Annotated in this window: 46 protein-coding genes, 1 tRNA gene and 2 pseudogenes (2 of these 49 cut by a window edge); 32 read left to right on the top strand and 17 right to left on the bottom strand. The window is 71.8% G+C overall.

The window, feature by feature from the left end; all coding sequences use genetic code 11:
* From DVA86_RS27045 to yicI, 6 genes are all read left to right on the top strand, one after another.
* Window positions 1-698, top strand: the 3' portion of a protein-coding gene (locus DVA86_RS27045) for a glycoside hydrolase family 3 protein (protein WP_208882186.1). It extends 2287 nt beyond the left edge of the window; only the last 698 of its 2985 coding nucleotides appear in the window; its start codon lies beyond the left edge, outside the window; it ends in the stop codon at window positions 696-698.
* Between the two features lie 85 nt (window positions 699-783).
* Window positions 784-2010, top strand: coding sequence for an ABC transporter substrate-binding protein (locus DVA86_RS27040; protein ID WP_208882184.1), 1227 nt, complete (start codon window positions 784-786; stop codon window positions 2008-2010).
* An 8-nt stretch (window positions 2011-2018) separates the two neighbouring features.
* Window positions 2019-3005, top strand: a complete 987-nt coding sequence (locus tag DVA86_RS27035) for a carbohydrate ABC transporter permease (RefSeq protein ID WP_208882182.1) — start codon at window positions 2019-2021, stop codon at window positions 3003-3005.
* A 5-nt stretch (window positions 3006-3010) separates the two neighbouring features.
* Entirely contained in the window at window positions 3011-3883 is an 873-nt protein-coding gene (locus DVA86_RS27030; protein ID WP_425470935.1) for a carbohydrate ABC transporter permease, read from the top strand.
* A 105-nt stretch (window positions 3884-3988) separates the two neighbouring features.
* Window positions 3989-5431 (top strand): GH1 family beta-glucosidase, encoded by a 1443-nt coding sequence (locus DVA86_RS27025; RefSeq protein ID WP_208882180.1) that lies wholly within the window; start codon window positions 3989-3991, stop codon window positions 5429-5431.
* Complete coding sequence (gene yicI, locus DVA86_RS27020; RefSeq protein WP_208882178.1) at window positions 5428-7863, top strand: alpha-xylosidase; 2436 nt, start codon at window positions 5428-5430, stop codon at window positions 7861-7863. Before DVA86_RS27025 ends, yicI begins: the two co-directional genes overlap by 4 nt.
* 5 nt (window positions 7864-7868) lie before the next feature.
* On the opposite strand, the gene DVA86_RS27015 is transcribed toward yicI, so the two are convergent.
* The gene (locus DVA86_RS27015; protein ID WP_208882176.1) at window positions 7869-8783 is read right to left on the bottom strand and encodes a hypothetical protein; all 915 of its coding nucleotides are present in this window, start codon (window positions 8781-8783) and stop codon (window positions 7869-7871) included.
* Between the two features lie 11 nt (window positions 8784-8794).
* Window positions 8795-9250 (bottom strand): hypothetical protein, encoded by a 456-nt coding sequence (locus DVA86_RS27010; protein WP_208882174.1) that lies wholly within the window; start codon window positions 9248-9250, stop codon window positions 8795-8797.
* Window positions 9251-9293: 43 nt separating this feature from the next.
* On the opposite strand from DVA86_RS27010, the gene DVA86_RS27005 reads away from it, so the two are divergent.
* The 3 genes and pseudogenes from DVA86_RS27005 to DVA86_RS27000 all read left to right on the top strand — a co-directional run bounded on the left by DVA86_RS27005 (window position 9294) and on the right by DVA86_RS27000 (window position 17541).
* Window positions 9294-13235, top strand: coding sequence for a CHAT domain-containing protein (locus tag DVA86_RS27005; RefSeq protein WP_208882172.1), 3942 nt, complete (start codon window positions 9294-9296; stop codon window positions 13233-13235).
* 170 nt (window positions 13236-13405) lie between these two features.
* A pseudogene (locus tag DVA86_RS36135) lies at window positions 13406-13522 on the top strand (IS5/IS1182 family transposase); the annotation flags it as partial.
* Window positions 13523-13689: 167 nt separating this feature from the next.
* The gene (locus DVA86_RS27000; RefSeq protein WP_245997228.1) at window positions 13690-17541 is read left to right on the top strand and encodes an NB-ARC domain-containing protein; all 3852 of its coding nucleotides are present in this window, start codon (window positions 13690-13692) and stop codon (window positions 17539-17541) included.
* Between the two features lie 272 nt (window positions 17542-17813).
* Here DVA86_RS27000 and DVA86_RS26990 read toward each other — a convergent pair whose 3' ends face one another.
* From DVA86_RS26990 to DVA86_RS35990, 4 genes are all read right to left on the bottom strand, one after another.
* Window positions 17814-19196 (bottom strand): L-serine ammonia-lyase, encoded by a 1383-nt coding sequence (locus tag DVA86_RS26990; protein ID WP_208882170.1) that lies wholly within the window; start codon window positions 19194-19196, stop codon window positions 17814-17816.
* 90 nt (window positions 19197-19286) lie between these two features.
* Window positions 19287-20561, bottom strand: a complete 1275-nt coding sequence (glyA, locus tag DVA86_RS26985) for a serine hydroxymethyltransferase (protein ID WP_208882168.1) — start codon at window positions 20559-20561, stop codon at window positions 19287-19289.
* 40 nt (window positions 20562-20601) lie between these two features.
* Window positions 20602-20982 (bottom strand): glycine cleavage system protein GcvH, encoded by a 381-nt coding sequence (gene gcvH / locus DVA86_RS26980; protein ID WP_208882166.1) that lies wholly within the window; start codon window positions 20980-20982, stop codon window positions 20602-20604.
* A gap of 104 nt (window positions 20983-21086) precedes the next feature.
* Window positions 21087-22025 carry a peptidoglycan-binding protein gene (locus DVA86_RS35990; RefSeq protein ID WP_208882164.1) on the bottom strand — a complete coding sequence of 313 codons (939 nt, stop codon included), beginning with the start codon at window positions 22023-22025 and terminating at the stop codon, window positions 21087-21089.
* Between the two features lie 202 nt (window positions 22026-22227).
* Between DVA86_RS35990 and DVA86_RS26970 the strand changes: the two genes are divergently transcribed.
* Genes DVA86_RS26970 through DVA86_RS26960 form a run of 3 tightly spaced genes read left to right on the top strand, consistent with a single transcriptional unit; the run spans window position 22228 to window position 25260 of the window.
* The gene (locus DVA86_RS26970; RefSeq protein WP_245997226.1) at window positions 22228-23394 is read left to right on the top strand and encodes a sensor histidine kinase; all 1167 of its coding nucleotides are present in this window, start codon (window positions 22228-22230) and stop codon (window positions 23392-23394) included.
* Window positions 23384-24616, top strand: a complete 1233-nt coding sequence (locus DVA86_RS26965) for a hypothetical protein (protein WP_245997225.1) — start codon at window positions 23384-23386, stop codon at window positions 24614-24616. The genes DVA86_RS26970 and DVA86_RS26965 overlap by 11 nt, the downstream gene beginning before the upstream one ends.
* The gene (locus DVA86_RS26960) at window positions 24604-25260 is read left to right on the top strand and encodes a response regulator (RefSeq protein WP_208882160.1); all 657 of its coding nucleotides are present in this window, start codon (window positions 24604-24606) and stop codon (window positions 25258-25260) included. Before DVA86_RS26965 ends, DVA86_RS26960 begins: the two co-directional genes overlap by 13 nt.
* Window positions 25261-25330: 70 nt before the next feature.
* Here DVA86_RS26960 and selB read toward each other — a convergent pair whose 3' ends face one another.
* The 3 genes from selB to DVA86_RS26945 form a co-directional block, all read right to left on the bottom strand.
* Window positions 25331-27127 (bottom strand): selenocysteine-specific translation elongation factor, encoded by a 1797-nt coding sequence (gene selB / locus DVA86_RS26955; protein ID WP_208882158.1) that lies wholly within the window; start codon window positions 27125-27127, stop codon window positions 25331-25333.
* Window positions 27128-27129: 2 nt separating this feature from the next.
* Window positions 27130-28440 carry an L-seryl-tRNA(Sec) selenium transferase gene (gene selA, locus DVA86_RS26950; protein WP_208882156.1) on the bottom strand — a complete coding sequence of 437 codons (1311 nt, stop codon included), beginning with the start codon at window positions 28438-28440 and terminating at the stop codon, window positions 27130-27132.
* Between the two features lie 10 nt (window positions 28441-28450).
* A tRNA-Sec gene (locus DVA86_RS26945) sits at window positions 28451-28544 on the bottom strand.
* A 138-nt stretch (window positions 28545-28682) separates the two neighbouring features.
* Here DVA86_RS26945 and selD point away from each other — a divergent pair.
* The 8 genes from selD to DVA86_RS26905 all read left to right on the top strand — a co-directional run bounded on the left by selD (window position 28683) and on the right by DVA86_RS26905 (window position 33804).
* Entirely contained in the window at window positions 28683-29708 is a 1026-nt protein-coding gene (gene selD, locus DVA86_RS26940; protein WP_208882154.1) for a selenide, water dikinase SelD, read from the top strand.
* A gap of 112 nt (window positions 29709-29820) precedes the next feature.
* Complete coding sequence (locus DVA86_RS26935) at window positions 29821-30525, top strand: hypothetical protein (RefSeq protein ID WP_208882153.1); 705 nt, start codon at window positions 29821-29823, stop codon at window positions 30523-30525.
* Between the two features lie 4 nt (window positions 30526-30529).
* A complete protein-coding gene (locus DVA86_RS26930) occupies window positions 30530-31084 on the top strand; it encodes a MauE/DoxX family redox-associated membrane protein (RefSeq protein WP_208882151.1) in 555 nt (184 codons plus the stop codon).
* Complete coding sequence (locus DVA86_RS26925) at window positions 31072-31626, top strand: hypothetical protein (RefSeq protein WP_208882149.1); 555 nt, start codon at window positions 31072-31074, stop codon at window positions 31624-31626. Before DVA86_RS26930 ends, DVA86_RS26925 begins: the two co-directional genes overlap by 13 nt.
* Window positions 31627-31715: 89 nt before the next feature.
* A complete protein-coding gene (locus DVA86_RS26920) occupies window positions 31716-32564 on the top strand; it encodes a peptidoglycan-binding domain-containing protein (protein ID WP_245997223.1) in 849 nt (282 codons plus the stop codon).
* Entirely contained in the window at window positions 32564-32746 is a 183-nt protein-coding gene (locus DVA86_RS26915; RefSeq protein ID WP_208882145.1) for a hypothetical protein, read from the top strand. The genes DVA86_RS26920 and DVA86_RS26915 overlap by 1 nt, the downstream gene beginning before the upstream one ends.
* A gap of 72 nt (window positions 32747-32818) precedes the next feature.
* A complete protein-coding gene (locus tag DVA86_RS26910) occupies window positions 32819-33325 on the top strand; it encodes a hypothetical protein (protein ID WP_245997221.1) in 507 nt (168 codons plus the stop codon).
* Window positions 33326-33558: 233 nt separating this feature from the next.
* Window positions 33559-33804 (top strand): hypothetical protein, encoded by a 246-nt coding sequence (locus tag DVA86_RS26905; RefSeq protein ID WP_208882143.1) that lies wholly within the window; start codon window positions 33559-33561, stop codon window positions 33802-33804.
* Between the two features lie 456 nt (window positions 33805-34260).
* On the opposite strand, the gene DVA86_RS26900 is transcribed toward DVA86_RS26905, so the two are convergent.
* The 7 genes from DVA86_RS26900 to DVA86_RS26870 form a co-directional block, all read right to left on the bottom strand.
* A complete protein-coding gene (locus DVA86_RS26900; RefSeq protein WP_208882141.1) occupies window positions 34261-34740 on the bottom strand; it encodes a hypothetical protein in 480 nt (159 codons plus the stop codon).
* A 317-nt stretch (window positions 34741-35057) separates the two neighbouring features.
* Entirely contained in the window at window positions 35058-36968 is a 1911-nt protein-coding gene (locus tag DVA86_RS26895) for a hypothetical protein (RefSeq protein ID WP_208882139.1), read from the bottom strand.
* 110 nt (window positions 36969-37078) lie between these two features.
* Complete coding sequence (locus DVA86_RS26890) at window positions 37079-37867, bottom strand: hypothetical protein (RefSeq protein WP_208882137.1); 789 nt, start codon at window positions 37865-37867, stop codon at window positions 37079-37081.
* Window positions 37868-37979: 112 nt separating this feature from the next.
* Window positions 37980-38684 carry a Crp/Fnr family transcriptional regulator gene (locus DVA86_RS26885; protein WP_208882136.1) on the bottom strand — a complete coding sequence of 235 codons (705 nt, stop codon included), beginning with the start codon at window positions 38682-38684 and terminating at the stop codon, window positions 37980-37982.
* A gap of 19 nt (window positions 38685-38703) precedes the next feature.
* A complete protein-coding gene (locus DVA86_RS26880; protein ID WP_208882134.1) occupies window positions 38704-39198 on the bottom strand; it encodes a Pycsar system effector family protein in 495 nt (164 codons plus the stop codon).
* 166 nt (window positions 39199-39364) lie between these two features.
* Window positions 39365-40279, bottom strand: a complete 915-nt coding sequence (locus DVA86_RS26875) for a TRM11 family SAM-dependent methyltransferase (RefSeq protein ID WP_245997751.1) — start codon at window positions 40277-40279, stop codon at window positions 39365-39367.
* Between the two features lie 49 nt (window positions 40280-40328).
* The gene (locus tag DVA86_RS26870; protein WP_245997219.1) at window positions 40329-40805 is read right to left on the bottom strand and encodes a hypothetical protein; all 477 of its coding nucleotides are present in this window, start codon (window positions 40803-40805) and stop codon (window positions 40329-40331) included.
* 618 nt (window positions 40806-41423) lie between these two features.
* Between DVA86_RS26870 and DVA86_RS26865 the strand changes: the two genes are divergently transcribed.
* The 11 genes and pseudogenes from DVA86_RS26865 to DVA86_RS26815 all read left to right on the top strand — a co-directional run bounded on the left by DVA86_RS26865 (window position 41424) and on the right by DVA86_RS26815 (window position 56473).
* Window positions 41424-42230: a hypothetical protein gene (locus DVA86_RS26865; protein WP_245997217.1), complete on the top strand. Its 807-nt coding sequence runs from the start codon at window positions 41424-41426 to the stop codon at window positions 42228-42230.
* Between the two features lie 313 nt (window positions 42231-42543).
* On the top strand, window positions 42544-42879 hold the full coding sequence (locus tag DVA86_RS26860; RefSeq protein WP_222623450.1) for a pilin: 336 nt from the start codon (window positions 42544-42546) through the stop codon (window positions 42877-42879).
* A gap of 356 nt (window positions 42880-43235) precedes the next feature.
* The gene (locus DVA86_RS26855; protein WP_245997215.1) at window positions 43236-44894 is read left to right on the top strand and encodes a TrbL/VirB6 family protein; all 1659 of its coding nucleotides are present in this window, start codon (window positions 43236-43238) and stop codon (window positions 44892-44894) included.
* Window positions 44895-44900: 6 nt separating this feature from the next.
* Complete coding sequence (locus DVA86_RS26850; protein WP_208882127.1) at window positions 44901-45833, top strand: PrgI family protein; 933 nt, start codon at window positions 44901-44903, stop codon at window positions 45831-45833.
* Window positions 45834-45934: 101 nt separating this feature from the next.
* Window positions 45935-47653, top strand: a complete 1719-nt coding sequence (locus tag DVA86_RS26845; RefSeq protein ID WP_208885218.1) for a VirB4 family type IV secretion system protein — start codon at window positions 45935-45937, stop codon at window positions 47651-47653.
* A pseudogene (locus tag DVA86_RS36450) lies at window positions 47650-48324 on the top strand (DUF8128 domain-containing protein); the annotation flags it as partial. The gene DVA86_RS26845 and the pseudogene DVA86_RS36450, both read left to right, overlap by 4 nt.
* A 493-nt stretch (window positions 48325-48817) precedes the next feature.
* On the top strand, window positions 48818-50485 hold the full coding sequence (locus tag DVA86_RS26835) for a beta-N-acetylhexosaminidase (RefSeq protein WP_208882125.1): 1668 nt from the start codon (window positions 48818-48820) through the stop codon (window positions 50483-50485).
* 334 nt (window positions 50486-50819) lie between these two features.
* A complete protein-coding gene (locus tag DVA86_RS26830; RefSeq protein ID WP_208882123.1) occupies window positions 50820-51506 on the top strand; it encodes an RNA polymerase sigma factor in 687 nt (228 codons plus the stop codon).
* Window positions 51506-52933, top strand: coding sequence for a hypothetical protein (locus DVA86_RS26825; RefSeq protein WP_208882121.1), 1428 nt, complete (start codon window positions 51506-51508; stop codon window positions 52931-52933). The genes DVA86_RS26830 and DVA86_RS26825 overlap by 1 nt, the downstream gene beginning before the upstream one ends.
* Before the next feature lie 451 nt (window positions 52934-53384).
* Window positions 53385-54914: an amidase gene (locus DVA86_RS26820; RefSeq protein WP_425470934.1), complete on the top strand. Its 1530-nt coding sequence runs from the start codon at window positions 53385-53387 to the stop codon at window positions 54912-54914.
* Window positions 54915-54991: 77 nt separating this feature from the next.
* Window positions 54992-56473 (top strand): GntP family permease, encoded by a 1482-nt coding sequence (locus DVA86_RS26815; RefSeq protein ID WP_208882117.1) that lies wholly within the window; start codon window positions 54992-54994, stop codon window positions 56471-56473.
* Window positions 56474-56676: 203 nt separating this feature from the next.
* Here DVA86_RS26815 and DVA86_RS26810 read toward each other — a convergent pair whose 3' ends face one another.
* Entirely contained in the window at window positions 56677-57378 is a 702-nt protein-coding gene (locus DVA86_RS26810) for a FadR/GntR family transcriptional regulator (protein ID WP_208882115.1), read from the bottom strand.
* A 125-nt stretch (window positions 57379-57503) separates the two neighbouring features.
* Here DVA86_RS26810 and DVA86_RS26805 point away from each other — a divergent pair, with 125 nt between their 5' ends.
* Window positions 57504-57671, top strand: the beginning of a protein-coding gene (locus tag DVA86_RS26805; protein WP_208882113.1) for a gluconokinase. It continues 360 nt past the right edge of the window; only the first 168 of its 528 coding nucleotides appear in the window; the start codon lies at window positions 57504-57506; the stop codon falls past the right edge of the window.

The raw sequence follows: 57671 nt of genomic DNA, 5'->3' as shown, positions 1-57671 counted from the left end.
CCGTCACCGTGTCCGTGCGCGTCACGAACACCGGCGCCCGCGACGGCGACGAGGTCGTCCAGCTCTACACCCGCCGCCGCGCCTCCCGCGACGAGCAGCCGCTGCGTCAGCTGCGCGCCTTCACGCGCGTACGGGTCGCGGCGGGCCGCAGCGAGACCGTACGGCTGCGGCTGCGCGCCGCCGACCTCACGCACTGGGACGTCACCCGGGGGCGCGAAGTGCTGGAGGACGGCGTGCACGAGGTGCTGGTCGGCGCCTCCAGCCAGGACATACGCGGCCGTGCCACGCTCCGCGTGCACGGCGAGACGATCCCCGCCCGCGATCTGACCGCCACCACCCGCGCCGCCGACTTCGACGACTGCCGGGACGTACGGCTCGTCGACGAGAGCAAGGCAAGCGGGGAGGCCGTCGGCAGCGAACGGGACGGCGCCTGGATCGCCTTTCGCGACGCCGAACTCGGCTCCGGCGCCACGGAGTTCACCGCGCGCGTCGCCCGCGAGGCCCGGGGCGCCGGCCGTGTCCAGGTCCGGCTCGGCGCGCCGGACGGGCCGCTCGCCGGGACGGCCGAGGTACGCGCCACCGGCGGCAGGTACGCGTACGACACCGTCACCGCCCGGCTGCGCGGCGCGCGCGGCCGGCACGACGTCTACCTCGTGCTGTCCGGGGAGCTGCGGATCGGCTCCTTCTCGCTCCGCTGACCGGCCGCACCGCTGACCGGCCCGCTCCAGGCCGGCCCGCACCGCCCGCCGGCCCTCCCGCCGTACCGGATCGGAGATTCCACCCATGTACTCCCGCCCAGCACGCCCGTTGCTCGCCGTGGCCACGGTGGGGGCGGTGGCCGCGTTCGGCCTCCCCGGCTGCGCCCCCGCCCCGGACCCCGGCACCGTCACCGTGCTCAACTCCGCGACCGACACCGCCGAACACACCAAGAACCAGCGGTTCTTCGACCGCTGCGCCCGCAAGTACGGGCTGCGCGTCGAGCAGAACAGCGTGCCCGCCGACCAGGTGTCGTCCAAGGCGCTGCGGATGGCTTCCTCGAAGTCGCTGCCCGACATCCTCGAACTCGACGGCTCCGAGCTGCCGCAGTTCGCCGAGACCGGCGGCCTGCACAGCCTGAAGGAACTCGGCGTCGACACCACCGGCTTCTCCCGCAGCGCCGTCATCCTCGGCAGCTACGACGGCACCCGCTACGGCGTCGCCCGCGCCGCCAACTCCCTCGCCCTCTACTACAACAAGGACCTGCTGAAGAAGGCCGGCGTCGAGCCGCCCCGTACGTGGGACGAACTGCGCGCCGCGGCCCGCGAACTGACCGGCGACGGCCGCTACGGGCTGGCCTTCAGCGCCAGCCCGGACGCCGACGGCGTCTACCAGTTCCTGCCGTTCTTCTGGTCCTCGGGCGGCGACGAGGCCCGCCTCGACGACGGCAAGGGCGTCGCGGCGCTGGAGCTGTGGCAGCGGCTGGTGGCCGACAAGTCCGTCTCCAAGGCCGTCGTCAACTGGAACCAGCAGGACGTCAACGACCAGTTCGTGGCGGGCCGTACGGCCATGATGATCAACGGGCCCTGGCAGGTGCCGGTGCTGGCCGCCCAGAAGGACGTCGACTGGGCCGTCGCCGACATGCCCGTACCGGAGGCCGGCGACACGGCCGTCACCCCGATCGGCGGCACCGTGATGACCGTGCCCAGGAACGAGGACGACAGCCGCGAGAAGAACGCCGCCAAGATCCTCAACTGCCTCAACACGCCCGAGAACCAGCTCGCCTGGGGCGAGGCCGTCAACAACGTCCCGACCCGCGCCGCCGCCGCCCGCACCTACGCGCGGCAGAACCCGAAGCTGGCCCCGTTCGCCGGGCTGGTCACCACCGCCCGTTCCCGCACCGCGCAGGTCGGCGCCGGCTGGCCCGTCGTGGGCGACGCGCTCGCCGGCGCGTTCCAGTCCGTGCTCACCGGCCAGGCGAGCCCGGAGAGCGCCCTGCGCCGCGCGCAGCGGCAGGCGACGGCGGGGGAGTGAGGAGCCGTATGAGCACCGCCACGACACCGTCCGCGACGCCCGCGCCCGCACCCGCGTCCGAGCCGGGGAAGGCCGCGGGCACACCCGATGCGGCGGCCCGCCGGGGACGCCGTACGGCCCTGCTGCGCTGGCTGTTCATCGCGCCCGCGCTGGTCTACATGGCCGCCTTCTTCGGCTACCCGCTGGTGCGCAACGTGCTGATGAGCTTCCAGCACTACACGCCCACCACCTACTTCACCGGCGAGGCTCCCTTCCACGGCCTCGCCAACTACCGGGCCGTGCTCGACGACCCGCTGTTCACCGACGCCCTCTGGCACACCGCGCTGTTCACGGCCGGGTCGCTCCTCGGCCAGTTCACCATCGGGCTGGCGCTCGCCGTCTTCTTCTCCCGCCGCTTCCGGCTGTCCGGCACCGTACGGGCCGTGCTGCTGCTGCCCTGGCTGGTGCCGATGGTGGTCGCCGCGGTCGTCTGGCGGCGCATCCTCGACCAGGAGCACGGCGTCCTCAACTCGGCCCTCCAGACGCTCGGTCTGACGGACGGCGGCGTGCCCTGGCTGAACAGCCCCAGCGTGGCGCTGCTGTCCGCGGTGCTGGTCAACATCTGGATCGGCATCCCGTTCAACATGGTCATCCTCTACGGCGGCCTCCAGGAGATACCGCGCGACCTGTACGAGGCGGCCGCCCTGGACGGTGCCGGGCCGTGGCGCGTCTTCCGCAGCATCACGCTGCCGATGCTGCGGCCGGTCATCACCGTCGTGCTGGTGCTGGGCTTCATGTCGACGGTGAAGATCCTCGACCTGATCCTCGCGCTCACCTCGGGCGGCCCCGCCGACTCCACCCAGACGCTCGGCACCGTCACCTACCAGATGTCGTTCATGCGCCTCGACTTCGGGCAGGGCGCCGTCGTCGGCAATGTCCTCATCCTGATCAGCGCGGTGTTCGCCGTGCTGTACCTGTACGCCGACCGCGCCGGCTCCGGCCGCACCGGGAAGTGATCACGTTGGCTACGACCACCACGACCACAACCACCACCAGCACGGGACGCACCCGCGCGCGCGGCAGCCGCAGCGCACGCGCCTGGCGCGCCTGGAACACCGTCGCGGCGCTGCTGATCCTCGCCGTGCTGCTGTTCCCCGTCTACTGGATGCTGTCCACCGCGCTCCAGCCCTCCGCGGGCATCGCCGTCGACTGGTTCCCGACCTCGCCCGGCCTGGCCAGCTTCCGGGAGGCGCTGGACAGCCAGGGCCGCGCGCTGCTCACCAGCCTCGGCATCGCCCTCGGCGCCGTCGCCGTCTGCCTGGTGCTGGCCGCGCCCGCCGCGTACGGGCTCGCCCAGTTCGGGCTGCGCGGCAGCCGCGCCATCGTCTTCACCACGCTCATCACGCAGATGGTGCCGGGCATCGTCATCGCCAACGCCCTCTACAGCGCGTACGCGGAACTGCGGCTCGTCAACTCGTACCTCGGGCTGATCCTCGCCGACGCCTCCCTGGGGCTGCCGTTCTCCATCGTGCTGCTGCGCGCGTTCATGGTCTCCATCCCCACCGAGGTGGTGGAGGCGGCGCTGGTGGACGGCGCGAACCGGTTCACGGCGTTCGTACGGGTCGTCCTGCCGATGAGCCGCAACGCGCTGATCACGGCGGGGCTGTTCACGTTCCTGTTCGCCTGGTCGGACTTCATGTTCGCGCTGACGCTCAACACCACGGACGACGTGAAGCCGGTGACGCTCAGCATCTACCAGTTCGTCGGCGCGCACGTCAGCGACTGGGGCGCCGTCATGGCCACGGCCGTGCTGTCGGCCGTACCGGCGGCGGTGCTGCTGGTCGTCGCGCAGAAGTACATCTCCGCCGGGATCACCGGCGGGTCCGTGAAGTAGCCGCCGCCCGCCCACCGTTCACAACCAAGCCAGCACACGCAGCAGGCACACGCAGACCAGCACAGGCAAGCCAGCATCGCGAGCAAGCAAGGGGTACCCCACCTGATGAGTCCGGAATCCACCCGGTTCCCGACGGCGCTCACCGCGCTCCCCGCGGACTTCGTCTTCGGCGCCGCCACCGCCAGCTACCAGATCGAGGGCGCGTACGACGAGGACGGGCGCGGCCCGTCGATCTGGGACACGTACTGCCGTGAGCCCGGACGCGTCGCAGACGGCGCCACCGGGGACGTCGCCTGCGACCACTACCACCGCTACCCCGAGGACGTCGCCCTGCTGCGCGGCCTCGGCGTGCACAGCTACCGCTTCTCCATCGCCTGGCCCCGCGTCCAGCCCACCGGCGAAGGGCCTGCCAACGCGCGCGGCCTGGACTTCTACGACCGGCTCGTGGACGAGCTCCTCGCCGCCGGCGTCAGCCCCGCCGCCACCCTCTACCACTGGGACCTGCCGCAGGCCCTGGAGGACCGCGGCGGCTGGCGCGTACGGGAGACCGCCGAGCGGTTCGCCGAGTACGCCGCGCTCACCGCCGAGCGGCTCGCCGACCGCGTCCCGCGCTGGATCACTCTCAACGAGCCGTTCTGCAGCGCGTTCGTCGGCCACGCCATCGGCGGCCACGCCCCCGGCACCCGCGAGGGCGCGGGCGCGCTCGCCGCCGCCCACCACCTCCTCGTCGGGCACGGGCTCGCCGTACGGGCCCTGCGCGCCGCCGGCGCCGGGCAGGTCGGCATCACCCTCAACCCGGACCGGCTGCTGCCCGCCACCGAAGCGCCCGCCGACCACGCGGCGGTGCGCCGCGCCGAGACGCTGCACAACGAGGTGTGGCTCGACCCGCTGTTCGCCGGGCGCTACCCGCGCGACGAGACCGGGACCTGGGGCGGGCTCGCGGACGGCCCCTGGCGCCTCGACGGCGACCTGGAACGCATCGCGGCACCACTGGACTTCACCGGCATCAACTACTACCGGCCGATCACCGTCACCGACGCGCCGTACCGCGACCCGGACCCCGCGACCCGTACGGCCGCCGACATCCGCGTCGAGCAGGTCGCGCGCGACGGCGTACGGCACACCACCATGGGCTGGCCGGTCATGCCGCACACCTTCACCGACCTCCTCGTGGACCTCAGCAGGCGCTACCCCGCGCTGCCCCCGCTGTACATCACCGAGAACGGCTCCGCCGAGGCCGACACCGTCGCCCCCGACGGGCACGTGCACGACGCCGACCGCGTGGACTACCTGCGCGACCACCTCACGGCGCTGGCCGGCGCGATCGCCGCGGGCGTCGACGTACGCGGCTACTACGTCTGGTCCCTGCTCGACAACTTCGAGTGGGCGCGCGGCTACGGGCAGCGCTTCGGGCTCGTACGCGTCGACTACGACACGCAGGAGCGCCTCCCCAAGGACAGCTACCACTGGTACCGCGGCCTGATCGCCGCCCACCGCGAGCACCACGCACAGCAGGCACAGCACACCGGAGAGCAGGCAGACCGATGAAGTTCACCGACGGCTACTGGCTGATGCGGGAGGGCGTGCAGGCCGCCTACGCCACCGAGATCGCCGACACCCGCGTCGACGACGACCGCCTCACCCTCTACGCGCCCGTACGCCACGTCCGGCACCGCGGCGACACCCTCAACGCCCCCCTGCTGACCGTCGAGTGCTTCGCGCCCGCCGACGGCGTGATCGGCGTACGCGTCACCCACCACGCGGGCGGCCCCGACCCGGGCCCCCACTTCGCGCTGCACGGGCCCGCCGAAGGCGCCGCGCCCGCCGGCAAGGTCAGCCGCGACGGCTCGGTGCTCGAACTGGCCGCGGGCGCGCTGTCGCTGCGGGTCGACACGGCGGGCCCGTACCGGCTGGACTTCACCGCCGGCGGCCGCACCCTCACCTCCGTCGGCACCCGCGGCACCGGCTACGCCACCACGCCCGACGGCACGCACCACTCCGTCGCGCAGCTCTCCCTCGGCGTCGGCGAACTCGTCTACGGCCTCGGCGAGCGCTTCACCCCGCTGCTGCGCAACGGGCAGAGCGTCGACATCTGGCAGGCCGACGGCGGCACCGCGAGCGAACTCGCGTACAAGAACGTGCCGTTCCACCTCACCAACCGCGGCTACGGCGTCTTCGTCAACCACCCCGGCACCGTGTCGTACGAGATCGGCTCCGAGGCCGTCGGGCAGGTGCAGTTCAGCGTCGCCGACCAGGTCCTCGAGTTCCACGTCGTCCACGGCCCGTCCCCGAAGGAGATCCTCGACCGCTACACCGCGCTCACCGGCCGCCCCGCGCTGCCCCCGGCGTGGTCGTTCGGGCTGTGGCTGTCGACGTCGTTCACCACCTCGTACGACGAGGAGACCGTCAGCCGCTTCGTCCGCGGCATGGCCGAACGGGACATCCCGCTCGGCGTGTTCCACTTCGACTGCTTCTGGATGCGCGCCTACCAGTGGTGCGACTTCACCTGGGACCCCGACGTCTTCCCCGACCCCGAAGGCATGCTCGCGCGGCTCAAGGAGGAGCACGGGCTGCGGATCTGCGTGTGGATCAACCCGTACATCGCCCAGAAGTCCCCGCTGTTCGCGGAGGCCGCGCGGCTCGGCTACCTCGTACGCAGGCCCGACGGCGGCGTGTGGCAGTGGGACATGTGGCAGGCGGGCATGGGCCTGGTCGACTTCACGCACCCGGGAGCGCGGGAGTGGTACGCCGAGAAGCTGCGCGGGCTGCTCGGGCAGGGCGTCGACTGCTTCAAGACCGACTTCGGCGAACGCGTCCCCACCGACGTCGTCTGGCACGACGGCTCCGACCCCGAGCGGATGCACAACCACTACACCCACCTCTACAACCGCACCGTCTTCGACACCCTCACCGAGGAGCGCGGTGCGGACGAGGCCGTGCTGTTCGCGCGCTCCGCGACGGCGGGCGGGCAGCAGTACCCCGTGCACTGGGGCGGCGACTGCGAGTCCACCTTCGAGGCCATGGCCGAGTCGCTGCGCGGCGGGCTGTCGCTCGGGCTGTCCGGGTTCGGCTTCTGGAGCCACGACATCGGCGGCTTCGAGGGCACACCGAGCCCCGAGGTCTTCAAGCGGTGGGTGCCGTTCGGGCTGCTGTCCTCGCACAGCAGGCTGCACGGCAGCTCCTCGTACCGGGTGCCGTGGGCCTTCGACGCGGCCGACGAGAGCTCTGCGGGTGACGACGGTGATACGGGTACGGGCGACGGTACGGACACGGGCTCGGCCGTCGCCGTCACCCGCGACTTCACCCGGCTCAAGCACCGGCTGATGCCGTACCTCTACCGCGCCGCCCGGCAGGCCGCCGAGCACGGCACGCCCGTGATGCGCGCGATGCTCCTGGAGTTCCCCGACGACCCCGGCTGCCACACCCTGGACCGGCAGTACATGCTCGGCGACGACCTGCTCGTCGCGCCCGTCTTCACCGCCGACGGCACCGTCGACTACTACGTGCCGGCCGGCGAGTGGACGCGCGTACTGACGGGTGAGCGCGTCACCGGCCCCGGCTGGCGGCGCGAGCGGCACGGCTTCGACAGCCTGCCGCTGCTGGCACGGCCCGGGTCGGTCATCCCGTTCGGTGCACGGGACGACAGCGCCGTCTACGACTGGGCGGACGGCGTGACCCTGCGCGCGTACGCCCTCCGCGACGGCGAGACCATCACCACCCGCGTACCGGCCGCCGACGGCGCACCCGGCGCCGTCTTCCGCACCCGGCGCGCGGGGCGCCGGATCACCACCGAGGCGAGCGGGGCGCGCGGGCCCTGGCACGTACTCCTCGCGGGCGAGCACGCCGCCGTACCCGAGGGCACGGGCGTGACCGCGCACGAGACCGGGGACGGCACGCTCCTCACCGCCCCCGCCGGAACGGCCGGACTGACCGCGCTGCTGGGCGCGGACGGGGACGGGGACGGGGCGGACGGCACGTAAAGCCGCTACGGCTCGTCCGACGGCAGCCGTCCCGACGCCGCGTACTCCGTCACCAGCTCGCCCGTACGCCGTGAGGGCGGGCTGCCCTCGGCGAGCAGGCCCAACTGGCGGGCCAGGTCCGGGAAGTGGAACCGGGTCACCGCCTCCACCAGCGTCGCGTACGTGTCCGTGGCGGCGCGCGCCCTGTGCCATGCCGTGGCCGTGACCGCGGCGGAGACCAGCAGGCCCGGCCACCACGCCGCGGCGACGAGCAGGTACAGCAGGCCCCAGCCCGCCAGCGTCGCCGCCCTGGCCATCGCCTCGCGGGCCGCCGTCACCTCCGCGCGCGTCGTGTCGGACGCCGCCAGCCACAGCTGCGGCCACACCATGCCGACGTCCACGCCCAGGTCGCGGCGCAGCCGGGTCTCCGTGGCGTGCAGCCGGTCGCCCGCCCACGTCGGCCGGTCCGGGGCCACCTGCGCGACGCGGCGCAGCCGGTGCCGGGCGGCCTGGACGGCACGCGTGCCGGGCCCGTGCTCGGCCGCGGCACGCGCGACGGCGTCCCGGCGGCCGGCGTAACGGGCCCGGCGCCGCTCCGTACGGCGCTCCGCCAACCGCCGTACGGGCGCGGGCCAGCCCTGCCAGCCGGCGGCCAGCCAGCCGCGTTCCAGCAGCGAACCCAGCGCCTGCGCGCACACCCCGCACGCCGCCGACGCGACGAGCACCCCGGCGAGCAGCGCCACGAGCCGGGACGACGTACCCGCCCACTGGTCGGTGTACGCGCCGAGCCGGCCGGGGAGCACGGCGATGTCGTACCAGCGGCGGTGGCCCAGTTCGTGCCCGGCGGCGAGCACGGTGAGGAGCAGGGCGCCGGGCAGCACGAGCAGCGACAGCCAGCGTTCGGCGATCTGTTTGCCGAGTTCGGTCAGCAGCCCTCCCATCGCGCGGGCCGCTACAGGTTCCTGAGCGGCATCGGCCGGCCGTCGATCGCGCACTCCGGTCCGTCCGCCGCGGCGGCCTCCGGCCAGACGTACCGGGCGCACCGGCCGTGCGGGCAGAGGTGGGCCTTCTCGGTGTCGTCGCCCGGCACCGGCCGCGCCGACGGAGCGGAGAACCCGACCGGCCGCGCCCCCGTGTCGCCGCGCCCGAACCAGTCGCCCCGCAGGCCCGCGTACACGCCCAACGCGTCGCCCGCGGCCTGCACTTGGTGGTGCAGCGCGTCCAGCGCGGCGTCCACGTCCGCGGCCGTGCGCCGCTCCCGTACGGCGTCCAGCAGCCGTTCGACGGCGTCGCCGGACGGCAGCGTCTCGCGCAGGTACGGGAGGTTCTCGCAGACGTACGCGAGTCCGCGCGCGCGGCGTGCCGCCCGCCTGGGGTCGTCGGTCACGTGCTGTGGCTCGTCGGTCACTTGTCCCCTCCCGTTCGTTGCCGGAGGTTACTACCATGCCGTCATGGGTGACGGGGGAACACCGGGCACCGCGCTGCCGGGAGTGCCGGGGGAGCCGGGACGGCCCGGTGCGCTGCCGGGACTGCCCGGACTCGCCGAGGTGACCGCCCGGCTGGAGCGGGTCCGGCGCACCGGCGATCCCGCTCCCGTACTGGAGCCCGCCTCGCTCGCCGCCGCCCACCGGCTCACGCGGGCAGTACGGCAGCGGTACGACACCGACGCCCTGCGGGCCCGGCACCCGCTCGGCTGCCTGCACTGGACACGCGCGAACGCGCTCGGCCCGAAGGCGGGGGAGGAGGACCGTACGCGCGCCGTACAGGCGTTCGCGGTCTGCTTCGTCGCGGGCATCGACGACCTGCCCGGCGAACTCATGCCCGGAATCACCGGTTTCGCCGCGCGGCTCACCCTCCACGACACCCTGGGCGTCGCGGACTCGTACGACGCGGACCTCATCACGAAGGTGATCTGGATGTGGGAGCGGATCGAGAGCGCCGTCGCGCCCGGCGATCCGCGGCTGCCCGTGTACGTCGCCAACCTGGCGTTCGCGGCGCGCCTCCGCTTCCAGCACGAAGGGTCGCCGGCGGACCTGTCGACGGCGCTCGGCGCCGGCCGCCGGTCGCTCCGGCTGGCGCCGCCCGGCCACCCGGAGCGGGGCCTGTGCCTGGCCAACCTGGCCAGCGCGCTGGGGGTGCGGTACGTGCGTGAGCGTACCGGCGAGGACCTCGACCTGGCCGTGGACCTGCTGCGCCAGGCGGTGGAGCACACCCCCGCCGGCCACCCCAACCGGGCCGTGTACCTGGGGGACCTGGGTGGAGTCCTGGAGCAGCGGTACGCCCGCGACGACGACCCGGCGGACATCGACGAGGCCGTCACGGCGCTGCGCGAGGCCGCGCGGAGCAGCGCCACGGGTGCGAAGGGGACCGGGAACGTACTCCTCAACCTGGGGTCCGCGCTGTACCTGCGCTACACGATCACCCAGGACGAAGCAGACCTCGACGAGAGCCTGCCGCTCCTGCGGTCCGCGCTCGACGGCGCCCCCGCAGGGAGCATGTGGCACCTCCACAGCCTCACCTCCCTGGGCTCGGCGCTGGTGGGGAGGTACGAACTCCGCGGCGACACCGGCGACGTGGACGAGGCGGTCGGCCTCCAGAGGCGAGCCGTCGCGGCGGCCCCGGTCGGCACCCCGTTCCGCAGGAGGGCCCTCCTCGCGCTGACGTACGCGCTGTACTACCGCGTCGTGTACGGCGCGCCGCCGGAACTCCTGGACGAGGCCGTGGACGTGGCCACGGAGACCCGCGACCGCCTGGCCGTCTCCGACGCCGCCTACACCGCGTGCTCGGTCTTCCTGGCGGAGATGCTGCGCATGCGGTACGAACGGGCCGGGGACGCCCGCGACCTGGCCGCCGCGCGTGAACTCTGCCGGGTCGCACCCGGATCCGTGGCCGCCGACGACCCGGCGTACCAGCCCGCGTACCAACTGGCCATGGCCGGCGTGCTGTTCGCGCGGGCGCTGGACAGCGGCTCCATGGCGGACCTGGACGAGGTGGTGAACACGTACCGCGCGGTGCTGCGCGGCGCGACCGCCCACGGCCCGCAGCCGCTGGTCGTGGCCGGCCTGGCGCAGGCGCTTCAGACCAGGTTCGCCCGCACCGCCGCGGGCGCGGATCTGGACGCGGCGGTCACCGCCCTCCGCGAGGCCGGCGAGCAGTTGCCGGCCGCCGACAACGGCCGGCCCATGCTGCTGTACGCCCTCGGGACCGCGCTGGCGAGACGCGCCGCCTACCGCGAGTCGGCGGCCGACGCCGAAGCGGCCGCCGACGCCTGCGAGTCCGCGCTGCGGACCGCCCCCGTCGACTGGTTCCACCGGCACGCGACGCTGGCCAACTGGAGCGGCGTGCTGCTGCAGCGGTTCAAGCTGGCCGGCCGCGAGGCGGACCTCGACGAGGCCGTCGGCCTCGCCCGCAAGGCCGTACGGTACGCCCCGGCGGAAGGCCCGAGCCGCACCTCGTGCCTGCACATCCTCGGGCGGGTCCTGCTGACCCGGTACCGGAAGGTCACCTCGGACGCGTCGGCACGGGACCTGGACGAGGCACTCGCCACACTGCGCCAGGCGCACCGCGACACCCCGCACGAGCGGGCCCGGCGGGGCGGAATCCTGGACGCCCTCGGCGAAGCCCTGCGCGTCCGCTTCGAGCACCTCGGCGACGCGTCCGACCGGGACGCGGCGGTGCGCGCGTACGAGGAGGCCGCGCGGCACCCTTCGGCCACGCCGTTCGCGCGCATCGAGGCGCTGGTCGAGGCGGCACGGCTGACGGCGGAGAGCGACCCCGTACGGGCCGGCGACCTCTACGAGGAGGCGGTGACGCTGCTGCCCCGCGTGGCACCGCGCCAGCTGTACCGGGGCGAACAGCAGCGCGTGCTCCGCGAACTGCCCGGCCTCGCGAGCGAGGCCGCCGCGCTGGCCCTGTCCGACACGCGCGGCACACCCGCCGGACGCGCGGCACGCGCCGTACAGCTCCTGGAGGCCGGCCGGGGCGTCCTCATGGGCCAGGCCCTCGACCTCCGCGGCGGCGACCGGGACGAACTGGCCGCACTCCGGCAGCAGTACCCCGCCCGCGCCGCCCGCTTCGAGAGCCTGCGCGACCGGCTCGACCAGCCCGCGGACGCCACCGACACCCTCATGGGCACCGCCGCCGGCGGCGGCACCGGCGACCGGCACCGGCTGGTCGCCGACTTCGAGACCGAGCTGGCCGCGATACGGAAGCTGCCCGGGTTCGCGACCTTCGCCCTGCCGCCGCCGCTCGGCGAACTCCTCGCCGAGGCGCGGGAGGGCGCCGTGGTGATGCTCAACGTCAGCTCGCTGCGCAGCGACGCCCTCGTACTCACCGGCTCCGGCGTCACCGCCCTGCCGCTGCCCGGACTCGGCGCGGACGCCGTGACCCGGCAGAGCGAGCTGTTCCAGGCTGCCGTACACGACGCGAACGCCGCCCCGGACGGCCGCCGCCGCAGGGAGGCGCAGCGGGAACTGGCCGGGGTGCTGGGGTGGTTGTGGGACGCCGCGGCCGAACCGGTGCTGGCGGAGCTGGGGCACGGCGGGGCGCCGCGGGGCGGGTCCGAGTCCGACGCCGCGTCCGACGCGTACGGCTCCGCCTGGCCGCGCGTGTGGTGGGTGCCGTGCGGGCCGCTCAGCCTGCTGCCGGTCCACGCGGCGGGCCGCCACGACGAGCCGGGAGCGGCCGTACTGGACCGGGTCGTGTCGTCGTACACCCCCACCGTCCGCGCCCTGCGGCACGCCCGCCGCCCCTTGCCCGACGGCGGCGGCAACGGGCGGCCGCTCGTCGTCGCCATGCCCACCACACCCGGCCACGCCCCGCTCGACCACGTGCCGGACGAAGTCGCGGCCGTAACGGCGCGCCTCGCGGCGCGCCTCGCGGGGCGCGAGGAGCCCGGCAGCGAGCCGCCGACGCGGGACGCCGTCCTGGCGCGGCTGGCCGGCACGCCGGTCGCCCACTTCGCCTGCCACGGCGAGACGGACGCGGCCGACCCGTCGCAGAGCCGGCTGTTCCTCCACGACCACGACAGCGCGCCCTTCACGGTCGGCACGCTGGCGTCCGTACGACTCGACCACGCCCGGCTCGCGTACCTCTCCGCCTGCCGTACGGCGGTCACCGCGGGCGCGCTGTCCGACGAGGCGATCCACCTCACAGCGGCGTTCCAACTCGCGGGATTCCGGCACGTGGTGGGCACGCTCTGGCAGATCGTCGACGACACGGCCGTCACCCTCGCCGACGACTTCTACGCCGGCCTCGGCCCGTACCCAGGCCCAGGCCCGGTCCCTCCCCCGGACCGCGCCGCGTACGCGCTGCACGCCGCCGTACGCGCCCTCCGCGCCCGCCTCCCCGCCACCCCGTCCCTCTGGGCCGCGCACGTCCACGCGGGTGCCTGACGAGCCGTCAAAACGTTGACAGCCTGTTCTCCCTTGCAAACGAGTAATACTCCCTAACCCAATGAATTGGGTCGGTGCTGATGGCCGTGTCCGGGGCGGTGGTTGAGCGTTCTGTCCGGTGTGGGGACGTCGCCGTGGATCGTGTCGGATGAGGTGTGGGATCGTGTTGCCGGTGGGTGGTCGAGCGCAGTATCGCGTGGCTGCACGGTTTCCGACGCCTGCGGATTCGCCGGGAGCGGCGGGCCGATATCCACGAAGCGTTTCTCAGACTCGCCTGCCGTCTGATCACTTTCGGCAACTCTGCTCGTTGTGTGGCCCGTTGTAAGCGCCACGGGCCGGTGAGAAGCCCGAACTCACGCCATCTTGATCCCGCGCTGCGTAGTGTGTGGCGAGCCGCGGCAGCCCACGGGGAGGGCTACGACCGCGTGTTTGTGGGAGACGCAGGAGGGGTCGGGTGCGGCAGCGAAGGGCGGTACCGGCGCTCGCCGGTGTCGGCGTAGTTGTCGGTGCGTTGCAGGGCTCGGTATCCGGTGTGTCGCTGCCGGGAGGCTGGCCCGTCTCCGTGGCGTTGACCCTGGCCGGAGCCGGTGTGGCCGCCTGGGGGATCTGGGCACAGCCGCCTTCGCCCACCGACGCCAGCGGTCCTCATGGGGATCCTCCCGCGCCGGAGCCAACGCCGGTTCCGGCGTGGTTCGTCGACCGGGAGGAGCGGCGGCGGGCCGAGGAGGCGGTCTGCCAGAGCGGGTCGACGGTGGGGATCACCACGTCGCTGTGGGGTGCGGGCGGGTTCGGCAAGACCACGCTGGCCGAGATGGTCTGCGCCAGCCCTCGGGTCCGCAAGCGCTACAAGGGTGGGGTGTACCGCTTCACCATCGGCCGGGAGGTGCGGGGCCGGGCGGACATCACCGCGCGGGTCGCTGAGATCACCCGGTTCATCACCGGCGACACGGCGCAGTTCACCGACCCTGCGGACGCCGGGCGGCATCTGGGCCGCCTGCTGGACCAGCGCAAGCCGACCCTGCTGCTCCTGGACGACGTGTGGACGGCCGAGCAGCTCGACCCCTTCCTCCACGGCGGCAGTCAGTGCCTACGTCTGGTCACCACCCGCGTCCCAGCCCTGCTCCCGGCCGGCGCCCGGATGATCCAGGTCGACCAGATGACCCTCGACCAGGCCCGCACTGTGCTGACGTGGGAAGTCGACGGGCTGCCCCCGCTGACCACCGGTGCGTTGCTGAATGCCACCGGCAGGTGGCCGCTTCTGCTGCGCTTGGTCAACCGGCAGCTCAAGACGCATATTGCCACCGGGCAGGACCCGGCCCAGGCCGCCGAGGAGATGCTGCAGCGGCTGCGCGTCCATGGCCCGCAAGGGGTCGACCCCGCGGGTGGCGCTGTGGATGTGGACCGTCCCGAAGACCGCCGTCGTGCCATCCGTGCCACCGTGGAGGCGGCGACCGGCTTGCTGCCGGAGGACGGCACGGAGCGGTTCGCCGAACTCGCGATCTTCGCTGAAGACGAGGCAATCCCCCTCCCTCTGATCGCCCGGCTGTGGCGAGCCACCGCCGGACTGAGCGAGCACAGGTCACGGGAGTTGTGCGCGGAGCTGGCCGGGCTGTCGCTGCTGTCGCTCTCCACCGACAACGGCGGCCGCATCACCCTGCACGACGTAATCCGCGACTACCTCTTCAGTACCCGGCAGCCAGCACAACTCGCCGCGCTCCACGACCAGTTGGTGGACGCATCAGCCGAAGACCTTCCCGAGGCCGCGCCACTGTCCGCGACGCACACCGGCTCCCCTTATCGCGCGTGGTGGGAACTGGCCGATGGCTACCTTCAGGATCATCTGATCGAGCACCTGGTGGCAGCCGGCCGTACCGAGCTGGCCGAGGCCGTCGCCGGCGATCTGCGGTGGGTGGAGGAGCGCCTGGTCCGGCACGGGGCCAACGCCGCCCCACGCGACCTGAGCCATGTTCCCACCACGCACGCGGCATCACGGGCACGCACCCTGGCGCAGTCGACACACCTGCTCGCGCCCACCGACCCGGCCTCTCTCGTGCTCAGCACCCTCTACAGCCGGCTCGCGTTCTCCCCGCTGTGGCGCGACCAGGTGACCGCCCGCCTGGCTTCCGCCCCCACGCGACCGCTTCTGGTCGCCCTCTGGCCCCCACCCGACCTCCCGGACCCTGCCCTCCTCACCACCCTCACCGGCCACTCCGATTCGGTGATGTCGGTGGCGATCTCTCCGGATGGCACCTGGCTCGCCACTGGCAGCGGCGACATGACGGTGCGACTGTGGGATCGCGCAACGGGCCGGTGCACCGCGACCCTCACCGGCCACTCCGATTCGGTGATGTCGGTGGCGATCTCTCCGGATGGCACCTGGCTCGCCACTGGCAGCGGCGACATGACGGTGCGACTGTGGGATCGCGCAACGGGCCGGTGCACCGCGACCCTCACCGGCCACTCCGATTCGGTGATGTCGGTGGCGATCTCTCCGGATGGCACCTGGCTCGCCACTGGCAGCGGCGACATGACGGTGCGACTGTGGGATCGCGCAACGGGCCGGTGCACCGCGACCCTCACCGGCCACTCCGATTCGGTGATGTCGGTGGCGATCTCTCCGGATGGCACCTGGCTCGCCACTGGCAGCGGCGACAAGGCGGTGCGACTGTGGGATCGCGCAACGGGCCGGTGCACCGCGACCCTCACCGGCCACTCCGATTCGGTGGAGTCGGTGGCGATCTCTCCGGATGGCACCTGGCTCGTCACCACCAGCCGGGACGAGACGGTGCGACTGTGGGATCGCGCAACGGGCCGGTGCACCGCCACCTTCACCGGCCACAGGAGTGCGGTGCACTCGGTGGCGATCTCCCCGGGCGGCGCCTGGCTCGCCACCACCAGCCAGTACATGACGGTGCGACTGTGGGACCGCGCAACCGGGCGGTGCACTGCCACCTTCACCGGCCACAGGAGTGCGGTGCACTCGGTGGCGATCTCTCCGGATGGCGCCTGGCTCGCCACCACCAGCCACGACAAGACGGTGCGACTGTGGGACCGCACCACCAGCCGATGCACCACCACCCTCACCGGCCACACCGATGACGTGACGTCGGTGGCGATCTCCCCGGATGGCGCCTGGCTCGCCACCACCAGCCACGACAAGACGGTGCGGCTGTGGGACCGGGCAATGGGCCGGTGCACCGCGACCCTCACCGGCCACACCGATGACGTGACGTCGGTGGCGATCTCCCCGGATGGCGCCTGGCTCGCCACCACCAGCCGGGACAGGACAGTGCGACTGTGGGACCGCGAAGGCACCCTATCCAGGGCAGGCGACCGGGCAGCGAATTCCTCAGCGCCAACGCAGGCGGACGAACTCCGCGACGCCGGCGATCCGGACGGATCAGCGCGGTTGTGGGAGACACGCGGGGGAAGGTCGGCCATACAGCGCGCCGGCAGCCACTCCGCGGCCAATTCGGTGGCGATCTCCCCCGACGGCACCTGGCTCGCCACCGCCAGCTCGGGCAGAAGGGCGCGGCTGTGGGACCGCGCAACGGGCCGGTGCACCGCGACCCTCACCGGCCACACCGATGACGTGACGTCGGTGGCGATCTCCCCGGACGGCGCCTGGCTCGCCACAACTAGCCGGGACAGGACGGTGCGGCTGTGGGACCGGGCAATGGGCCGGTGCACCGCGACCCTCACCGGCCACACCGATGACGTGACGTCGGTGGCGATCTCTCCGGATGGCGCCTGGCTCGCCACCGCCAGCTGGGACAGGACAGTGCGACTGTGGGACCGCACCACCAGCCGATGCACCGCGACCCTCACCGGACACACCGGTCGGGTGGAGTCGGTGGCGATCTCCCCGGATGGCGCCTGGCTCGCCACCGCCAGCTGGGACAGGACGGTGCGGCTGTGGGACCGGGCAATGGGCCGGTGCACCGCGACCCTCACCGGACACACCGGTCGGGTGGAGTCGGTGGCGATCTCCCCGGATGGCGCCTGGCTCGCCACCGCCAGCTGGGACAGGACGGTGCGGCTGTGGGACCGGGCAATGGGCCGGTGCACTGCGACCCTCACCGGACACACCGGTCGGGTGGAGTCGGTGGCGATCTCCCCGGATGGCGCCTGGCTCGCCACCGCCAGCCAGAGCGGGGAGGCCCACGTGTGGAACGTCCACGAGGGACGGACTGCAACACTCGTGCGCGTCGACGGTGAACTGACCACGTGCACATGGACACTCCAGGGCCAGGCTCTTTTTGCCGCCGGCAGCTGTGGCCTAAACGCCTTCGAACTCCGCACCTGACAACTCGCGGCAGATCTGCCCGATCACCCGCCAACGGCACCAGCTCCTACGTACGGACTGAATGCGTCCGCGCGCTCCTGGCAGCCGAGCACCAGGCACCCCAGGAGACACATTCCCGGCCCGCGGTGAGGTCCCTGATCTCCGGGCTCCTGCTGTCCGGCCGCAGCACCCCCGAACTCCGCGCCCTCGCCGCCCGCGCAGGCGCCCTCCCGTAGCCGGGCTGTCGGCCGTTGACGCCACGGTGGAATCGGACGTTACGGGCCGGAGCGCGGTCAGCACTCGATGACGTTCACCGCGAGCCCGCCCCGCGCCGTCTCCTTGTATTTGACCTTCATGTCCGCGCCCGTGTCCTTCATCGTCTTGATCGCCTTGTCCAGCGAGACGTGGTGGCGGCCGTCGCCGCGGAGGGACATGCGGGCGGCGGTGACGGCCTTCACCGAGGCCATGCCGTTCCGTTCGATGCAGGGGATCTGGACGAGGCCGCCGATCGGGTCGCAGGTGAGGCCGAGGTTGTGCTCGATGCCGATCTCGGCGGCGTTCTCGACCTTCTCCGGTTCGCCGCCCAGGACCTCCGCGAGGCCGCCGGCCGCCATCGAGCAGGCCGAGCCGACCTCGCCCTGGCAGCCGACCTCGGCGCCGGAGATGGACGCGTTCTCCTTGAACAGCATGCCGATGGCGCCCGCCGCGAGGAGGAAGCGGACGACGCCCTCTTCGTCGGCGCCTGGAACGAAGTTGACGTAGTAGTGCAGGACCGCGGGGATGATGCCCGCCGCGCCGTTGGTGGGGGCGGTGACGACGCGGCCGCCCGCGGCGTTCTCCTCGTTGACCGCCATCGCGTAGAGCGTGATCCACTCCATGGCGTGCGCCGTGGCGTCGCCCTCCGCGCGCAGCTGGCGGGCCGAATGGGCGGCGCGGCGGCGGACTTTGAGGCCGCCGGGCAGGATGCCCTCCTGCCCCAGGCCGCGCTTGACGCACTCCTGCATGACGCCCCAGATCTCCAGCAGGCCCGCGCGCACCTCGGCCTCGGTGCGCCACGCCTTCTCGTTCTCGAGCATCAGCGCGGAGATGGACAGGCCGGTCTCGCGGGTGAGCCGGAGCAGTTCGTCGCCGGTGCGGAACGGGTGCGTGAGCGGGGTGTCGTCCAGCCGGATACGGTCCTCGCCGACGGCGTCCTCGTCCACGACGAAGCCGCCGCCCACCGAGTAGTACGTCTTCTCCAGCAGCGCCGTCCCCGAGGCGTCGTACGCGTACAGGGTCATCCCGTTCGCGTGGTACGGCAGGGAGCGGCGCCGGTGCAGGACCAGTTCCCGCGACTCGTCGAACGCGATCTCGTGCGCGTCGCCTATCTCCGCGGCGAGCAGCCGCAGCCGTTTCGTCTCGCGGATGCGCTGCAGCCACTCGTCGGCCTGCTCGATGTCGACGGTCGCCGGGGCGTGGCCCTCCAGCCCCAGCAGTACGGCCTTGGGTGTGCCGTGCCCGTGCCCGGTCGCGCCGAGCGAGCCGTACAACTCGGCGCGTACGGAGGCCGTGTGGGCCAGCAGGCCCTCGTTCTTGAGCCGGCGCGCGAACATCCGTGCCGCCCGCATCGGGCCGACGGTGTGCGAGCTGGACGGCCCTATGCCGATGGAGAAGAGATCGAAGACCGAGAGTGCCATGACACGTCCAGGCGGTCGGAGGTGGCGGGTGGGTGGAGCGGGGCGCTCCGGAGAGTTCCGGAGAGACGGTCCGGAGCGCCCCCACCGGAGCTAGGCGTTCAGCCCCGGGTAGAGCGGGTGCTTGGCGGCGAGCGCGGTGACCCGGTCGGCCAGCGCCTTGGTGGCGGCCTCGTCGGTGCCGGGCTTCAGCGCCTCGGCGATGATGTCGGCGACCTCGGTGAAGTCCTCCGCCTGGAACCCGCGGGTGGCGAGCGCGGGCGTGCCGACGCGCAGCCCGGAGGTGACCATCGGGGGTCGGGGGTCGTTCGGCACGGCGTTCCGGTTGACGGTGATGCCGATCTCGTGGAGCCGGTCCTCCGCCTGCTGGCCGTCGAGTTCGCTGTGCCGCAGGTCGACGAGGACGAGGTGGACGTCCGTACCGCCCGACAGCACCGAGACTCCGGCGTCCACCGCGTCCTGGCGGGTCAGCCGCTCGGCCAGGATGCGCGCGCCCTCGAGGGTGCGCTGCTGGCGCTCCTTGAACTCGTCGCTCGCCGCGATCTTGAACGAGACGGCCTTGGCCGCGATCACGTGCTCGAGCGGGCCGCCCTGCTGCCCGGGGAAGACCGCCGAGTTGATCTTCTTCGCGTGCTCCTTGGTGGACAGGATCACGCCACCGCGCGGCCCGCCGAGCGTCTTGTGCGTCGTGGTGGTGACCACGTCCGCGTACGGCACGGGGGAGGGGTGCAGCCCCGCGGCGACCAGACCGGCGAAGTGCGCCATGTCGACCAGCAGCAGCGCGCCGACCTCGTCGGCGATACGGCGGAACGCGGCGAAGTCGAGCTGGCGCGGGTACGCGGACCAGCCCGCGATGATCATCTGCGGCCGGTGCTCCTTCGCGAGCTTCTCGACTTCGTCCATGTCGACCAGGCTGGACTGCTCGTCCACGCGGTACGCGACCACGTTGTACAGCTTGCCGGAGAAGTTGATCTTCATGCCGTGGGTGAGGTGGCCGCCGTGCGCCAGGTCCAGACCCATGATCGTGTCGCCCGGCTTCAGCAGCGCGAACATCGCGGCGGCGTTGGCGGAGGCACCCGAGTGCGGCTGTACGTTCGCGGCCTCGGCGCCGAAGAGTTCCTTCACGCGGTCCCGCGCGAGGCGCTCGACGACGTCGACGTGCTCGCAGCCGCCGTAGTAGCGGCGGCCGGGGTAGCCCTCGGCGTACTTGTTGGTGAGCACCGAGCCCTGTGCCTCGAGCGCGGCGACCGGCGCGAAGTTCTCCGAGGCGATCATCTCGAGGGTGGACTGCTGGCGGTGGAGCTCGGCGTCGACGGCGGCGGCGACGTCCGGGTCCACCTCGTGGAGGGAGCTGTTCAGAAGATTCATGAGGTCTTCCTAAAGGGAGTCCTTGAGAGCGGGCGAGTGCTCAGTTACCTGCGGTGAAGGCGGCGTACTCGTCGGCGGACAGCAGGCCCTCCGGCTCGCCGGCCACCCGCACCTTGAACAGCCAGCCGCCCTCGAAGGGCGCGGAGTTCACCAGCGACGGGTCGTTCACGACATCTTCGTTGATCTCGGTCACTTCGCCGGTCACGGGTGAGTAGAGGTCGCTCACCGACTTCGTGGACTCCAGCTCGCCGCAGGTGTCGTCCGCGGTGACCTGGTCGCCGACCTCGGGGAGCTGCACGAACACGACGTCACCGAGCGCGTTGGCGGCGTGCTCCGTGATGCCGACCGTCGAGACGCCGTCCTCGGCGGGCGACAGCCACTCGTGCTCCTTGCTGTAGCTCAGCTGCTGGGGGTTGCTCATGCTGCGATTCTCCTGGATGAGTGGTCCGGGCGGGTGGAGTAGCACCCCCACCAGAGCCCAGGGGGTGTCCGGTTTCGGACACCCCCTGGGCTCTGGTGGGGGTGCTACTCGATGCAGCCGCCGGTGGGGAGATCGCCCGGGGCGGGCGGGGCGGCTCCGTCGTACACGGCAAGCATCATGGGCTGCGGGCAGCGTTGAGCGCCACCCGCGTTCACCTCGAAGTGCAGGTGCGGGCCGGTGGAGTTGCCGGTGCTTCCGGACAGGCCGAGCTGGGTTCCGGCGTCGACCCGGGTGCCGGAGCCGGCCTGGTGCGCGTCGAAGTGGCAGTAGAGGTATGTGGCGCCATCGTCGCCGTGAAGCTGGTAGCCGAGTCCGCAGCGGTCGTTGGAGACCTGCTCGGCCACTCCGGAGGTCACCGCGTAGATCGGGGTTCCGGTGCCGACCGGCAGGTCGAGCGCGGGATAGTCGTGATGCGGGGCGCCGTAGTGGTCGCGGGACATGGCGTCGCGGGCGACGGGCAGTGTGTAGTTGCCGCCTGCGCCACCCTGACCGATGAGGTGCTGCCAGGTGTTCGGTCCGACGATCCCGTCCGCGGTCAGACCCTGAGCGCTCTGGAACGACCGCACCGCGTCCGCCGTACCCGGACCGAACTGGCCGTCCACGGCGAGACCGGCACCGTGCTTGTTCAACGCCGTCTGCGCCGCCGACACCGCGTCGCCGCTGTCACCCTCCCGCACGGTGATCACCAGACCCGGCCACGTCTCCGAACCGATCACCCCGTCCGCTCCGTACCCCTTGGACTCCTGGAACGCGCGGACGGCGCCCTCGGTCGCGGGGCCGAACTGGCCGTCGACGGCTATGTCGTGGCCGTGGGCGCGCAGCAGGTGCTGGGCGGAGCCGACGTTCGAGCCCGCGGCACCGGTGCCGACGACGGGCCAGTTGGGCGCGGCGCCGGCCGGCTGGACCAGGCCGATCGAGATGAGCAGTGCCGCGCACAGGGTGGCTATCGCGGCCCAGGTACGGCTCCTTCCGAATCTTGTCATCAACTCGACTCCCGGCTTCGAGGAAACAGTGGGCGCCGAAGGTAACAACGCGCCGTCCCGGCCGCATCGGACGTTCGAACCATGGGCCGGCCCCGCGTCAATCCGCCCCGGTGGGACGGGGTGGGCTTCGGTATAGTCCGCCGTCACCGGCTGGGCCCGGTTGGCCGGCCCGGACCTGGAGGACGGTGATCCGATGCGAGCGGTGGAACGACATCGCGGTGTCGAGTCGCTGTACCTCGCCTCCGCGCGCCGGTTCGCCGCCCCCGTGCGCGGGGTGGCGCTGGTCGTGATCAGTTCGTTCGCACTGCTCTCGGTTCCGTCGTCCGCACTCCCGCTCGGTCTCGGGCTGTTCGCCCTGATGCTCGCCGGGGCCGCGGTGGACTGGTGCTCGGGTCTGACGGGGCGGGCACCCGCACTGGCGTCGGGATTCGCCGTCGTCCGCGTCGTGGCGGTCTGCGCGACCCAGGAGTGGACCGGCGGACCTCCGAACCTGTGGGCCCTCAACACCCTGACCACCACGGCGATCACGCTCCAGTGGGAATGGCCACCGGCGATCACCGTCCCGGTCACGGCGGGACTGCTCGCGATGAATCTGGCGGCGACGGGTGCCGACGGTGCCGAAGTGCTGGTGCCGCGGCTGGTGTTCGAGTGTCTGCTGGCCCGCCTCGGCTTCGTACTGCTGCGCCGCTCCGGTCGCCGGACGGACGCGCTGCGCGAGCGACGGGCGGCCCTGGAGCGCACCGAGGCGCTGTCCCTGGCACGGCACCGGCAGGAACGGGAGTATCTGGCACTGCTGCACGACACCGCCGCCGCCACGTTCCTGATGGTGGCGGTACAGGGCGAGGGCGCGGATCCACAGCAGGTCGCGGCGTACGCCCGGCGGGATCTCACGGTGCTGACGGGGGCCGCGGGCGGGGCCACGGCGCAGGACAGTCCGGTGGACCTGGCGGCGTCGCTGCACGCGGTCGCGGCGCGCAGCCGTGTGCACGTCGAGGTGGTCGAGGTCCACCAGCGGAACGAGGCGCAGGTCTACGAACGGAACGAGGGCCAGGACCACGAGCGGGCCGGCTGCGTGCCTGCCTCCGTGGCGCTCGCCTTCGTACGCGCCGTACGCGAGGCCCTGGTCAATGTCGAGCGGCATGCCGGGGTCGACACGGCCACCCTCGGCATGACGCTCGGGCAGGTACGGGTCACCGTCGAGGTGTCCGACCACGGCGCGGGCTTCCGGCCGGACGACGTACCGCTGTTCCGGCGCGGGATCCGCGCCTCGGTGGTCGAACGGCTGGCCACGGTCGGCGGCCGGGTAACCGTCCGCTCACACCCCGGCGGGGGAACCACCGTACGGATGGAGTGGTCCGGTGACGAGTGACGGACCAGGCGGGGACGGCAGACCGGGCGGGGACGGCAGACCGGGCGCGGAAGACGGCCCGGGCAGGGCAGCGCGCGCGGAGGACGCGCCGGGCGGCGTGGGGCGCGCGGAGACCTCCGGCGACGCGGCCGCCGGCCAGATGGACGCGACCATGCGGACCGTCCTGCTCTGCGTGACGGTGGTCCTGCAACTCGGCTTGTCCCTGGGTCCGTTGTTCACCGAGGAGTACCGTTCACGGCCGCTCGCGACGGGTGCCTTCGCCGCACTGGCCTGCGTCCCGGCAGTCTGCTCCTGGTGGGTGCTGCGCCAGCGGCCCCTGCCGGCCGCCGTCACCGCGGGCGGCACCGCCGTCGTACTCGCCGCTGCGTTCTGCGCCACGGCCGCGGTCGACCCCGGACGGCGGTTCCAGGCTCCGGACTGGTCGTTCGGGCTGGTGCAGTGGCACCTGTTGCTGCTGCTCCTGGACCGGATCCGGCTGCTCGTCGCCGTACTGGCCGCCCATCTGACGGCGAGCATGGGGACGTTCCTGGTGGCGGGGCCGCCGGACCGTGCCGCGATCGGGGCGGCCTGCACCGTCGCCTTCGGCGCGGTCAGCGTCCAGGCGGCGGTGATCGTGATCAGCCGGCTGCTGCGGCGCCGCAGCCGTGAGGCGCTCGCGGTCGCCGACGAACACGACCGGCTCGAACTGCGGGTACTGACCGCGCGACAGTGGGAGCAGCACCAACGCACCTTGTTCGCCGGGCAGTTGGGCACCACCCTGCCGCTGCTCGCCGGGCTCGCGGACGGCGCCCTGGACCCGCGTGACGAGGACACCAGGCGCCGCTGCGCGCTCGCCGCGACCCAGCTGCGCCGGCTGTTCGCGGAGAACGACGAGACTCCCGATCCGCTGGTGCACGAGATGACAGCCTGTGTCGATGTGGCCGAACGCCGCGGCGTGAACGTGTCGTTCGCCGTCAGCGGGGCGCCGGTGACCGTGCCCGCACAGGTACGCCGCAGGCTGACCGGCCCCGTGGCCACGGCGTTGTCGGCCGCACGCGGTCGTGCCAGGGTGAGCGTGCTGCGCACCGGCGAGGCCGTGCGTATCGCCGTGGTGACGGACACGGACACCGACACGGACTCCGGTCCCCGCCCCGAGGCCGTCACCACGGCCGACGGACGCGTCGAGGTCGTATCGGACCACTACGGGGACTTCCTTCGCTTGGAGGCGCTATGGCGCAGATGACACCGGTGAGTACGGTCATCGTCGACGACCACCCCGCCGTACGCGCCGGGGTCGCCCAGTGGCTGTCCGCCGGGACCCCGCCGATCCGGGTCGCCGCCTCGGGCAACGACGTCTCGGTCGCCTGGTCCGGGGAGGGCGCGACCGCGGACGTGGTGATCCTCGACCTGCATCTGGGCGGCCCCGTACCGGCGACGGGTGAACTGCGCAGGCTGACCGAGGCGGGCCGGCGCGTGGTCGTGTACTCGATGCGGGCCGACGACGCGACCGCACTGCAGTGCCTGGAACTGGGCGCGTTGAGCTATCTGACGAAGGCCGAGGGCGCCGATCACCTGCTGGAGGCCACCGTCACCGCGGCGGACGGCCGTGCGTACACGCCGCCCTCGCTGGCGGGCGCGCTCGCCGGGGACCGCTCCGCCAGCCGCCCGGTGCTGTCGGCCCGGGAGACAGAGGTACTGATCGAGTGGTTCCAGTCCGAGTCCAAGGTCTTCGTCGGCCGACGGCTCGGCATCTCGCCTCACACGGTCAACTCCCACCTCGAGCACATCCGCATCAAGTACGCGATGAGCGGCCGGCAGGCGGCCACCAAGGCGGCACTCCTGGCGCGGGCGATCCAGGACGGGCTGGTCCGGCTCGACGACCTCTGATCCGAGCGGACGACGAACGGTGTCCGGTGCCGCCTCGGCGAGGGGCGTCCGGCGCCGGTCTCGCCGCGGGTCAGCCGTCCCTGAGGGTACGGCGGCCGGTGTCCGCGTCCCGGCGGGTCACCCCCGTACGGTCGAGGTGCTCCAGCAGGGGGATGGCCACCCGCCGGCTGGTGTCCAGTGCCCGGCAGCAGTCCCCGACCGTGAACGGCCCATGAAGGACCCTCAGTCGGGCGGCGGCCCGGTCCGCCGCGTCGGCCGGCAGATGGATGTCGCCGAAGCGGGCGACCCGGCCCTCCCGGACCAGTACGGCCAGTGCCTGCCGGGTGAGGCCCAGTTCCCTCAGCCGCTGCCCCGTCGGTGCCCGGAAGGGTGCGCTGCGGAAGTCGGCTTCCAGTTCCCGTGCGGCTTCCCGTAGCGGCGCCGGCAACGCGGCCGGGGCGTCCCGCCGGTACAGCCTGCCGTTGCGCACCAGCAGCCGCTCCGTCGCCAGGGCCTCGACCAGTGCCGCTTCCGGGAGGCGGAGTGCCCGCTGGGCCTCGGTCACCGGAAGGCCGGGGTCGAGGGGCCGCGACTGCTGGTGCGCTGTCACCGCGTCCTCCAGCCCGCTCCCCAGCCCGGCCGCGTACGCGGGGTCCAGCAGCCATCCCCCGGCGCTCACCACGTGGTCGGCGGCGGGGCCGTCCGTCGCGGCCGGTGGCCGGTCCCCGGGCACCGTGACACCCATCGCCCGCAGTTCGTCACGGCGCCGCAGGCCCAGCCGGCGCAGCTGTACGGTCAGTTCGGTGCTGTCCGGCATGGCCGCCAGCTCCCGGGCCCGGGTCGCCGCCGCACCTCTGCGGGTCAGCTCCGGCGGGGCGACGTCCAGCACCAGCGCCCCGGTCAGCCGCCGGGACCCCGGGTCGCGGAGCAGCAGCCGGTCGCCGATGTGCAGGTACAGCGGCGTCCGCAGCCGGAGCCGCGCCGCCCCCGGCCCCAGGGGGCGCACCCGCGCGCCGGTCATCGCCGTACCGCAGTGGACCAGCGGTTCGGCGGGGAGCGTCACCCCCTCCTCGTCCAGCCGGACGTCCACCGTGCCGGTACGCCACCAGCTCCCGGGGGTCACCAGCGCCTGCCCCCGCTTGACCATCGCCCGAGGGGTACGGCGCAGGTTGACGGCGACGCGGGCGGGCGCGGCCACCGTGTCCGCGTCGGCCCCCAGGCACTGCAGCCCCCGTACGGCCACCGGCCGGCCCTCGGGAGCGAGTTCGAGGTGGTCCCCGACGGTGAGCCGGCCGGCGGTCAGGGTGCCGGTGACCACCGTGCCCGCCCCGTCGACCGTGAACGCCCGGTCCAGCCACAGCCGTACGGGAGCGTCGCCGTCGGCCTGGGGAGCGGCGGCGGCCAGTGCCCCCAACTCGCGCCGTAGCGCGTCGAGCCCGGTGCCGGTACGTGCGCTGACCGCCACCGCGTCCACGGCCCCGAGGCAGCTGGCGGCCAGGCGCTCCCGTGCCTCGGCCAGGGCGGCGGACGGGTCGGCGAGGTCGGCGCGGGTCACCACCAGCAGCCCGGTGCGGACACCGAACGCGTCGACGGCGTCCAGGTGTTCCTGTGACTGGGGCTTCCAGCCCTCGTCCGCCGACACCACGAACAGCACGGCCGGCGCGGTGGCGATTCCGGCGAGGGTGTTGGCGATGAAGCGCTGATGGCCCGGTACGTCGACGAACGCCAGCGGCCGTCCGCCGGGCAGCCTGCTCCACACGAAGCCCAGGTCGAGGGTGAGACCGCGCCGCTGTTCCTCGTCGAGACGGTCGGGGTCGGTGCCGGTGAGGGCCCGCAGCAGGGTGGATTTGCCGTGGTCGACATGGCCTGCCGTGGCGAGGACGAACACGGTCAGTCGTCCCCGCCGCGCCGCTCGGTACGGGCGGCCAGCACCGCCGCCGCCAACGAGTCGTCGTCCTCCGGGGGGACCGTCCGGAGGTCGAGCAGCAGCCCGCCGGCGTGCTGCCGTCCCACCACCGCCGGCCGGCCGGTCCGCAGCGCCGTCGCCAGCGTCAGCGGAAGTCGTACGGCCGCACTGGGCAGTACGGCGTCCGGGGCGCCCCCGCCGCCCACCCGTGCCTCGGTCACCGTGGCGACGGCGTCCACGCCCTTGTCCGCCAGCGCGCCCGCCAGGGCCTCGGCACGGGCGAGGAGCCGGCCGGAATCCGCGGTGAGCGCCTGGGCTACGGGAGTCGCCGGCCCCCGCAGGGTGGCCTCCAGCGCGGCCAGGGCGAGCTTGTCCACCCGCAGTGCCCTCGCCAGGGGATGCCGGCGCAGCCGGCCGACCAGGTCCCGGGTGCCCAGGACCAGTCCGGCCTGTGGACCGCCCAGCAGCTTGTCGGCGCTGGCCGTGACGAGGCCCGCTCCGGCGCGCAGCGCGGAGGCCGCGTCGGGTTCGTTCGGCAGCACCGGGTGGGGTTCGAGCAGTCCGGAGCCGATGTCGTACACCACGGGGGCGCCCAGGGTGGCCAGTTCGCGGACCGGGACGGAGGAGACGAAGCCGGTGGTCGCGAAGTTGGAGGGGTGCACCTTGAGGACGAAGCCGGTGCCGGGGCCGATCGCGGCGGCGTAGTCGGCGAGGTGGGTCCGGTTGGTGGTCCCCACCTCGCGCAGCCGGGCACCGGTGCTCTCCAGCAGCTCGGGAATCCGGAACCCGTCCCCGATCTCCACCAGTTCGCCCCGGCTGATGACGATCTCCCGGTCCCTGGCCAGCGCGGTCGCGGCGAGTACCAGGGCGGCGGCGTTGTTGTTGGTGAGGTGCACGGCCTCGGCGGCGGGAACCGCCTCTGCCAGGGCCGCCGTGGCACCCGCCCCGCGTCGCCCGCGCCGGCCGGTCGTGAGGTCGAACTCGACGTCGGTACATCCCGCGGCGGCCACCACAGCCTCCCGCGCGGCAGCGGAGAGGGGGGCCCGTCCGAGGTTGGTGTGGACGAGGACACCGGTGGCGTTGAGGACCGGCAGCAGCCGGGTGGCGGTCGGCGGCAGCATGGACAGGGCCGTGGCGGCGGCCAGTTCGGGGGCCAGCGCCCCCTGCCGGACCAGCTCCAGGGCGGCCGTGACGGCCTCGCGCACCAGGGTGCGGCCCAGCCGTTCGCCCGCGACGACGAGTTCCGGGTCCCCGAGCACGGCGTCGGTGCGGGGTACGCGTCTTCTGTCGTCCATCGGCTCTCCCGCGGAGGCGTACGGGAATCGAACCCGCCTGACCGGGGTTCCCGGCCACATCGGTGTTGAAGACCGTGAGGGCCACCAGGCGCCTGCCCGCCTCCGCCGGGAAGTATAGGTTCCCCGGCACCGTGGCTCCGACCTGCCCCGGGCTCTGACCTGCCCCGGGGAGGAGCGGCGGGGAGCGGCACCGTACGGGCGCCCCTCCCGTACCGGCTGCGGTGGGGGTAGGTTCACCGCACATGAGCGAGCCGCGCGCCGACGACATCCCACGCCTTACCCAGCTGGCCCACGGCGGGGGCTGTGCCTGCAAGATCCCGCCGGGCGAACTGGACTCACTGGTGGCCGGGTTGTCCGGAGGGCACGGCGCCGCCGTGGACCCGGCCCTGGAGCTGATGATCGGCCTCGACAGCGGCGGGGACGACGCGGCGGTGGTACGGCTGGACGGTGAGCGCGCGATCGTCACCACGGCGGATTTCTTCACGCCCGTGGTCGACGACCCGTACGACTGGGGCCGTATCGCGGCGGCCAACGCGCTCTCCGACGTGTACGCGATGGGCGGGGTCCCGGTCGCCGCCGTCAACCTGCTCGGGTGGCCGCGGGAGAAGCTGTCGCTCGAGGTGGCGGCCAGGGTGCTCAGCGGGGGCCGGGACGTCGCCCACGCCGCCGGCTGCCACGTGGGCGGCGGGCACAGCGTCGACGATCCGGAGCCGAAGTACGGCATGTCCGTGGTCGGTGTCGTACAGCCGGACCGGATGCTGCGTATGGACGCCGCGGCCCCCGGTCTGCCGTTGACCCTGACGAAACCGCTGGGGACCGGCGTTCTCAACACCCGTCACAAAGCGACCGGTACGGTGTTTCCGGAGGCGGTGGAAACGATGGCGGCGCTCAACCGTGACGCCTCACGGGCCGCTGTGGAATCCGGCATCAGATCCGGTACAGATGTGACGGGATTCGGGCTGCTGGGCCATATGTACAAGCTCGCGCGGGCGGCGAACGTCACCGCCGTCGTCAATTCCTCGGCGGTGCCTTTGCTCACCGATGCCCGAAAAGCCGTCGCAGACGGCTTTGTCAGCGGTGGCACACACCGCAATCTGGACTGGATCACGCCTTTCACGGATTTCGGGGCCGTTTCCGGCGAGGAACGTCTGCTGCTGGCCGACGCGCAGACCTCCGGCGGACTGCTGCTCGCGGGGGAGCTGCCGGGCCACCCGGTCATCGGGGAGATCCGCCCGCCGGGCCCCTTCCCGCTCGTGGTGCGGGCCTGACGGCGGGCATGCGGGGAACGGGTGTCTTGACTGCCCTTGACTGTCTTGACTGTGCATTGACAACCAGCCTCCGGCGTCATTAGCCTCTCCCAAAATCATCAGGGAGGGCGTCATGGCATCGGCCGCCACCGTCGACCATCGTGCCCTTGACGGCACCGCGTACCGCCTCGGCAGCAAACTCGACCTGAAACTGCCTTTCACCTCGGTCGCCGAAGTCACCAGCAACGGCAAGCTGGTGGAGTTCACCGCCGGGACCGCCAAGCTCGGTGACGACATCGCGGCTTCCCTCGGTATCACCGAGTTCGAGTCGGAACTCTCTTTCCAGGGCGGAAAACTCCGCACCGCGGTCAAGCGCGAATACGACGCCCAGTCCAAGACCCTGGAAAAGCCCATGCTGGTCGTCTGGCAGGGCAAGCGGTACTCCCTGGTGACCCGGGTGTACGGGATGGCGGTGCGCGACGTCCTCGGAATGCTGCGCACACTGCACATCGCCGAACACGACGAGGGCATCACCCTGCACCCGGAGTCCGCCGCCGGCAGCCGGTTCACCCGGCCGGCCAACGTCATCAAGGAGGTCCCGGGTCTCGGACTCGTCGAGATGTCCAAGGTGACCGCCGCGCACACCGCTCAACTGCCGCCCTGGAAGGGCGTCTCGGTCAAGTCCGGCGAGCTGTACCGGGACACCCTCTCCGACGGCAAGCCCTTCTTCATCCTGTCCAACCCCAAGGTGTGGGCGACCGTCGTCCCGCTCGCGGACACCGACGTCAAGCGCGTACCCGACCTGGTCGAGCAGTTGACCCTGCGTATCGCGGACTGACCGGATGACGACGTTCTTCGGCCCCGTGGCAGCCGGAATCGTGCTGTTGAGCCTGCTCGCCGGCTGTGCCTCCCATGTTGCCGCTCCGGGCGCGCTGCGTGACGCGCTGCGCCGGCACCGGACACTGCCCGGTCGCGCGATCCCCTGGGTGACCGTGGCCGTGCCGGTGGTGGAGGGGCTGCTCGGGGTGGTGGGTCTGGCCGCGGTGTTCGGCGGCAGCCGGACCGGGCTGGTACTCGTACTGGCCGCGAGCGCGGCGCTGTTCGGCACCTACGCCGGCTACCTCCGTTACGTCCTGTCCACCGGTCGCGGCGGCCCCTGCGGCTGCCACCGGACGGACATCCCGCTCAGCGGCTGGGCGGCAGGCCGTGCGCTCACCTACACGCTGCTCGCGGTGGCCGGCGCCCTGCTGGCCGCGTCGGCCCTCCCGTCGTCCGGTGACCCCGCCGAACTGGTCACGGTGACGCTGGCGACCCTCACGTTCACCGGGCTGCTGTGGTTCCTGCCGCTCGCCCTGCACAACCCGGCCGAAGGAGAGACCGCACCGTGGACTTCGTAACCAGCGCTCTCCTCGCGTCCTGGGTCGCGATCGCCTTGCTGGCGTTCGTGGTCGCCGGGCTGGTCCGTCAGGTGCACCAGCTGTCCCGGGCCGGGACCGGTACCCGGGGCGCGCCCCCGCGACGGGCGGGCATCGAGCCCGGCCGCCCGGCTCCCGCGATCGGCGAAATCCTGGGCCCGGACGGCGGGAGCGACAGGGACCCCGGGAACCGCGACGCCCTCCTCCTCTTCCTCAGCGACACATGCCAGACCTGCGAGGACGTACTGTCGGCAGCCAGCGACTGGATCAGGCGCGAGGGCGGTGACCAGGGGCCCGCGATACGGGCCGTCTACGCCGAACCCTCGGTCGCCGTCACGGACTCCCGGGTGCCGATCCTGGCCGGCCGGCTGGACCTCTTCGACGTATACGACGCCATCGCCACTCCGTATGCCGTGCTCGTCGACGCCACCGGACGCGTCGCGCGTTCGGAGCCGGTGGGTTCCGCCTCGGCGCTGCTGGAGTTGCTGAACTCTGATGTTCCCGGCCAGGTTAGGAGCTCCTGATGCCCTCGCTCGACGACGTCCCGATGCTGCGTCGGTCAGGTACCCCGGCCGCTAACGCCACCGCCTCCCGGCCCCGGAGTGTGCGCCGTATGCGTACCCCGACGGGCTTCGCGATGCCACGGCGCCGCTTCGCCCAGGCCGCGACCGCGGTCGGGTTCGCCGCCCTGGGCGTCTTCACGGTGACCCGCGAGGCGTACGCCGACGGGTACGACATCTGGACGGGTGACTGTCCCTCCTACGCCTCCGACCACAACTGCTCCCCGGGCTGCGGTCCGAGCACCGTGTTCGCGGAATCCTGCGAGGTGAGCGGCGAGCACCTGGGCTTCCACAAGAACGACGGTGTGACCTGGACGCTGCGCCCCAACCAGTGCTACTCGGGGTCCTACGACGGCTGGCTGTGGCGGTACAGCGACCCGTGCGGCAGCTGCGGGTGCGGTATCGAGCGCCGCTGCCACGACGGGTACCGCAGCACGGAGTCCGGGTGGGTGAAGTCCATCTGCCGCTACACCACGGACTGCGGCTGCCCCGGCACCGTCAACTGGCCGACGGTGGGGAACGGATCCACGGGTCCGGACGTCCACGCGGTGCAGCACCTGGTCACCCATGGCGGCTTCCCCGCCGAGGCCGACGGCATCTTCGGCCCGGACACCGAGACGCAGGTCAAGGCGTTCCAGAACGCCGAGGGCCTTGAGCAGTCCGGCACGGTGGACGCCAAGACCTGGCCCAAGCTGGTGGTGACCACCAGGAACGGTGACGACAACCACGCGGTGCGCGGTGTGCAGCAGCTGCTCAAGAAGCACGGCTACGACGTCGCCGTCGACGGTGTCTTCGGCGCGGCCACCGAGGACGGCGTGACCAGGTTCCAGACCCTGCACGAGCTTCAGGTCGACGGCATCGTCGGGCCGGAGACCTGGCGCATGATGACGGGCTTCGTCTGATGGCACCGGCCTCCGGGCACACCGGCGCCACCGCCGGGGCCTGGCGCGGGCGGCTGACCGACCCGGCGGTGCCGACGGCCGTGCTGGTGCTGGCCGTTCTGCTGGCCTCGTTCCACTCACCGACGCTGACCTGGGCGGTGACCGGCGGTCTGGCGGGCTTCTCGCTGTCCGGCTCCGTTTGAACGCGGAACAGCGCCTACGCGCTGGCCACGCCAGGTTGGCGGGCCCTGAACCGACAGGCCACCGTGCTGGCCGTGCTCACCGCGGGACTGCTCCTCGGGGCGCTGCTGTCGGCCCTGGTGCTGTGGCTGTTCTCCGGACTGCTGTCACCGGTTCCACCGGAGTGGCGGCACGGGGCGATCGTCGTGGCGGCCGTGCTGGCTCTGCTGCGCGACACGGACGTCCTCTCGTTCCCGATGCCGCAGAACGCCCGGCAGATCCCACAGGACGTCCTCCAGCGTGACCTCATGCGCGGCACCCTGCAGTTCGGCTTCGAGCTGGGCACCGGCGTACGTACGTACGTGTCCGCCAGCGCGCCCTACGTGATCGCCCTCGGGGTGCTGCTCACCGGGGGCTCGGTGGCCACGCCGATCGCCATCGGCACGGGCTTCGCCCTGGGCCGCGCGCTGTCCCCGGTGGTACGGCTGGCCTCCGGCGACGTCGAGGGCTGGGACATGCGGCTGGCCGACCGACTGACCCCGGTGAAAGTGGTGATCTGTGCCGCCACGGTGGTGGCCCTCGCGGTGTGCGGCATGCCGTGAAGCACTTCCCAACCGACGGCCCGAGCCGCCGCCGGGCTCGGCCTGTGCCCGCACACGATCCGCCGCGACCACGGCCCGGCGGTCGCCCGACCGAAGCCCGGCCAGAGCCGGTTGGACGGTCAGCGCGCTCGCGCCTCCGCCTTCGGGTCGGCCGTTGCCTTGCAGGTCACGTCCTCCGCCGGGAGCTCGCCCGCCTCCGGCGCCATGCAGCGCCGGCCGACCTGCCACCCGAGATGGCTCCGGTCGCCTTCAACCCGTACGTCTCCGACACCGACCTGGCGCTCGCCTCCGTCATGAGCCGGGTGCTCAGTCAGTCCGTCCTCCACGCCGTGCGAGAAGTCATACGGACCAAGCAGCCCGACCCCGTGGCCGAAGAGTTCGATCAGCTGGCGGACGATGCCGACGAGCAGACAAGGGCCAAGCTGGCCGACTGTCGCGCCACAGGCGGTGGCTCCGCTGGCCCGCCGGGACGGGAATGATCGCGCGGATACGGAACGGAAAATCCCCACGGAGAACAGGGTCCCGTGGGGATTTCGTACGTGTCCGAGGGGGGACTTCGACCAATACCCCACTGATTACGCCATTGACGATGGAACTGTCACTGACTGGACCATAGTCATACGCTCAAGGCCGATGGCCGATTCTGGGTTTCATAGGTCGAGGCCCCACCGGGGTTCGCTCCAGGTTACATCTTCTATCACGGCCTATGAGAACTGATCAGTTGCCTCCTTCTACCCAACCTCTTTATGCGCTGTCTTCACGGGTGCCCTCGTCGACGTGTCCATGGTGGCGGTACACCATTTCGTCGGGGTGGCGTGTCACCCTGGCCAGCCTCCACGCTGCGTCGTAGGACATACGTCCGCGTTCTTGGGCTCGTAGACGCAGGGCAAGGAGGCTGGTTGCCGGGTCGAGCAGCCAGCGGAGGGTGGCTAGCTTCATGCAGCCGCGCCCGTCTCTGCGGCCTGTCGTCGCTTACCCTCGTCGCCACCGTGTCTGGTCGGCCCGTCAGCTAGGGGCGTTTCCCCAGCCGTAAGAACCGGTGCAGCGTCACCCCACCCCATCTGCTCCAAGACAGTGCGCACGGTGGTGGCGAAGCGTGCGTGCTCGGCAGGATCGTCTTCGAGCCTCTCCAAAACGTGTTGGATGGTTCGGGATATGTACTCGGCCTTCGATTGTGCGTCGTCAGCAGCTCCGACCAGCGGGAGCACCTTCTCTCGGAACGTGTCCCAGTCGATGGCGCCCAGGTCGTCGAGATGGCGCTCGAGCCACCAGTTGCGCGCAGTCTCCGGCTGGGTCAGAACGGACGCGGTGAACCGTTCTCGCCGCTCCTGCTCCCGTCGGAGTTGCAGCGTCACCTCCCGCACGGCGTCCTGATATTTCTGAGCTCGGGCCACGTCGGCCTTGCTGATCCGCAAGGTGACGCGTGCCCTCAGCCAGAGCCCGGGGCATTCTGGAGGTGAGCGCCACTGGGCCGCTGCTAGCGTGAGCTTGCCCTGCGCGGTCCCGAGTTGTTCGGGCTCGTGAGATGCGGTGATTGCACGCGCGAGGGCGTCCAGAGCCAACTGAGCAGCGGCTCGGGAAGCGCCTGGACCGTTTGCCTCTAACGGAGCCGTTACCCGGTAGGCGAGCAGACCGCTGGCTTGGAATCGGATACCAGGCAGGGACGTGGGCCACTGGTACCGGATGCGACTGTACCGTCGGCCCCACCATGGGCCAGGTCCGCCTCCTCCCTTCACTGAACCGCTGCCTTTCGGAACATGAGGTCTCGATGAGCAGCAAGTTCAAGAACTTGCTGCCAGAACGGATGGACGCTCGTTGGCTCGGCGACCATGAACCGTCCGAGGCCGGCGCGGAACCGTGGCGGTGTGTAGATGTCGGCGAGCAGATCCACCACCGGCTCGCGTCGATGCGGGTCTTCCCGAAATCGCTCATGCCAGTGCATCAGCTGAGCCTCGACCGCCTCTGTGGCGTTGTCAGTTGACAACAGCGCCTGCCATGCCCAAACGAGCTGCCGCCTCGTCTCCGGCTTCTGCGCGTCGTTGAGGACCACGTCCGTTCCCAGGTCACTCGAGACGAGTGCCATAAAGGCTCCCAGCGTCTGGCGACGCAGCCTCTCGTCGTGTTCGAGCCTTGTCTGGCCGAGCCATTGGCCAACGGCTTCTTGGACCTTCTGCTGCTGGTGGCGAGCGAGCTGTTCGAAGGCCTGGATTAGCTTGGTCGAGCCGAAGTCCTTGTGGCCTGACGCCTTGCCAAGCCGTGTAAGGGCGAGTGCTGGTTGCTTGATTCCCCACTTCCCGGCGCAGATGTCGATGACCAGATCAACTCGGTCCGACTGCGGGTTGGACGCGTCCACCCATTGGCGCAGGCGGTCCCTGACATAGCGGCCAAGTTCGGGAGCGTCAGCGGCGGTGGTAAAGGTTTCCACCGCAAGGCTGCGGCGAGGACCCGTGAGACCGTTGGCCAAGGTATCCAGGATGGCCCTGTCGTGGCGGTGCACTGCGAGCCGTAGCAGTGCACGAGTCACCAGCCGGGCGTCGTCTTCAGGGATAGTGCGGTTGGCAGCAACGCCCGTGGCCCACTTGCGCAGCAGTTCGGTCTGCGTGGGGAACTCTTCCCACAAGTGTCGCAGGAGCGCCTCCGGCAGCCCTTCTTTGGTCTTGTCGTGGTAAACCCGGTCACCGTCTGGGCGGATATCTGCGGCCTCCAGTCGGCACGAGGTGGTGGCGTCGGCGAGGACGTGGAAGCCTTCTCGCGGCATGTTCATTTGCGTGAGCAGGTCATCGGCTGCCTTGATGACAGAGCTGCGCTGTCCGCCGTGCAGCAGGGCTCCTGACCAGACTGTGGCCCGGGTGGAGAGGAGTGTCGGGTCGCCGTCGCGTTTTGGAACTTTGCTGAGCAGGTCCTCGACTGTCGTGTGCCAGTCGCCGAACTTTTCGACGAGTGTTGGGACGGCATCCTCATTGGGCGCGTCGCTGACAAGTCGTGCCAGGCGGCGCGCCTCGCGCGCCGACGGGTTGGCTGACCAAATGGGGGTGAACTTCGGACCGTCCAGCCAGTCGAGGCGCTCGGGGTGCCCGAGTGCTGCCAGTTCGGTCTCCGCTAGACGCCGTGCGTCGGGAGACTCAAGGGGGATGGCGAAGCTCAGCGTTGTTTCCGCCCATTGGCCGTGCCAGTCCCCGGGCGTGGCCAGCACGACGAGGAAAGAGTCGTGCTTCCGCAAGTCCGCTCCTAGCGTAGCCAGGTCCACACCGAATCGGTCGGCCGGCGGCTCGGGGATGTCCGAGAGATCGAGGACATACCCAGCGTTCCGGTCCTTGGGCAGCGGTTTTGTCGATGGCCTCGACCACTCTGGTTCCAGGTCGAAGAGGGTCAGCCTGTCGTTTCCGGCTGCGCGCAGTAGCTTCACAGCCGCTGTTCGCCGACCGTTTCCTGATGGTGCGCAAAGCACGAGGATCCCGCCTTCGTCGAGACGCTTGGCGGCGTGCTCCCACTGGGAGGTGTTCCGCGGCGGGATGAACCTGTCGTCCTCACTGGCCGCAAGGGCAGGGTCGGCACCGGAGATGAGCTCTGCAGTAACATAGTCGCCGTTCAAGTACGCGTTGAACGCCTGAACACCGCCATCGCCGTGTTGGCTGAACAGCATTGGTCCAGCAGGTGCGGTTCCGTACGCGGCCTCGGGGGTCGACGGTTGAGTGGGAGCCGTTGACGATGCCGGGTCTCGTTGTCCGTCGCTCGGTGCGTGTCCGAATTCGGTCACCTTTGCCACCCCCCGGCACCGTAGTTGTAGGCCTGGACGCCGCCGGCGCCGTGCTGGTTGAAGGCCACCGAGCCAGGTGCCGCGGACATCGGCTGAGGTGATGACACGGAGGCGGAAATGTTCTGCGACTGCCCTTCCGGGTCAGTAGAGTCGGGACGCTCGAAGATGTCCGGATCCGCGAGCCCCCAGTCGAAGCCGGGGATGTGCACCCACGCCGGCTGCTGGAACTTCTTCACCTTCACCAGATGGCGGGCGAACTGGTCCGGCAGGGAGTCGCCGTTGACGCATCCGCTTTCGAATACGTCCTCGTACACGCGCTCTGAAACGATCACTGCCGTGTTGGTGATATCCGGGTTGGCGCGGTTCAGCACCGTCCGGAGTGAGTCATCGTCCAGGAGCCGGTGGGTGTGCACCATCGGTACGCCCAGCCCGCTGGGCGGCAGGGGGCCGACGTGGATGCTGACCCGTAGTTGCAGGGGCGCCCCTGTCGGGATCTTGGCCCGGCGGCGCACGAGTGCGTCCCGGAGCGCATTGGGGAAGCAGCCCACCAGAGCGGGGAGGACTTCCGGATCCATGCCGGCGACGTAACCGTCGCCGGTGTGCTGGCCGAACATCCGCCGCTCCCAGTGAGCGCTCACGTTGCTGGCACTGAGCGCCTCCGCCAGCAACGGCGGGATATCACTATTCACCTGCTGCATGTCTTTGCTGTTCAGTGCACTGAAGTTCCGAGCGTCCACTGCCAGAACGGCCCGGTAGGGCCACAAGTGCTCCCATGACGGCAACACGAGCTACTCCTCTCATCGCGGGTGTTTCCGCCGCGCATCACGGCGAACGACACCTTCGCGGAGAGGCATGGATGAGACGGTCCAGCATTGGACGGTACGGGCGTGCGGTGGGTCACACCGCGGGTGTGCCGTCCTTCCGGCCCATACCGCCGGGGAGCTCATGTCCCTTGGCGACTTCCTTGAGGCATGCCACGTCGTTAACGGTCAGGCGCCGACGGCCGAGCGTGAGAATGCCAGCTGATTGGAGCTGCCCTAGAGCTGCAAGTGCCGACGAGCGGCGCATCCCCGCCATGGTGGCCAGCTCTGCGCGCGGCATACCAAGCTCAACGAGCAGGCCGGTCGGTTCCTGCTGGGTGCCCACTTCATCGGCGAGGTGGCTCACTACTCGGGCCATGCGTCCCGCAGGTGGCAGGTGCGCCAGGTCTGCCTGCAAGCGTTCGTGACTGTTCAGCCGCTCCACGGTCAGTTGGTAGACGGTCGTCTCCAACCGATGACGTTCCACATAGCCCCTGAACGCATGAGCGGGCAGCACGACCCCAGCGCAGCGCAGCGCCGCCGTGACGGTGGCTGAGCGCGAGCGTCCGAGTAAAACGCCCATCTCTCCGAGAACCTCCCCCGGTCCGCGGAGCATCAACGTCAGTTCGTCTCCGCGCTCATTACTCTGGACGACTTTCACCAGGCCATCGACCAAGGCGATCACACAGTCGGGGGACTCACCCTGCGCCAGGAGCACAGACTTACTCGGATAGGTCCGCCGACGTCCACGGTCGATCAAGTCCTGCCACACCTGCGCGGACACCTGGGAGCGGAAGTTCATTGCAGCGCCTTCCTGCCGGTCATCCGACGACGGTTGCCAGGCCAAAGGCGGCACAGCCCGAGACCCCCAACATCAGCGACCACTGGACCCGACGGTGCTTGTTCCATGCAATCTCGCTCATTACCACAACCTGCCGGGACAAGGTCGGCAACGGGTCCTTGTTTCGAAGTGCCGCTTCGAGTGTCGTCGGCTCCAGGTGTCGAACATGCCCGAAGTACAAGAAATCGTCGTTGCTCTCCGGCCCTCGTCGCTGCTTTCGAAGGTTGGGGGAGATCGCCCAGGCCGCGCAACTGACTCCACCGACCATGAGCACAACGCCCACCCATAAGAGCAGTCGAGCAAGGGTGGAATCGAGATCACCGGTCGCCCGCTTGGAAGTTGCCAGCAGGCCCAAGACAGCCAAGGCTGTGGACTGCATCGTCAGGGCAAACGACGCCTTCGAATCGGCCTTTGCTGTCCAGTCTGCAATAGATGCCTGAATACGCCACGCGGTCTCCGTCGGCTCAACCGCCATCAAGCCATCCCCCCTCGCTACGAGCCAGGCCCCACTCGTCGGTCCTGGAGAGATGTTTTGGCGAATTGGCCGGATGGAAAACCCGGGCAGGACATATTGGCTGAGAACGGACGCTCCCCTGTCGCCCTGTCGCAAGACAGAACTCGGCGACCACCACGGGCTGAAGTCACCAGGCAGCGACTACGACCGCTCCCGCCTTCTGGGCGCAGGGCGGCGGGAACGATCGTGCTCCGGGGTGGGGAGCTGCGGATTCGAGCTTGCATTTGCGCAAGACAAGGATGTCTTCGTGGGCGATGAGGTGGAGGGGGATGCCGCGTCGGCGGGCGTCGCTGACGTTCTTCTGCTGGAAGAAGGAGGGGCGGGTAACGAGTTGGCCGTCGCGGATGCCGGCGAGGAGTGCGACGTTGCGTTCGGCGGGGATGAGTCCGGCCTGGCGTCCGGCGGCGAGCACTGCTGTGGGGAGGTCGATGAGCTCTCCGCGTTCGCGCCAGGGGCGTGTGGTGACCACGACGGTGCCTCCTGGGCGTAGCACGGTCCGGCACTGGGCGAGGATCTCGGTGAACGCGGCCAGGAGGTGGTCTGCGCTCTGGTGGGCGAGGTTGGCGGGGTCTCGGCTGTAGCGGTTGTCCTTCTTGGTGACGCCTCGTTCGCCGCTTTCGCGGGTGGAGCGGACCTGGCCGTGGAGAGACTTGCCGTATGGGGGTGAGGTGAGGACGAGGGCGATGCGGCCGTGGTGGCGGGTGGGGATGAGGCGGGTGAGGTGTCGGGCGTCGCCGCAGTACACCTCTCCCGGGGGTGCGTCGCCTTCGCGGGCTACGGCGACTGCGTTGCGGGCGGCGGCGTGTGCCCAGCGGGGTTCGTATTCGACGCCGATACCGTGCCGGCCCAGGTGCCCGGCTTCGACCAGCGTGGTGCCGATGCCGCACATCGGGTCGAGAACGAGGTCGCCGGGCCGGGAGTAGGTCTGGATGGCGGTGGCCGCGAGCACGGGGAGCATCTTGGCGGGGTGGGCGGCGCTTTCGGGGACGTAGCCTCGGCGTTTGCGCTGGTGTGGGGCGGATGTCGGAGCGGTGTTCCACACCGAGGGGGCGGCTGACGGGCGGTGCTCGTGCACGGGTCTCCGTTCGGGCTCAGACGTAGGGGTGCGGGGAGAGGATGAGCAGGTCGGAGTGGGCCAGCCCTGGTGGCAGGTCCGTGCCGGAGTCTGGAACGAGGCGGTTGCCGACCGCGTGGGCGTGGATGACGGCGATGTGCTGGAGGTAGGTGAAGCCCGCGGTGCGGGCGGAGGCAATCACCTCGCCCAGGGGGTCGGTCAGCTCGCCGTCGTCTCGTCGCTGTCGGGTGGCGACGAGGAGAAGCCCTTCGGGTGGCAGGAGACGGTGCGCTCGGTGGAAGAAGCCCGGCCAGGCGTCCTGCGCCGTCTCCGGCGGCTGGCTGAGCGGGGCTGGTGTTCCGCAGGCGGGCGGGGTGAAGGTGTCGGGGTGGATCTCGGCCAGCAGCAGAGGGACGCCGGGCACGGCCTGATCAGCGTCGTCTTCGCCTGGGGAGCCGGAGACCACGGTGCGCACCTCGGTGTCCGTTCCCGACCCCGTCTGCTCGACGCGCACGCGAAGCAGTGGCGAGGGGCGGTTGTCCGGTCGGGGGATGATCTCGGTGCGGATTCTGTCGATGGCCCAGTCCGGCAGTACCTGTCCCGCGGCGGGGGCCGCGTAGGGCTGATCGGGGCCGGGGAGCCAGAGGGTCGCCGGGAGTCGATTACGGGTGGGGCGGTGAGCGTTGGAGCTCGATGGTGTGTGCGGCATCGCGTGCGGCGCTCGGGAGGGGATCCGGCCTGCTCGTGCTGACGTGTAGTCATAGAGGTCGCGGGCACGGTTTTTGCCACCGGATCGTGCCGCGTTCGAGCCGCCACACGGGCTGTGGTGGAAGCCGACTGCGACAGGACCTCGCCGAGCCGGTCCGGATGTTCGCGCAGGTGAGAGTGGATCCGAGCCAGTGGCGAGCCCTCTGCGAGCCACCTCCGTGCCACGTGTGCATTGGCCCGTCGGGTGGCCTCGGGCGGCCAAGAACTTCTTCGTGTTCGATACCCGAGTGGGTGCGGCGTGTGTCGGAGCAGGCCGGGAGGGCGAGCCAGTGGCAGCTCATTCGTACGCGGCGGGCCGTCCGCGAGCCAACATGCCCTCGGGGGCTCGCGGACGGCCCGTTGGTGACGCGGTGCCCTGACAGCTGTGGCGGCGGAAGCAATCCGCCGATTCATGGAGGTGCTCATGCGCTCCTGTCTCACGCCCGCCTACAGCTCCCAGGCCCGTTCGCCGCTTGGGGAATTCGAAGAGGCTTTCCACGTTCTCGCTCAAGGGGAGCGTCCGCTGACGCTGCCCGCGCACTTGGTGTGCGAGCAGCCGGAGGAGGACCAGTGGCCCGTTAGCCGGGTGCGTGCCCACTTGGCGCACCCGGCCACGTCGCCCGCGCTGCGGACCGAGACCTGGCGGGAAGTGGTGCGCCGCGCTCACCGGCTGGGTGAGCCCTGGAACCTGGTCGCGGTGGCGATGACCGTTCCGGTGCTGATCCGGATGCTCAAGCGGCAGGCGCTTCCGGGGCACTTGGAGCGCGCGGAGGTGGAGCAGGGTGCGCTGGCGGCGGTGGCCACGGCGCTGGCCGAGCTGGAGCCGGGGCATGGGGAACCCCACCGTGCGCTGTTCAATGCGGCCGACCGGGAGGTGCATCGGATCATCGACGGTGCCCGACGGCGGGCGCGGCGTGAGGTCGTCGACGAGACGGCCACGCTGCCGCCCGTGGCGTCGGATGCTTCCGGATTCGAGGAGTGCGACGAGTTCGCCGTGCTGGGGGCGGCCATGGCCGCCGGCGTGCTGAGGGTCGAGGAGGCGCGGCTGATCGCTCGTACCCGGCTGGGTGGTGAGTCGGTGAAGGATCTCGCCGCAGCGCGCGGCATCAGCTGGCGCACGCTCTACCGGCACCGTCGGGCGGCAGAGGAGCACCTGGCCGCGTGGGTACGGCCGCGGATGCGCACGGTGTAGGCCGGATGGGGAGTCCCGGCCCGGCGTGTGTCAATTCCCCTGGCCGGGATCTCTATCTGTGCGTGACGGCCACCACCGCAATCCGGTGAGCCGTCGGCCAGATCCGGTGCGGGATGAGCACGGCCGACTCGTGCTGACCCCCGAGAACGGTCTTGTCCGCCGCGCTTTCGTGAAGGAGGAGCGCCCGGGCAGGGGATCGGCTCCTCCCGCACCGGCGGGTCCGTAGCGCCTCTGGCCGTCCGTCCGCTGCCTTTCCGCTGGTTGGAGGAGTGCTGTGCCGAACGCACGTGGGGGTAGGCTCCGGCGATTGCCGGTGCGGCGGCTGGCCGTACGGGTGCTGGTCGCGGGCGGAACGGGCGCGGTGCTGCTGCTCGCCGAGGCGAGGCCGGCGTGGGCGCTGGCAACCGTTCCAGAGGTGATCTCCAACCTGCGGAACTGGATCGTCGGCATCAGCGCCGGTCTCGCCACCTTGTTCCTCACCCTCGGCGGCGCCCGTTATCTGATGGCCTCGGGCGACCCCGGAGAAGTCGAGGCGGCCAAGCGGGCGTTGAAGGCCGCTGCGATCGGCTACGGGATCGCGGTGCTGGCACCCGTCATCACCGAAGTCCTCCAGGGCATCATCGGCGCCGAAGGGAACGGCGGCTCGTGACGCCGCGCAGGCGGTGCCGCCGCGCGCTCGGCCCGGGACGGTCTGCCGGGGTAGCGCTGTTCTGCCTTGTTCTTCTGGCTCTCGCTCCGGTTGCGGTCGCTGCGCCCGTCGAGCCCTCGCCTCAACCGGGCCCGACTCCCGGTCAGCCGGAGGCCGGTCCGACCGCGCCGGAACCCGCTCCCGGTCCGACGCCGGGCCCTACCCCGGGGCCTCCGTCGACGAAGGCTCCGGAGGCCGAGCCTGAGCCGAAAGGGAAGCAGCCCACGCGGGAGCCGTCACCTGGACCGTCGCCTCCCGCGTGTGAGGCGGATGGGCGGGAGTGCACTCCGGCCAACGGCGTCGGGCTGGACGGCCTCGTGGACATCCCGGCCATGGTCACCGACGCCGTCACCGGATTCCTGGGCATGGTGGTCGACCAGGTGATGAAGCCGTTGCGGAAGCTGCTGTCCGCCACGTACCTGACCACTCCGGATGTGACCGAGCACGCGGATCTGCGCCGCCTGTGGAAGGCGTCCATGGCCACCGCCGTCAGTCTGTACGTGCTGTTCGTCATGGCCGGCGGGCTGACCGTCATGGGCTACGAGACCGTCCAGACCCGCTACGCGCTGAAGCAGATCGCACCCCGGCTGGTCATCGGCCTGATCGCCGCTGCCAGTTCGCTGACGGTCATGGGCAAGGCCATCGCGCTGGCCAACGCCCTGTCCGCCTCGATCATGGGCACCGACCTGGCCGACGCGGGCCAAGGGCTGGTGGAGAAGTCACTGCCCTTCATGGCGTTCGGGGTCAAAGGGCTGGCCGTGTACCTGATCCTGCTGGCGATCGTGGCCGCCGCGCTAATGCTGGGCGTCCTGATGGGCTACATCGTGCGGGTCGCGTTCATGGCGATCCTCGCGGTGGCTGCTCCGCTGGCACTGGCCTGCCACGCACACCCTGTCACCGAGGCAGTCGCCCGGCTGTGGTGTCGGGCCCTGGGCGCGTGCTTGACGATTCAGATCGCGCAGTCGCTGACGTTCATCGTGGCGCTCAAGCTGTTCTTCGCGCCCGGTTCCACGCTGCTCGGACTGCCGAAACCGAACCAGTTGGGCACCACGTTGGCGGGTATCGCCTTGTTCTGGGTGCTGTTCAAGATCCCGGGCTGGTGCATGCGGTTCATCTTCCGCTCCACCGTGCTCACCACCCCGCACTCCCCGGCACCGCTGCGAATGGCGCGGAACACGGCGATGCTCATGCTGCTGCGGCGCACCAGCCTGCCCGCCCCGGCCCGCCGACAGCCCCGGAGCCCGGGCCCCGGTGGCACGCCACCCGGGAACGGGAGCGGAGGAACTCCCCCGGGGCCCACCGGAGGTCCGGGCCCTCGGCCTACTCCGGCGCCGGGCGGCCCCACCAACAGCCCTGGTCCGCGCCCGACTCCTCCACCCGGGCCCGTCCCCGCTCCTGGCAACGCCGGTGGAGGCCCAACGCCCGGGACACCTCCTGGTCCGCCGGGAGGCGGGAACACCACGGTGAGCACTGCGGGCACATCGAGCCCGAACGTTCCCCCGCCCGTCAACGTGACCGGCCGCTGGGCGCCGACAGGAAGCACCTTCCCGGCCCGACGTCCCGGGCCGAGCCCGAGCAACCTGTCTCCAGGCGGGCCGGGACGCACCCGTCCAGGCGCCCTCGTACAAGGGCCCGGAGCCCTTTCGACACCACCGGCCTCCTCGCGCACCGCCTGGCCCCCGCCTCCCCCGACCGCTGGGCGCGGAGGCCCCGCCACCGGTACGACGCGCAGCTCCCCGCCCAGCCCTTCGAGCCGCTCCGCACCGCCCCGTACCACTCCCGTCGTCTCCGGCCCCGCCCCGAGGGCGGCACGTCAGCCGAAGCGAGCCGCACCAGCCCGCAAGACTCCGCTCGGGGCCAGCGCGCCGGTACGCCGCCCCCACGCGCCGCCCACGGCCGTACGCCCGGCGAGGTCGCTACGGCTGCAACTCCCCCTGGAGCCCCCGCGCTCCCACCGCCGTACGGAAGGACCGTGAGCCTGGATGCGAGCACGTGGTGAGGAGATGATGGAGTCCGTACGGATCCCGGCGGACGTGGCCCGTGCGGACCGGGTGCTCGGGCCGCTGACCGCGCGGCAGACCGCGCAGCTCGCCGTGGCCGCCGTGGTGCTGTACGGGGGCTACTGGGCCTCGCGTCCCGTCATGGGCGCCCTGGCGTACGTGGTGATGGTGCTGCCCCTGGCCGGGGTGGTGACCGCGTTCGTGCTCGGCTCCCGTGAGGGCATCGGCCTGGACCGGTTCCTGCGCGCCGCGTTCACTCACGCCCGCGCTCCCAAACGCCGTGTGCATGCCCCCGAGGGTGTGCCTCCGCTGCCCGGCTTCGTCGGTGACCGTTTCGCCAAGGCCGCCGAACGGCCGCCGGAGGCTATGACCATGCCGCACGAAGGCGTCGCTGCGGGAGGCGTTCTGAATCTGGGCCGGGATGGCCGAGCCGCGCTCGCCACATGCTCGACCGTCAATTTCGATCTGCGCTCCGGAGCCGAACAGCACGGGCTGGTCGCCGGGTTCGGACGGTGGCTCAACTCCCTCACCGGGCCCGCGCAGATCCTGGTGCGCTGTCACCGCACCGAACTGGCGCCGTTGGCCGACCGGCTCCGCGAGAACGCCCCGGTGCTGCCGCACCCCGCCCTGGAAACGGCAGCCCGCGCGCATGCCGACTTCCTCTCCGAGCTCTCGGGCGACGGGCAGGTGCTGACCCGTCAGATCGCGCTCGTCGCCCGGGAGCCCGCCGCGCCCCGCGCCTCAGCAGCCGGAGCACGGGCAACGCACCGGCTGGAGGAGGCCGCGCGCGCCCTGGCCGGCGCCGAGGTCACCGTCACCCCGCTCGAAGCACCCGCCACGGCGCGGCTCGTCACCTCCGCCTGCAACCCCGACACCGCTACGGCCCACCGAACGGAACAGGGTGATGCCCGGTGAGGAACCCCTTCGCGCGCCAGGGCCGTACGCCGACGGAGACCCTCAGCGGTGAGGACCTGCTCGAAGCGGCCGGGCCCGAGTCGGTCGAGGTCCGGGCGCGGATGCTGGCCGTGGGCGGCCAGCTGGCGTCCACCTTGGTGGTCACCGGCTATCCGGCCGAAGTCACCCCCGGCTGGCTGTCCCCGCTGCTGAACTTCCCCGGGCACCTGGACATCGCGCTGCACATCGATCCGGTCCCCAACCCCGTCGCCGCGGCGTCCCTGAAGAAGCAGCGGGCGCGTCTGGAGTCGGGGCGCCGTTCCGGTTTCGCCCAGGGCCAGTTGGACGATCCGGACGTCGAGGCGGCCGCGCAGGATGCCGCGGATCTCGCGTTCCGTATCGCGCGGGGCGAGGGGAAACTCTTCCAGGTCGCGCTGTATCTGACCGTGCACGCGGCGGACGAGGAGGCGCTGGCTGAGCAGGTGGCCGCCGTACGTGCGGTCGCCGAGTCGCTGCTGATGAACGTCGCGCCGACGACTTATCGGGCGCTGCCGGGCTGGCTGGCCACCCTCCCCCTCGGGATCGACACCCTCAAGATCCGCCGCACTTTCGACACCGCCGCGCTCGCGGCCTGCTTCCCGTTCACCAGCCCCGAACTCCCTCTCCCCCAGGGTCCGGAGGGTTCGCCCACGGGCGTGCTCTACGGCCTCAACGCCATCTCGGGCTCCCCCGTCCTGTGGGACCGATACGCCCAGGACAACTACAACTCGATCACTCTGGCGCGTTCCGGGGCAGGCAAGTCGTATCTGATGAAGCAGGAGCTGCTGCGGCTGGCCTTCACCGGAGTGACGGCGTCGGTGATCGATCCCGAGAACGAGTACGTCCGTCTCGCCGAGACCGTCGGTGGACGGGTCGTCGCGCTGGGCGCCCAGGGCGTACGCCTCAACCCGTTCGACCTGCCGCCACCGCCGCATTCAGGCGAGGCAGGCGACCTGCTGACCAGGCGGGTGCTGTTCCTGCACACCTTCCTCTCCGTCCTGCTTTCGTCTCCGCTCAGCGCTGCGGAGAAGGCCATGCTGGACCGGGCGATCCTGGCCACATACGAACACGCAGGGATCACCGCCGACCCACGCACCTGGACCCGGACACCGCCCCGGCTCGGCGACCTGTACGCCGCGTTGGAGCTGGAGGCCGGGGACACCGCCATCGAGTTGGCCGCGCGGCTGGCCCCGTACGTCTCCGGGTCGCACGCCGGGCACTTCAACGGCCCCAGCACCGTGGAGACCAGTGGACACCTGGTGGTCTTCGCCTTGCGGGACCTCCCCGAGGAGGTGAAGGCCCCGGCGATGCTGCTGGCGCTGGACGCCGTCTGGCGCCAGGTCACCGAGCGCGCACGTACGGGCCGTCATCTCGTGGTCGTCGACGAGGCGTGGCTGCTGATGCGGGAAGGAGCCGGGGCCGAGTTCCTGTTCCGGATGGCCAAGGCAGCACGCAAGAAGTGGGCAGGTCTGGCCGTGGTCACGCAGGATGCGGACGACGTGTTGGCCTCGCCGCTGGGGCGGGCCATCGTCTCCAACGCCGCGACCCAGATCCTGCTGCGGCAGGCGCCCCAGGCCGTCGAGGCGATCGGCGAGCAGTTCCATCTCTCCCATGGAGAGCAGGAGTTCCTGCTCTCCGCCACCCGCGGTGAGGCGCTGCTGTTGGCGGGCGACCGCCGGCACAAGGTCGCCCTGATCAGTGTCGCCTCAGCCGCCGAACACGAGGTGATCACCACCGATCCCGGCGAACTCGCCGCCCAGCTCCGCGAGAACGAGGCCGCGTACGCAGAGGCAGCCGAGTGACAGCACGCTGCCAGCTCGCCGATGCCCTGGGCGACAGCCCGTTGACTCGCTTCCTGCTCGGCCCCGCCACCGCGTGGAGCGGCGTGGCCCACGGCGTGACCGGCTGGTGCGCCGCGCACGCCCTCGTCCTCCTCCCCTCGGCCGCCGTCGCGAGCGCGATCGGATACGGCGCCCGGCGTCGACTCGCTCGCTGGCGGCAGGAGCGCTTCGCCTCCGGAGCCCGGCTGGTCGATGTCCTCGCCCCTCCCACGGTTGCGCCGCAGGGCGGCGAAGTCCTGTGGGCTCAGCTCTCCGGCCTCCAACGCCCGTGGTGGCGCCGGATCACCACGGGCCAACCGCATCTCGCCTTCGAGTACGCCTGGTCCCACACCGGTCTGCGTATCCGCCTGTGGGTGCCCGGCACCGTCCCGCTCAACCTCGTACGCCGCGCGGTCGAAGCCGCCTGGCCCGGCGCCCACACCCAGGTCAGCGCCCCCGGGCCGCCCCTTCCGGCCGGACACGTCGTCTCCGGGGGGAGGCTCCGGCCGGCCCGTCCCCCGGCGCTGCCGCTGCGCACCGAGCACAAGAGCGATCCCCTCCGTGCCCTGTTGCAGGCCGGTACCGGTATGGGCGAGGACGAGCACGCGCTCGTCCAGTTCCTCGTCCGTCCCGCCACCGGCATCGCGCTTCGCCGCGCCCGGCGTGCCGCCCGCCGCCTCAAGGCCGGACGACCGGCTCCCCGTCTCCCCGCGCTGGCGGCGCTGCTGGCGCACCGCCCTCAGCCGTCCGCCACCGGCAAGCTCGATCCCGAATACGGCGCCGCCGTACGCCAGTCCGCTTCGAAGCTCGCCGGGCCCCAGTGGCAGACCGGGATCACCTACGCCGCCACCCGCTGCCCGGAATCGGACGGAGCCGAGCAGGCCGTGCGCGGTCGAGCCCATGCGCTCGCCTCCGCCTTCGGCCTGTTCGCCGACCGCAACTGGCTCGCCCGCACCCGCCTCCCTGAACGTGCCCTGGCCCAACGCGCCTTCCCCCGAGGGTCAGCGGTTCTCTCCGTGCCCGAGCTGGCGGCCATGGCGCACCTGCCGCTCGATCCGGACGCCCCCGGCCTCCAACGCGCCGGGGCCCGCTCCGTCCTCCCGCCCCCGTCCGTACCGGTGGGGTGGGGCCCATACCGTGGGCGGCATGGTACGTACGTGGTTCGACAGGCCAAAGATCCTCGTGCTCTGCGCGGCGCTCCTCGGATTCGCCGCCGTGCTGGGCGTCAGCGTCTGGGCGCTGTCCGGCGACGGCGACGGTTCGAACGGTGATGCCGGCGCCGGCAGCGCCGAGGACACCGACGCCACCGCCCCGTCGGCGACGGACTCCGCGCCGCCCACCCCGAAGCGCCCGGACCGGCTGGGCCCCGCCCCCGAGGCCGTGCCCGCCGTACGGGACTGGCAGCCCGTGCGCGGCCCCGGCTGGAAGCCGGGCGACGGCGGGCGCGTGGTCGCGGATGCCGGCGGGCCGCTGGAAGACGAGGCGCGGCTGCTCGCGCGCGAGCTGAACATCCCGTACGCGGAGGGCCCGGCCCGCACCGGCGACGTGGAGCTCCGTACGGCAGGCACGAAGGGCACGGCCGACAAGGCCGACAAGGGCGGCACAACCGCCCGCGAGAGCTACGTGCTCACCAGCCGCGACGGCCGCGTACGGATCACCGGCTCGTCCGACGCGGGCGTGTTCTACGGCACCCGCACGCTGCTCCAGACCGTACGGGCGCAGGGCGGCTTCGCCGACGGCGTGGTGCGGGACCGGCCGGACCGGGCGCAGCGCGGGTTCATGCTGGACATCGCGCGCAAGCACTTCAGCGCGGAGTGGATCGAGGACCGGATCCGCGAGATGGGCGATCTCAAGCTGAACCAGCTGCAGCTGCACCTCTCCGACGACCAGGCGTTCCGCGTCGAGAGCGACTCGCACCCCGAGGTGGTCTCCGATCCGCACCTCACGAAGAAGCAGGTGCGCGACATCGTGCGGCTGGCGAAGTCGCGGCACATCACGGTGATTCCGGAGATCGACTCGCCGGGCCACCTGGGCGCGGTGCTGGAGAAGCACCCCGGCCTGCAGCTGAAGAACGCGTCCGGCACCCCCGTGCAGGGCGCGGTGGACATCGCGAACCCGGACGCGGCGAAGATCGTGGACGATCTGCTGAACGAGTACGCGGAGCTGTTCCCGGGCCCGTACTGGCACTTGGGCGGCGACGAGTACCGCGCGCTGATGTCCGAGGACCCGGCGGCCGCCTATCCGGAGCTGGCCGCCGCCGCGCGCGAGCGGTACGGCGCGCGCGCCGGCGTGCAGGATCTCGCGACGGCGTGGCTGAACGACCGCGCTGCCGTCGTGCGGAAGCACGGCAAGACCCCGCAGGTGTGGAACGACGGGATGCACCGCGGCGGGACCGTCAAGCCGAGCAAGGGGCGCGAGGTCGCGTACTGGACGGGCAAGGAGATCGGCGAGCGCGAGCCGGTGGAGTATCTGCGGGAGGGGTGGAAGGTCGTCAACCTCAATGACGAGTTCCTCTACTACGTTCTCGGTGAGCCCAACGACTTCACCTATCCGACCGGCGAGCGTATCTACGAGCAGTGGACACCGGCCGTCGTACGCGGCACCGAGCCGGTGCCGAAGGCGCTCTCCGGGCCCGACCGCATCCTCGGCGGGCGCTTCGCCGTGTGGTGCGACCTGGCGGACAGCCAGACTCAGGAACAGGTCGCGAAGGGCATCCGGATGCCGCTGAAAGCCACCGCGCAGAAACTCTGGGATCCCCGTGAACCGCGCCTGAACTGGAGGGAGTTCAACGCGCTGGCGGACCGGGTGGAGTGAATGCGGAACCCGGTCCCGACCGGAAGCGGAAAGGAAGACGGCCGAGGTCGCCACCCCCCACAGGAGAGACCTCGGCCGTCCTCACGGTACGGACGCACCAACCAGCAGCAGGTCCGCATTTAACACAGCGCCAAGGCACAGCTTTCTGTTACCCCGCGACCACCGCGTGGCTACTCGCCAGTCCGGCATGGACGCGGAAGCACAGTTGGTCGTACCGTTCAGCCCATGCATTGACGCAGGTCGATGCAGAACAGTAAGCAGCGACAGGAACGGCGTCCGGCCAGGGGCGTCGCCGAACGGATCGCGATGTCGCGGATGGGGCGAGGACACGGGCGTGCAGGGGGATGACGCGGAACTGACCGCCGCGGTGCGCGCGGCACAGGACGGGGACGAGAGCGCCTTCCGCACTGTGTACCGCACCGTGCACCCGAGGCTGCTCGGATACATACGGACGCTGGTGCCGGACCCGGACGCGGAGGACGTGGCCTCGGAGGCCTGGCTCCAGATCGCGCGGGACATCACACGTTTCCACGGCGACGCCGACCGCTTCCGCGGCTGGGCGGCGCGTATCGCCCGCAATCGCGCGCTGGACCACATCCGGATGCGTGGCCGCCGGCCCGCCGTCGCGGGCGACGACACTGAACTGGCCTCGCTGCCCGGCGGCGCGGACACCGCCGATCTGGCGCTGGAGGCGCTCGGCACGGGCCGTACGATGCGGGCCATCGCCAGCCTGCCGCGCGACCAGGCGGAGGCGGTGGTGCTGCGTGTCGTGGTCGGCCTCGACGCCAAGAGCGCGGCCCAGGTGCTGGGCAAGCGGCCGGGCGCGGTCCGTACGGCCGCACACCGCGGACTGCGCAAGCTCGCCGAAATGCTGGACGGAGAGGCGGAGGGACCGGAGGAAGAGGCGGCTGAAGGGGCGGACGGGAACGGTGGTGCGCCCCCGCCGCAACGCAACCCGTCACAGCGGGATTTGCCACGCGGTGTGACGCGGAACGCCGCGCGAACGCTGAGGGAAACGTGATGTCGGACGACCGGTACGAATGGCTGGACGAAGAGACCGCGGAGCGTCTGCTGCGCGGCCTGCCGGTCGACGGCACCCGGCTGAACGGCTACGGCGGCAGCGCGGACCGGCTCGCGACGGCGCTCGGCGCGCTGTCCGCGGAGCCGGCGGACGGCCTGCTCTGCCGCACGTCCCCTGCTGAGCTGCCCGCCGGTGAACTGCCGGGCGAGGCAGCGGCGGTGGACGCGTTCCGCTCCGCGCAGGAGGGGGTCCTGCGCAGCGGTTCGGTGGCAACGGTGTCGGGAGTCGTGGCCGGGGCGACGGTGCCGGGCGCGCAGTTCGGCACGCCGGCGGGCGCGGGAGTCTGGTCCGGGTCAGGGGCCCGGTCCGGTTCCGCCTCCGCCTCCGCTTCCGGCTCCGGCGCACGTTCCGGACCGGCCGCCGGGACCCGTTCCGGCGGCGGCCGGCGCATATTCGTACGGGCACTGCCCGGGCTGACCGGAAGACCGCTGCGGGCCGGACTTGCGATGGCGGTCGCCGGCTGCGCGCTCGGCGGAGTGGCCGTGGCGGCCGGGGCCGGTGTGATCCCGACGCCGTTCGGCGGCGGAGGCGGCGGCCCCGCGAAGCCCGCGGTGAGCGTGTCTCCCGCGGACAGCCCGGACGGTGCGGACGGTGACGAGCGGGACGGCGGCCACCGGCACGGCAAGGGCGATCCGCACGGCAAGAACGGGAAGGACGGCAAGCCCGGCACGCCGGACGACGAGCCCGGCTCAGGCCGTACCGAGGACGGCAAGTCCAGCTCGCCCGGCGGCGGCACGATCGGCGACGGCTGGAACGGCGAGCGGATGCCGGACGACGCCGAGACGGAGGCCATCGTCAAGGCGCTGTGCAAGGCGTACGCCGACGGCACCATCGCGGGCGAGGACCGTACGAAGCTGGAGCACGCGGCGGGCGGGCCCACGGCCGTCCAGACGTACTGCGCGCAGTACGGCGGCGGGACCGTCGGCGGTTCGCCGGGCGGCGGTTCTACCGGCGGCGAGGGCGGCGAAGGCAGCACCGGCGGCGACACGGGCGGCTCCGGCGGTTCCGGTGGTGACACCGGCGGCGAGGGCGGCAAGGACCCCGGCGGGTCGGGCGGCTCCGGCGGGTCGGGCGGTTCCGGCGGTTCCGGTGGCGATACCGGAGGCACGGGCGGTTCCGGTGGTGACACCGGCGGCGAGGGCGGCGACGCCGGCGAAAGCGGTGAGACCGGCGACGGCGGAGACGGTGGCGACGGCGGCGACAGCACCACCGGCGGCAGCACCGACTCGGGCGGTACGACCAGCGGCGACACCGGCGGTGAGTCGGCCGGCACCGAGGCCCCGACCTCCGGCACGGACTCCGGCGGTTCCGCCGACGGCAAGGACGCCGGCTCGGACGCCGGTTCCGGGGACAGCACCCCCAAGTAGCCCAGTCAACCCCGGCGTTTCGGACAGCTGAACGGCCGGTGTGACACTTTCGCTGCGCGTGACGCTGTAGAGAATGAGCCGACTGGTCATCGGCGGCGCGAGATACCCGAGGTTCCCCCCGTACCTCTGGGTTCGCGCAAATGGCGCGGGCGGGGCACGTTCCCCCGGTCCCGTCCGCGCCAACAACGGGGGGTAACGGGGGTCGTCCCCCGGGGCGATGCACCACCCCTGCTCCGCCCGCATCGTTGGGCGCACGGGTGGCTCCCCGGGGGATGACGAGTTCTCGCCCTTTCTCGCCCCTTCCCGCGCCTGCCGGCCGCCCCGCTTCCCGGCCTCCGCCGCTGCTTCCGCTGCCGCCTCCACTTCCGCCTCCGCTGTCGCGGGCGTTGTGAGCCGCGCGTCCATGGCCCAAGATGGACGGACTTACCCGCGAGTAGCAGGAGGGGTTCACGTGTCCGGACCGGACGGGGACGTCTCCCCGAGCCCCGCGCCCACGCCCGCCGCGCCCCCCGTGCGCGGCCTCACCGCCCAGGCCCGCGCCCTCGCCGCGGGCGAGGTGACGTCGCGGGCGCTCACCGAGCAGGCGCTCGCCCGTATCGACGCCACCCAGGCCACCCTGAACGCCTTCCGGCTCGTCCGCCGCGAGGCCGCCCTCGCCGAGGCCGACGCGGCCGACGTACGGCTGGCGGCGGGGGAGCGTGCGCCGCTGCTCGGCGTACCGGTCGCGATCAAGGACGACACGGATCTCGCGGGCGAGCCCACGGCCTTCGGCTGCGCCGGCGACTTCACCCGCAAGACGGCGGACGCCGAGGCCGTACGCCGGCTGCGGGCGGCAGGCGCCGTCATCGTCGGCAAGACGAACACCCCGGAGCTGGGCCAGTGGCCGTTCACCGAGGGCCCGGCGTTCGGCGACACCCGCAACCCGTGGGACCTCGCGTACACCCCCGGCGGCTCGTCCGGCGGCTCCGCCGCGGCCGTGTCCGCCGGGCTGGTCGGCGGCGCGCTCGGGTCGGACGGCGCGGGTTCGGTCCGTATCCCGTCGGCCTGGACGCATCTCGTCGGCATCAAGCCGCAGCGCGGCCGGATCTCGTCGTGGCCGGACCCGGAGGCGTTCCACGGCATCACCGTGCACGGCACCCTCGCGCGTACGGTCGCCGACGCGGCGCTCCTCCTCCAGGCCGCCAGCGGCAGCACGGCCGGTGACCTGCACCGGCCGCCGCCCGTGGACGTCGTGGCGGCGGCCGCCCGTGAGCCCGAACGGCTGCGGATCGCGCTGTCGTTCAGGATGCCCTTCACGGCCACCCCGAAGATCCTCGACCCGGTCGTACGGGGCCGGGTGACGGCGCTCGCGGAACGGCTGGCCGCGCTCGGCCACGAGGTCGTCGAGGCGGACCCGGCGTACGGCCCGATCGGTCTCACCTTCGTGCCGCGCGCCACCGCGGGCGTACGCGCGTGGACCCGGCGGGTGCCGGACCCGGCGCTGCTCGACCCCCGTACGCGCGGTGTGGCACGCACCGGGCGTGTGCTCGGCGGCCCGGCGCTGCGGCTCGCGCGCGCGGCCGAGGAGCCGCTGCGGCGGCGCGTGGGGGCGCTGTTCCGCCGGTACGACGTCGTGCTGGCGCCCACCACGGCCACCGCGCCGCCGCGGATCGGCGACCTGGCCACGCTGTCCGGCTGGCAGACGGACCGGACGATGATCGGCCACTGCCCGTACGCCTGGCCCTGGAACGTGCTCGGCTGGCCCGGCGTCAACGTCCCGGCCGGCTTCACGGAGTCCGGACTGCCGCTGGGCGCCCAGCTGTTGGGGCCGGCCGGCAGTGAGCCGCTGCTGGTGTCGCTGGCGGCGCAGCTGGAGGCGGACCAGCGCTGGTACGAGCGGTGGCCGGAGGCCGCTGAGCAGAGCGCGGAGCACGCCGCGGGACAGACCGCGGACCCGGTCGCGGAGCAGGCCGTACCGGAGCCACCCGAACCAATCGTATGACTTTTCCCGTCCAGACTCTTGAATAGGTACTACCAATCACGTAGCTTCCGTTCGGTCCTCGCTATGGAGTTGTCCTTATGGAAGCTATTGAGCCGGTTTACGGCACGGCGACGCTGCTGCTGATCGCGGCGGGCGCCGTTGCCCTGTTGTTGTTCCTGATCATGAAGGTGAAGCTGCACGCCTTCGTGGCTCTGGTCCTCGTCAGCGTGGTGACCGCGGTCGCGGTCGGCTTCCCCCTCGCCGACATCCCCGACGTGCTGATGTTCGGCTTCGCCGACACCATCGGGTCCGTGGCCCTGCTGGTCGCCTTCGGCGTCATGCTCGGCCGGCTGCTGGAGGTGACCGGTGGCGCCCAGGTGCTGGCGGACACGCTGATCGCCCGGTTCGGCGAGCAGCGAGCGCCGTTCGCGCTCGGCGTCGCGGCGCTCCTCTTCGGCTTCCCGATCTTCTTCGACGCCGGGCTGGTCGTGTTCCTGCCGATCATCCTGACCGTCGCCCGGCGGTTCGGCGGCTCGCTGCTGCTCTACGCGCTGCCCGCTGCGGGCGCGTTCGCCGCCATGCACGCGATCGTTCCGCCGCACCCGGGTCCGGTGGCGGCGGCCGAACAGCTCGGCGGCGACATCGGCGTCACCCTGCTGATCGGCATCCCGATCGCCGTGGCCGCCTGGTACGTCGGCGTGTACCTCGTCTCGCGCTGGTTCGGCGCCCGCGTCTACGTGCCGGTGTCCGACGTGGTGTTCGGCAAGACGCGCGACGAGCTCGGGCGTACGGAGGACGACCTCGGCCGTACGGAGGACGGCGGCAGTGACGGCAACGGCGTCGGCAAGGACGGCGGGGCGAAGGGCGACGGGGGCGGTGTCGCCCTCGGCACGCGCCCGCCCGCCTTCCTCACCGTGCTGACGCTGCTGCTCGTCCCGCTGGTGCTGATCTCGTTCGACACCGTGCTGGACACGCTGGCGACGGCGGGCACCGTGCAGGAGGACGCGGGCTGGGTCGTGTTCATGGGGCTCCTCGGGAACACCCCGGTCGCCCTGATGATCACCGTGCTGGTCGCGATCTTCGTCCTGGGGCAGCCGCGTACGTCGATGGAGGGCGTACGCAAGATCCTCGACGAGGGGCTCGGCCCGATCTGCGCCATCATCCTGATCACCGGCGCGGGCGGCATGTTCGGCGGCGTGCTGGAGCTCAGCGGGATCGGCGAGGCACTCAGCTCGTCGCTCTCGGACCTCGGCATCTCGCTGATCCTGCAGGCGTTCATCATCGCCACGCTGCTGCGGGTCGCCCAGGGTTCGGCCACCGTCGCGCTGACCACCACCGGCGGACTGATCGCAGGCGCCGTCAACGACGCGAACCTCGGCGATGCCCAGATCGCGCTCCTCGTGGTGGCCATCGCGGCCGGCGCCACCGTGCTGTCGCACGTGAACGACTCGGGCTTCTGGCTCGTCAGCCGGTTCTTCGGGATGGACGAGAAGACCACCCTGAAGACCTGGACGGTGATGGAGACGACGCTGGGCCTCTCGGCGTTCGTCATCGCGCTCGGGCTGTGGGTCGTCGTCTAGGCGGACGTCGGGCCACGCGGCGCGTACGAGGCAGGGCCGCCCCGCACTCCCCCCTCTGGGGCGGCCCGACGGGTGTGCCCCCGCAGCCTGTTCCTCGCTGCGGGGGCACACCGACGTACGGATGCAGGGGGCGGCCGGTGGTCAGGCCGGGGCGAGGCTTGCGGCGCTCACTGGGCCCGCGGTGTTCGCCGGGCGCGCGGCGCTCACGGCGCGAGCACGTCCAGCTCGGCCATCGCGCCGACGGTGATCTCCCGCGTCAGCTCCTCGGCGCGCGCGGCGTTCCCCTCCCGTATCGCCTCCGCGACCTGCACGTGCAGGCTGACGGCGGGCGGGTCGGGGTCGGTGAACATCACCTGGTGCTCCGTACGGCCGGTGAGGACGGCGGCCACGACGTCGCCGAGCCGGGCGAACATCTCGTTGCCCGACGACTGCAGGACCACGCGGTGGAAGGCGATGTCATGGACCAGGTACGAGTCGAGCTGCTGGCCGCGCGAGTTGGCCACCATGCCGATGGCGCGCTCGGTCAGCTCGGCGCACTGCTCCGGGGTGGCGCGCTCGGCGGCCAGCCGGGCGGCGACGGGCTCGACGGCGGAGCGGAGCATCGTGAGCGAACGCAGCTGCTGCGCCCGTCCCGCGCCGCGCAGCCGCCAGGCGATCACCTGGGGGTCGAAGACGTTCCACTCCTCGGCCGGCCGTACGGTCACTCCGACCCGCCGCCGCGACACCACCAGGTGCATGGACTCCAGCACCCGGATCGCCTCGCGCATGACCGTGCGCGACACCGAGAAGTGCTGCTCCAGCTCGTCGGTGCGCAACACGCTGCCCGGCGGGTAGTCGCCCCCTGTGATGGCGGGTCCGAGCGACGCGAGCACCTTCGCGTGCAGCCCCTCTCGCTGTGTGTCCATGGCATCAGCCTACGGTGCGGGCAGGACCACCACCCATTTATGTATGACTTTTACGCCCCTGTAACGTGAATTGATCGTACTTTTGAGCCGAGATCGAGAACCGACGGAGACAGCGAGGTAGGTGCATGTCCATCCCGCAGGTGGTGGTCGTCATGGGGGTGTCCGGCACGGGCAAGTCCACCGTGGGCGAACTGCTGGCCGATGAGCTCGGTGTGCCCTACGCCGAGGCCGACTCGTTCCACCCGGAGGCCAACGTCGCCAAGATGTCCGCCGGAACCCCGCTCGACGACACC

Origin of the sequence: Streptomyces armeniacus, assembly GCF_003355155.1 — a bacterium.
In the GTDB taxonomy this organism is placed as follows: Bacteria; Actinomycetota; Actinomycetes; order Streptomycetales; family Streptomycetaceae; genus Streptomyces; species Streptomyces armeniacus.
Note: the sequence above shows the minus strand (reverse complement) of the source record. Positions and strands in the feature narration are given on the sequence as shown.

Excerpts from the sequence above, each read along its gene's own strand:
- DVA86_RS27040 (WP_208882184.1), top strand. The coding sequence starts at position 784 with ATGTACTCCCGCCCAGCACGCCCGTTGCTCGCCGTGGCCACGGTGGGG.
- DVA86_RS27035 (WP_208882182.1), top strand. The coding sequence starts at position 2,019 with ATGAGCACCGCCACGACACCGTCCGCGACGCCCGCGCCCGCACCCGCG.
- DVA86_RS27025 (WP_208882180.1), top strand. The coding sequence starts at position 3,989 with ATGAGTCCGGAATCCACCCGGTTCCCGACGGCGCTCACCGCGCTCCCC.
- yicI (WP_208882178.1), top strand. The coding sequence starts at position 5,428 with ATGAAGTTCACCGACGGCTACTGGCTGATGCGGGAGGGCGTGCAGGCC.
- DVA86_RS27015 (WP_208882176.1), bottom strand. The coding sequence starts at position 8,783 with ATGGGAGGGCTGCTGACCGAACTCGGCAAACAGATCGCCGAACGCTGG.
- DVA86_RS27005 (WP_208882172.1), top strand. The coding sequence starts at position 9,294 with ATGGGTGACGGGGGAACACCGGGCACCGCGCTGCCGGGAGTGCCGGGG.
- DVA86_RS26990 (WP_208882170.1), bottom strand. The coding sequence starts at position 19,196 with ATGGCACTCTCGGTCTTCGATCTCTTCTCCATCGGCATAGGGCCGTCC.
- glyA (WP_208882168.1), bottom strand. The coding sequence starts at position 20,561 with ATGAATCTTCTGAACAGCTCCCTCCACGAGGTGGACCCGGACGTCGCC.
- gcvH (WP_208882166.1), bottom strand. The coding sequence starts at position 20,982 with ATGAGCAACCCCCAGCAGCTGAGCTACAGCAAGGAGCACGAGTGGCTG.
- DVA86_RS35990 (WP_208882164.1), bottom strand. The coding sequence starts at position 22,025 with ATGACAAGATTCGGAAGGAGCCGTACCTGGGCCGCGATAGCCACCCTG.
- DVA86_RS26960 (WP_208882160.1), top strand. The coding sequence starts at position 24,604 with ATGGCGCAGATGACACCGGTGAGTACGGTCATCGTCGACGACCACCCC.
- selA (WP_208882156.1), bottom strand. The coding sequence starts at position 28,440 with ATGGACGACAGAAGACGCGTACCCCGCACCGACGCCGTGCTCGGGGAC.
- selD (WP_208882154.1), top strand. The coding sequence starts at position 28,683 with ATGAGCGAGCCGCGCGCCGACGACATCCCACGCCTTACCCAGCTGGCC.
- DVA86_RS26935 (WP_208882153.1), top strand. The coding sequence starts at position 29,821 with ATGGCATCGGCCGCCACCGTCGACCATCGTGCCCTTGACGGCACCGCG.
- DVA86_RS26930 (WP_208882151.1), top strand. The coding sequence starts at position 30,530 with ATGACGACGTTCTTCGGCCCCGTGGCAGCCGGAATCGTGCTGTTGAGC.
- DVA86_RS26920 (WP_245997223.1), top strand. The coding sequence starts at position 31,716 with ATGCGTACCCCGACGGGCTTCGCGATGCCACGGCGCCGCTTCGCCCAG.
- DVA86_RS26915 (WP_208882145.1), top strand. The coding sequence starts at position 32,564 with ATGGCACCGGCCTCCGGGCACACCGGCGCCACCGCCGGGGCCTGGCGC.
- DVA86_RS26905 (WP_208882143.1), top strand. The coding sequence starts at position 33,559 with ATGGCTCCGGTCGCCTTCAACCCGTACGTCTCCGACACCGACCTGGCG.
- DVA86_RS26895 (WP_208882139.1), bottom strand. The coding sequence starts at position 36,968 with ATGCTGTTCAGCCAACACGGCGATGGCGGTGTTCAGGCGTTCAACGCG.
- DVA86_RS26885 (WP_208882136.1), bottom strand. The coding sequence starts at position 38,684 with ATGAACTTCCGCTCCCAGGTGTCCGCGCAGGTGTGGCAGGACTTGATC.
- DVA86_RS26880 (WP_208882134.1), bottom strand. The coding sequence starts at position 39,198 with ATGGCGGTTGAGCCGACGGAGACCGCGTGGCGTATTCAGGCATCTATT.
- DVA86_RS26850 (WP_208882127.1), top strand. The coding sequence starts at position 44,901 with ATGCGAGCACGTGGTGAGGAGATGATGGAGTCCGTACGGATCCCGGCG.
- DVA86_RS26845 (WP_208885218.1), top strand. The coding sequence starts at position 45,935 with ATGCTGGCCGTGGGCGGCCAGCTGGCGTCCACCTTGGTGGTCACCGGC.
- DVA86_RS26835 (WP_208882125.1), top strand. The coding sequence starts at position 48,818 with ATGGTACGTACGTGGTTCGACAGGCCAAAGATCCTCGTGCTCTGCGCG.
- DVA86_RS26825 (WP_208882121.1), top strand. The coding sequence starts at position 51,506 with ATGTCGGACGACCGGTACGAATGGCTGGACGAAGAGACCGCGGAGCGT.
- DVA86_RS26815 (WP_208882117.1), top strand. The coding sequence starts at position 54,992 with ATGGAAGCTATTGAGCCGGTTTACGGCACGGCGACGCTGCTGCTGATC.
- DVA86_RS26810 (WP_208882115.1), bottom strand. The coding sequence starts at position 57,378 with ATGGACACACAGCGAGAGGGGCTGCACGCGAAGGTGCTCGCGTCGCTC.